Here is a 57,353-nt window from a genome sequence, read left to right as displayed (position 1 = left end):
GTGCTGACCTCGTTCAAGACCAATGCCGACATCAATGCCTACCCGCCGAAATGGATCTTCTCCCCGACGCTGGAGCACTATCGCGCGGTCCTCGCCTCGCCGAACGTGAACTATTCGCACTACATCATGAACAGCATCGTCATCGCGACGCTGGGGACGATCTTCGCCATCGTGCTGACCCTGCCGGCCGCCTATGCCATGGTGCGGCAGGGTGTCGGCCGGACCTGGCTGTTGCCCATCATCACCAATCTGCGCGCGCTACCGCTGATCATCTTCGCGATCCCGTTCTATTTCATGTACAAGCAGGTCGGCCTGCTCGACACCCGCATCGGCCTCGCCCTGATCAGTTGCATCATCAACATCCCGATCGCACTGGTGATGTTCGTCGGCTTCGTGCAGGACGTGCCGCGCGAACTGGACGACGCCGCCAAGATCGACGGCGCATCGATGTGGAAGACACTCTGGCACGTCGTGCTGCCGCTGAGCCGCCCGGTGATGCTCGCCGTCTTCCTGCTATCCTTCATCTACAGCTGGAACGAGTTCCTGTTCGGCCTGATCCTGACCACCAAGAACGCGGTCCCGGTGACGGTCGGCGCCACCTTCTTCGTCACGTCGCGCGGCATCGAATGGGGCCCGACGGCCGCGGCCATGACGATCGGCATCCTGCCGCCGCTGATCCTCGGCCTGTTCGCCTATCCCTATATCGGCAAGTCGATGCTTGCCGGCGCAGTCAAGGGCTAGCTCTCGGCCCCGCCATTCCCGGAAACGCGTATCATGCAACCGACAGCCTATACCGACGCCGCCGCCCGTATCCGCGACCATGTCCGCCGCACACCGCTGGTGCCGGCTGCGCCCTCGCCCCGCAAGGGCGACGTGGCCGAGCTCTGGTTCAAGCCGGAATGCCTTCAGGTCTCCGGATCGTTCAAGGCGCGCGGCGCCTTCAATTCCGTGCTGTCGCTGCCGGAAGAAGTGCGCAGTCGCGGCGTGGTCACCGCGTCTGGCGGCAATTTCGGCGCGGCGATCGCCTATGCCGGACAACAGCTGGGCGTGCCAGCGAGCGTCTGCGTCATGACCACCTCGACGGAACTGGCGCGCCAGCGCATCGCCTCCTATGGCGCGGAACTGCATGTGGTCGGCGCGTTCTGGGACCTCTCCTGGGAGGCCGGCCGCAAGCTCGCCGAGGAACGCGGCGGCGCCCTCCTCCACCCGTTTGCCGACGAAGCAACGATCGCCGGCCAGGGGACGATCGGCCTGGAGATCCTCGATGACATGCCCGACGTTGATACGGTCGTGATCTCGATCGGCGGCGGCGGCCTCATCGCCGGCATCGCCGAGGCGATCAAGCAGCGCAAGCCCGGCACGCGCATCGTCGGCGTCGAGGCGGCCGGCTGCCCGACGCTCTTCGAGTCCCGCAAGGCCGGCCAGCCGGTCATGCTCGAGAACGTCGTCACCAACGTGCCGATCCTGGCAGCGCGCGCGACCGCGCCGATCAATTTCGAGATCATCGAGCGCTGCGTCGACGAACTGGTGCTGGTGCCGGAAGACGAGCCGGTCGCGGCGGCGGAATGGATGTGGAAGAACACCGGGCTCGCCGTGGAGCTTGGCGCGGCGACGGCGGCGGCCGCGGTTCTCAACGGCCACATCAAGCTCGCCGCCGGCGAAAAGACGGTCGTCGTCCTCTGCGGCAGCGGCAATGACGGCCTCGGCATCAAGGCCTGATTGAGACAACGGAGGCGGCGGCCGGAAGATCGCCGCCTCCCTGTTCGTCTTTCAGACTGCGTCGATGGTGGAGCTCGGGACCTTGACGCCGAGCTTGTCGGCAAAGCCTTCCAGCGCGGCCCAGGTGACATTGTCGACCGGAATGCCTTCCACGGCGCGCTTCTTGGCCTCAACCTTTTCGATATCGCCCGGCGCATGAACCGTCTGGCCCGGCTTGCCCGGCTGGGCGCGCAGGTCTTCGACGAAGGAGGAGATGCGGGCGTCGAACATCGACAGCGTCTGGAACATTGCCGGCGACAACAGGATGAAGAAATGGCCGATCTGGATGGGCTTGGAGAAGTCCGGGCCGTTGAACGACGCCATCGTCTTGCCATGCCCCATGCCGGTGAAGGCCGAGCAGAGAATGTCGATCATCGCGGCGAGACCAGAGCCCTTATAGCCGAAGCCGGCGCCGCCAACCGGGGCAACCCAGACCGCCGCATTGGGGTCGGTGGTGAAATGGCCCTGATCGTCGACGGCGACTTCCTCGGGAAGCGGCGTGCCGGTGGCGCGGCGCAGGCCGACCCGGTTGAACGGGATGGAACTGGTCGCCATGTCGAGCAGCAGCGGGTCCTCACCCTCGACCGGAACGGCGAAGGAAAGCGGGTTGGTGCCGAAGAAGGCGGCGGCGCCGCCATGCGGGACCACCATGGCATCGGCATGGGTCATGCCGATCGCGACATAGCCCTTTGTGGCGGCATAACGCGTATAGCAGCCGGTGGCGCCGTGATGGGTCGAGCGGCCGGCGGTCGCAACCGCGACGCCGGTCTTGTCGGCAAGCTTCGCGGCCTCGTCGATGGCGCGGTAGCTGGCGAAATGGCCGAAGCCGTCATCGGCATCGATATGAACGGCGGAAGCCGCCTTCTGGGTCACGGACAGAGTCGGCGTCTTGTTGATCCGGCCGCCCGTGACGCCCTGCATGTAGAAGGGGATCAGGCGGACGCCATGCGTGTCGAACGCGCGCGACGAGGCGTCGACCAGGGCGCGCGCGCAGGCTTCCGCGCTCTCCGCGCTAACGCCGGCTGCCTTGAACAGGTCGGCGACGAACGGTTCCACGTCACGGGCCGCAGCACGAACGCCGGCGATCTTTTCCAAGGCCATGTCTATTCCTCAAGCAAGCGTTGAACCGGAAGGCGTCGGTCCGACTTCCTGGTTCGCCAATTCAACAAAAGCGAAGGGGTGCGAGGGTGCTCGTCGCGAGCCAACGCAGCCGCGAACCCTCGTCTAAGGCGAAACCGCTCCGCATTCAAATGATGAATGAGGTGAAACACCTCAGAGCGCGTCGGAACCGCACGAAGGCGCTAATTTTCGGGAGCCGTGCGATTTCCGGCACACGCGAGGGCCCAAAACGACCATGCCGGCCGCTGCGCGAGGCAGGGCCGGCATGGGAAGGCACGGTCGGGATACCCGGCCGGAAACCGGGCCTAGCGCAGGCGCGAGACGACGTCCATGAAGCGCTTGACGCGGTCGGCGTCGACCGCATTCCAGGTGTAGCCATCGACCTTGAAATGGGTGCCGATGACGACGCCGCTGGCGTGGTTCAGGATATCGGTGACGTTGTCGATGTTGACGCCGGTATTGGCGAAGACCGGCACGCTGGTGACGGTCTCGCAGACCTTGCGCAGATTCGAGGCATCGGCCGGCTCGCCGGTGATCGGACCCGAGACGAGGATTGCGTCGGCGAGCGACGAGAAGACGGCGCTCTTGGCGCGCAACTCGATCGGACGCTGGTCGAGCGAATGGGCGAATTCGGCGTTGATGTTGAACAGCAGCTTCATGTCATCGCGGCCGAGATTGTGACGCAGACGCGATGCCTCGGCGCAATTCGGCTCCCAGATACCCATGTCGGAGGCGAACACGCCGGTAAAGATCTCGCGCACGAACGAAGCACCGGTGACGGCGCCGATCGAGACGGAGGCGATCGGATCCCACAGGTAGTTGACGCCGAATGGCACCTTGAGCTCGGGCTTGATCGCCTGGATGATGGCCGACATGGCCGCGATGCCCGACGGCGCGCCCTTGAATACGTAGGGACGGTCGTTCTCGTTGCCGAACATGATGGCGTCGACACCGCCGGCCTGCAGCTTCTCGACATCGGCGAGCGCGTCGTCGATCAGCTTGTTGAGGCCACCCTTGGCGTCATACAGCGGCGAACCCGGCAGGGCGCCGATATGCGACATCGAAATGACGACCTTCTTCTTGTCGCCGAAAAAGTCAAAAACCATAGTCCGCTCCATTGCGAGAGAAACTGGGAAGGGGTGGAAACTCAGGGGGCGACGTGCACGTCGACCTTGGCGGCTTTGAGCGCGGCCGCGATTTCAGCCGGCGGCGGCGCATCGGTGATGAGGACGTCGATCTCGGTCAAGGGTGCGACATGCACCAGCGACATGCGCTGGAACTTGGACGAGTCGCACAATGCAACCTTCAGGCCGGACCGGTTCAGATAGACCTGCTTCAGATCGACATCCTCGAAGGAATAGTCGAACAGCCCGCTCTCGGTGAGACCGGAAAGGCCGATGAAGCAGATGTCGAACCAGAGCTTTTCGAACTGCGCCACGGCCTCGGCACCACCGACGGAGAGCTCGTCGCGCCGCACCCGGCCGCCGGCGAGGTAGACCTCGGCCTGGCTGGAGCCGAGCAAAGCGGCGACGCGGACGCTATTTGTGAAAACCTTGGCATGCGCCCGCTCGCGCAGATGGCTGGCGATCAGATAGGTAGTTGTGCCGACATCGAGCGCGATGGTGCGATGCGCCATCGACAGACCCGCCGCGGCGACCGCGATGCGCTCCTTGGCCTCGTGCTGACGCCGGAGCCTGGCGTCGAAGCTCGGTTCCTCGCTGTCCATCGATACCGTGGTGGTCCCGACCGCGCTCACGGCGCCGCCATGCGTACGGACAAGGCGGCCGGCGCGCTCCAGTTCGACCAGGTCGCGCCGCACCGTCATGTCGGAGACCTGAAGCTGCGCGGCGATTTCGGCGACCAACACGGCGCCCGTGGCCCGCAACGCGTCCAGAATGGCCGCGTGCCGCATTTCCGGCAAGATACGACCGCGGGCTGCGGCGTTCGGATCGGGCTTCGGGGCGTCAACCGGGGTTTCGGACAATCAACTTTCCTGCTGCATGCGAGGACGCTCGAGTCGGTCCCCTTGCATAGCAGGAAAATAAACAAATTCAAACACAGCGGGCCAAGATGTGTGCGATTATGTTGAATTATGCTCCTTGCTGAAATTGCACAACATTCGATCGAGTTTCAGAGGAAACCGTTATGGTATGATTTTCAATTGGTTAGGTTTGCGCTTGGGGTTTCCGACGGGGTTCGCGCGCAAAAATTAAACACGATCGACCAAAAAAGATCCTTGAGGCGTTTGAATTTGTGCGCATACAATCACGCCGCTTACGCTGGAAGATGTCGGCCTCTTGCCGGCAAATTGCGGAGGGCGAAACGGGAGCCGCAAGGTTCTCACCCTACGAGGGACGACAATGGCATCCATCGAGCTCGATCGAGTCTCCAAGATCTACGCCAACGGCGCCTATGGTGTGCGCGACGTCGATCTGAAGATCGAGGACGGCGAATTCGTGATTTTCCTGGGCCCCTCCGGCTGCGGGAAATCCACCACGCTACGCATGATCGCAGGCCTTGAAAGCATGTCCGCGGGCGATCTGCGGATCGGCGGCCGGAGCGTCAACAACGTCGCCCCGCGCGACCGGAATGTCGCCGTGGTGTTCCAGAGCTATGCGCTCTATCCGCACATGTCCGTCTGGCACAACATGGCCTTCGGCCTGAAGATGCGCGGCGTCGCCCTTTCCGAGATCGACTCAAAGGTCGCCAAGGCTGCCGATCTTCTCGGCCTCAACCATCTCCTCCAGCGCAAGCCCGGCGCGCTTTCCGGCGGCCAGCGCCAGCGCGTGGCGCTCGGCCGCGCCATCGTGCGCGAGCCGGAAGCCTTTCTGCTCGACGAGCCGCTTTCCAATCTCGATGCACAGCTTCGCGCCGAGATGCGTCTGGAACTGGTCAAGCTGCATCGCCGCCTTGGCCGCACCATCGTGCATGTGACGCATGATCAGGTCGAAGCGATGACGATGGGCGATCGCATCTGCATCATGCGCGAAGGGCGGATGATCCAGACCGGCCGGCCGCTCGACGTCTACGCCAATCCCGCCGATACCTTCGTGGCGCGCTTCCTGGCGACGCCGCCGATGAACCTGATCCCGGCCCGGCTCGAGCATGAAGGCGAGAAGCTGGTGGTACGGATCGATTCCGAGACCAGCGTCACCGTCCCCGACAAGCACTATCTGCCCTATGTCCAGAAGGCTGGCGGGCCGATTACCGCCGGCATCCGCGCCGAGGACATCTACGAGACCCGGGAACGGCCCGATTGGCAGCACATTCGCGTCAAGGTCGTTGCGGTCGAAGCGCTGGGCGCCGAAAACATCCTGATCGGCCAGCTCGGTCGCGACAAGCCGATCGAAATCCAGGCGCGGCTCGGCCGGCACGTCTTCGCGCCGGTGGACTCGATGATCGACCTCTATGTCGATGTCGAGCCGATGCATCTCTTCGATTCAGAAACCGGCAAGGCGGTCGCGCGACCGCCTCTGCCGGTCGGTCGCTAAGGCGAGGGTTCCATGCGCAAGTTCGGCCTGCATTTCGGTTTGATTCTGGCATGCGTGGTCGTGCTGCTACCCCCGCTTTGGGCGTTGCGCACCAGCCTGGTGCCGGAATCAATGTCCTACAGCACGGAGATCTTCCCGGCCTTCACGCTGGACAACTACACCGGCCTGTTCGCCAAGAACCGGTTCGGCACGTTCTATGTAAACAGCCTGATCGTGGCGCTTGGCTCGGTCATCGTGGCCCTCCCCTTCGCCGCCTGTACCGGCTACGCCTTTGCCCGCTTTCGCACCGGCGGGCGCTTCGCCCGGTTCGCGGTGCTGGCGACCCAGATGCTGCCACCCGTGGCGCTGGTGCTCCCCGCCTTCGCGCTGCTGCGCGGCGCTGGCCTGACCAATTCGCTGCCCGGCCTTATCCTCGTCTACTCCGCGCTCAACCTGCCGTTCCTGACCTGGATCCTGATGGGGTTCTTCGAGGGTGTGCCGGTCGACATGGAATGGGCAGCAATGACCGATGGCGCGACCGCCTGGGGCGCGTTCTGGCGCATCGTTCTGCCGATCTCTCTGCCCGGCCTTGCCGCGGCCGGCGTGCTCGGCTTCATTCTCTCGTGGAACGAGTTCCTGTTTGCCCTCGTGCTCAGCGGTCCACAGACCGCCACGATACCGGTTTCGCTGGCTGCGTTGCAGACATCGAATGGCGTGCAGATCGCCAAGGTCTCGGCAGGTGTGGTGCTGGCCATCCTGCCGCTCGTGATCGCGTCGCGTTTCATCCAGCGGTTCATCATTCAGGGATTGACGTTCGGCGGTGTCAAATAAGCCGCAAGGCATCGTATCGCCGGCACAATGAGGAGAAAATCATGACGCTGAAACGGATTCTACTCGCGGCCGCTGGTATGGGCGCGCTAATGGCGACGGCTCCGGCCTATGCCGACGACATTGTCCTGCGCGCCCTCATGGAGGATGTGCCGGAGACCCAGATCATCGAGACGATGCTGCCCGACTTCGAGAAGGAGACCGGGATCAAGGTCGAGTTCGAGAAGATCGGCTACCCCGACATGCACGACAAGCTCGTGTCGCAGCTGGTCTCGCCGCAGAGCTACTACAATCTGCTCGAGGTCGACTTCCTGTGGGCGGGCGAATTTCCGGCCGCCGGCTGGCTCGCCGACCTCAAGCCCTTCATCGAGAAGTCGAACTACGACCTGTCGCCGTTCATTCCCTCGACCCTCGACCTGCTCGGCCGTACGCCGGACAGCCTGCAGATCCTGCCCATGTACAATTACTCGATGGGCCTGATCTACCGGAAGGACCTGCTCGCCGATCCGAAGCTGCAGGAAGCCTTCAAGACGGCGACGGGCAAGGACCTCGCCGCTCCGAAGACGCTCGCCGAGTATGTCGAGATCTCCAAGTTCATGAAGGCCAATGCCGACGTGGCGGGAGCTGCCATGCAGGGCCAGCGTGGCGACCCGAACAGCATGGAGTTCTCCAACTACCTGTTCTCGTCGGGCGGCAGCTATCTCGGCGACGGCAAGAAGGTGACGCTCGACAGCCCCGAGGGCAAGGTCGCGCTCGACCTCTATGTCGACAACATCAAGAATGGCGCGCAGCAGGGCGCCCTCTCCGCCAATCTCGACGACACGCTGCGCCTGATGTGCAGCGGCAAGGCGTTCAGCATGGTCACCTATTGGTGGATGCTGCCGCAGATCGACAATGCGGAGAAGTGCCCCGACGTCGCCGGCAAGGTCGCGCTGACCACCATGCCGGGCGGGCATGGCGAGAGCGGCGGCTGGGGCTGGGGTATTCCCAAGAATGTCAGCCCGGAAGAGCAGGAAGCCGCCTGGAAGTTCATCCAGTGGGTGCAGAGCAAGGACGTCTCGATCGCCCGCGCCCTGCAGGGCCACGCGCCGGTTCGCGCCGACGTCTACACGGATGCCAAGGTGCTCGAAAAGTACCCCTACTACAAGGAAGCCCAGGAGATCGTCGCGACCGGCAAGTCGTTCCCGATCTTCGCCTATTCGGCCCAGTATGAGGACGTGCTCGGCACGCATCTCTCGCAGGCCGGCGGCGGCGAGGCGACCACGGAGGAAGCGCTGAAGGGCGCGGCCAAGGGCCTCGAGGAACTGCTGGCCAAGTAAGGCCTCTCCCGGCACATCGCCGGCATCAGACCTACGGAAGCGCGGCCCACGCTGCGCTTCCCCCGCCGGAAAAACCGGAAACGCCGCGCCGCGCGCTCGACTAGCAGAAACATCGGACGGGACCTCATGACAGGCTGGATGAACTGGGCGCATCGGGAAGCGCGGACGGGATGGGCCTTCGCCTCGCCCGGGCTGATCCTGCTCGCCATCGTCATGGGCTTTCCGCTGCTCTACGCCTGCGTGCTCTCGGTCTCGTCCTATACGCTGCTGAAGCCGGCGATCCTGCCGATCGTGGGTGCCGACAATTTCGCCACGATGATGGGGAGCGACCGTTTCTGGAACGCAACCTGGCTGACGGTGAAGTATTCCGTCATCACCGTCACCGGCGAATTCGTCATCGGCCTCGGCATCGCGCTGATGCTGAACCGCGTCGTGCGCACCAAGCCCTATTACTTCGCCATTCTCACCATCCCCATGGCGATGTCGCCGGTCAGCGTCGCGCTGATCTGGCGCATGCTGCTGCAGCCCAATCTCGGCATCGTCAATCACCTGATGGAAACGATCGGCCTGCCGCGCCTCGACTGGCTGGGTTCACCCAGCCTGGCACTCTGGACCATGGCCGGCATCGATATTTGGCAGCAGATGTCCTTCGTCGTGCTGATCCTGGCCGCCGGCCTCGCCTCGCTGCCGCGCGAGCCCTATGAGGCCGCCGAAGTCGATGGCGCGCTGGGCTGGCAGCAATTCTGGTTCATCACCCTGCCGATGCTGCGCCCGGTCGCGGCGATCACGGTGATCATCCAGCTGATCAATGAATTCCGCACCTACGACCTGCCCTATGTTCTGACCAAGGGCGGGCCTGGCACCTCGACCGAAGTGTTGAGCTTCTTCGCCTACCGCCAGGCCTTTCTCGGCCTGTCGATCAATGAGGGCGCGGCCGCTGCCTTCGTTCTGCTGGTGATCGTCTTAGCCATGACGGTGGTGTTCTTCGCCCTGCTGGAGCGCCAGTCGAAACCGTAGCGACTTGGCCCTGCATCATCCAAAAGAGGGGGCGATCCTGCGATCACCGCCTCTTTTGCTGTTCCGATAGCAATTCCCGCTAGGAGGCCTTGCCGAGAGGTGTCGTCAAAAACTGCCGATTGACGCAATTGGTCAGGCGGCCCTCGTTCAAATAGGCGAGGATGCACTCGACCGCCTTGCGCTGCATGTCCTTCATCGACGCAGGGCTGTAGAAAGCGGCATGCGGGCTCAACACCAAACGTCCGTCAATCCAGGGCTCCCGGGCGCCCCAGGCGGCGATCAGCGGGTGGCTGCGATCCGCCGGCTCCTTCGGCAATACGTCGAGCCCGGCGCCGGCAACGCGACCGTCCCGCAGGGCTTCCGTCAGATCGTCGAGATTGACGATCGGTCCGCGCGCGGTGTTGATCAGGATCAGCCCCGGCTTGGCCGCCGCGAAGGCTTCGGCATCGATGAAGCCCTGGGTTTCGGCACTGAGCGGCGCATGCACGGACAGCACGTCGCAGATCGACATCAGTTCACGGAGGCTGTGCACCCGCTCATAGCCGGTCGCGAGTTCGACGCCGTTCGAGAGATGCGGATCGTAGAAGACGACACGCATGTCGAAGGCGGCCGCCCGCCGTGCCGCGGCGAGGCCGATCCGACCGAGGCCGACGACGCCGAACGTGGCGCCCCGCAGCCGCCGGACCAGCGGCGCCCGCGAAAAACTCCAGCCATTCGCCGGATCGCTGTTGAGCAGGCGGTCATAGGTCTCGGTGCCGCGCGTGAGCGCCAGCATCAGGGCGATGGCATGATCGGCGACCTCGGTGGTGCCATAGTCTGGCACGTTGCAGACCGGAATGCCGCGCGCCCCCCAGCCTTCGAGATCGAGATTGTCGTAGCCGACGCCCTCGCGCACGACGATTTTCACCTTGGCGAAGTCATCGAGATCGGCCGGCACAGGCAGCGTGGCCGAGCAATTGATCAGCGCATCCGCGGCGGCGCTGCGCTCGCGCGCCAGGCGGTAGTCCGGGCTCGTCGGGGTCGCGTCGATATCGAAATCCACCGTCGCGCCGAACAGACGCATCAGTTCCTCGTTCTCGGGCGGATACCAATTGGCCTTCAGAATGCGCATAGTGCTCCTCACCGTTTTGCGGCCAGCTTCATGTTGGCCTGAACCAGATTGTTAACAGTAGACCGAAGCGATGAGCAAGAGCCCCGTGACGCCTCCACTCCAGCGCCGCGAACGTCGCGTCCTGACCGACGATGTCGCGGATTCGATCCGCGAAGCGATTTTGAGCGGCCGTATCGCAAGCGGCGCGCGCCTGATCGAAGATGAACTGGCAGAGAGCCTGAAGGTCAGTCGGGGGCCGATCCGCGCGGCGATCTTCCGCCTGCAACAGGAGGGACTCGTCATCCATGAAACGCATCGCGGCGCCACCGTGGCGCGTGTGTCGGTCGAGGATGCGGACGAGATCTACACGCTGCGACGCGCTCTGGAGCGGCTGGCCGTGGAAAGCGCCTGCCTCAAGGCGACCGAGGCGGATCTTGCGCCGCTTGAAGCAATCTTGCTGTTATTTCAGTCGGTTCCGCGTAGCAGCATGACGCGCCGCCGCGTCGCCGAACTGGACATCGACTTCCACGACGCGTTGTTTCGCGCCGCGCATCACACCCGGCTCTACCGCGCCTGGGAGGCGCTCCGCTCGCAGATCCTGGTGTTTCTGCTGCTCCGTGACGGATTGCCGGACGACTATCTGACGTCGTGGCACCGCGATCACTCCGGTCTGGTGGAACAGTTGCGCGAACGCGATGCGACGAAAGCGGTCGACGCCATAGACGCGCATATCCAGGGCGCCTATGCCCGCCTGCGCGAGCAGCTTCTGCAGCAGTCGCCCGCTTGACTACCGCGCGCCATTCGCGCGGCAACTATATTGTTAACAATCAACGATAGGGCGTGCCGTTTGGGACCGGCAAGAAAACGGAGCGCCAGCGCGCCCCGTTTTCCATTCGAGAAGCTGGCGCGGTTCAGGCGTTGGCGAAGCTCTGGCGGAACAGCAGGTTCAGTTCCGCCACCACCGATGCGGCCGGCTCGCCTGCCTTCAACGCGACATTGATGCGCTTCGAGGCCGCGTCCTGGAACTCCATGTAGCCATTGTGGCGGGGGCGCAGCCAGGCACCTTCCAGCGTTGGCCGGGTGTTCTGATAGAAGCCGTGCGTCGGCGCGTTGACGGCGGGATCCTCCCAGGCCGTCGCGTGACCGGGCTGACCGCCATTCGAGGCATAGGGGCCTCGCTGGATATCGGCGCTGGCGAGCCAGTAGGCGAGATCGATCGCGGCTTCACGGTTTTCCGAATAGGCCGAGACGGCGATACCGGTGCCGCCGAGTGCCGAGCCCACCGGCCCCTTCGATCCCAGGACCGGCATGTCGGCGAAGGCGAGGCGATTGGGACGGAAGCCGTCGATCGCATAGTTGACATAGCCATAGAGAAGCGGCGCCACGGCGATCTCGGAACCTTCCGCAGCGAGCTTCTCGAACACGTCGATCGGGTCGCTGTCGAAATCGGCCATGCCGTTGGCAGCCAGGCTCTGCAGCAATTCATAGACTCGTGCGCCCGCCTCCGGGTCGATCAGATTGCCCTCCCCGGAGACGTCGCAGGGACGGCCGAGATTGGCGGCGAGCGAATAGAAGGTCATCAGCGAATGCGGCGCGCGGAACGGCATCAGCGCCTTGCCAGGGCCAAGCGCCAGGACCTCGTCCCAGGTCGTCGGCGGCGTGTCGATCAGATCGGGACGATACGCGAGCACCGGGGTGGCGGCGTCGATCGGAAATGCCCACTGTTGGCCCTGCCAGGTGTAGCTCGGATAGGACTTGCCGACCGAGCCGGCAGACAGCGCCTCACGCTCGGCCTCGCGGCCCGGGACATCGAGCGGCGCCAGGCAGCCTTCCTTGGTGATCTGGCCGACATGCGGGTGATCGATGACGATCAAGTCATAGGCGCGCGCCAGTTCCTCGACGGGGAAGCTCTCGAAATCCTGCAGCGAGCGCTTGTCCCATTCGACCGCGACACCCGTCTTCTTCAGATACAGCTCGGCGCAGGCAACCATCGGGTCGTAGCCGCGCGGGTGACTCCAGGTCATGCCCTTGAGCGTGATCGGCTTGGTCATATCTCTTCCCCCTCAAAGACCGAATTCGGCCCGGATCTCTTCCGTGTGTTCACCGATGCGCGGCGCAGCGCGCGACAACGGCGGGCGCTTGCCGTCGACGCGGATGGGCGAGCGGGTGGTGACGACGCGGACATTGTCCGCGCGCTCCACCGTCTGCAGCATGTCCAGCGCGGTGAAGCCCTCGCTCTGCAGCAATTCCGGCCATTCCAGCACCTTGGCGCACCAGATATCGGCGGGCTCGAGGATGGCGAGCCAATGCTCGGTGGTCTCGGTCGCCAGCTTGTCGGCGATCAGCCGCTTGATCGCATCGCGCTCGGAGAACCAGCTCTTCGGCGTATCGCGATAGAGATCGAGCTCCGGCATATCGAGAAGATCGGCAAGCTTCGGAATTGGCGTCATGGCGACGGCAAGAAAGCCGTTCTTCGTCGGATAGATGCCGTAGGGCGCGGAAAGATAGGCATGCGCGCTGCGGAAACTGGCGCGGGTCGGCTTGCGGCCGCCATCGTTCAGATGTGTCGTCAGCACCTCGAACTGGAAGTCGATCAGCGCCTCCATCAGGCTGGTCTCGACATGCGAGCCCTTGCCGGAGATGCCGCGCTTGACCAGAGCCGCCAAGACGCCCTGGCAAAGGGCCGCGCCGGCGAGCATGTCGGCGATGGCGAGGCCAAACGGCACCGGCCCCTGGCCCTCATCGCCATTCAGCCAGGTGACGCCGGAGCGCGCCTGCGCCAGCAGGTCCTGGCCCGGGCGCGTGACCCACGGCCCCTCATCGCCATAGCCGGTGATCGAGCCATAGACGACATCCGGATTGATCGCCTTGATCGTCTCGTAGCCGAGGCCCAGGCGGTTGATCACGCCGGGGCGGAAGTTCTGCATCACGACGTCGGCCTTGGCGAGCAGCTTCTTCAGGCTCTCCAGTTCGGCCGGATTCTTCATGTCGACCGCATAGCTCTCCTTGTTGCGGTTGATCGCATGAAAGAGCGTGGAATCGCCGCCGATCTCGGTGTCGGTCAGATAGAGGCGGCGGCAGAGATCGCCGCCGTCCGGGCGCTCGATCTTGATGACTCGGGCACCGAGATCAAGCAGCCGCAGCGCGCAATAGGGACCGGACAGGAACTGGCTGAGATCAACGACAAGCAGGCCGTCGAGCGGCAAATCGGATTGGGACATTCTTGGCCTATTTCTTCTCGACCTGATCGGCAAAAGCGCTTGCATCACGGTAGCGGACAGTCTGCAGATGCTCGCAATAGAGCACCAGTTCGCCTTCGCCCTTGAACACCTCGTAGGAGGCGCGGATCAGGCCCATCTCCGTGTATTTCGGCCGCTTCTCGAGATTGGTGCGGATCGTGTAGATCGTGTCGCCGATGAAAACCGGCTTGATGAAGCGGAGCTTGTCGTAACCATAGGAAAAGGCGTTGACGCAGTTGGTCGCGACAAGGCCGAGGCCGGCCGAAAAGACGAAGGCACCGGCGACCAGACGGCGGCCGAACACACCTTCCGTCTCGGCGAATTTCTGGTCCTGGACGTAGGGGTGGATGTCGGTCACGAGCACATTGAAGAGATGCGAGTCGCTCTCGCCGATCGTGCGGCGCAGCGAGCGGATCCTCTGGCCGACCGGCCAATCCTCATACAGCCAGTTCTCCGCATTCCAGACCGGAAGGTCGGCGTGATCCCGCGGCATGTCCTTGGGATGCGTCGAACTCACGCCGACGGTCGGCGCGAAATCCTCAGTTGTCATCGTCCTCTCCGTCCCTCAATTTTGTTCATATATCAATCAATCGCTCATCTGCAAATCAAGTTTCCACCCGCAGATTGATTGATCGATTGGATCAGCTGTCCCGCCGATCAGGGTTGTTGCGGCACCGGCGTCGCGGGTTCGGCAGCCGAACGGAACGCCGCCTCGACCAGCGCCATGGTGTGCCAGGCGTCCTCGACCGAGGTGACGAGGCTGTCATCTTCGCCGGCGGCGAAGCGCTGCAAATTCGACATCACGCCGGCAAAGGCATCCGGGAACCAGCCGCCAGCAAGCGGTACCGGCTGCCAGTTGGCGTCAGCGCCCCGCGCAGCGGTGATCCAGAGCTCGTCCGGCTCGCCTTCCGGATAGTTGAGCAACAGGCCGAGCTTGACGGAGGCCGCGCCCTGGTCGCCCTCGAAGCGGAAGGTGGCATCCTGGAATTTGCGGCCGAAATCATGGTCGTGGTTGATCGACAGGGTGCAACGGACATCGCCGCCGAAATCGAGGATCGCCGAGGTGCGCGTCTGCGCCAGTTCGTTGCCGGGATGGCCCAGCGTGCGGGCATGGATGCCGACCGGATTGCCGAGCATGCTGCGGATCAGGTCGAGATAGTGGATCGAATGCACGGCGATCTCGACCCGCGACATGCCTTTCAGGAAGGGGAACAGGTGCCAGGGCGTGACCAGGTTCAGATGCATTTCGACATCGACCAGCCGACCGAGCAGGCCCCTGGCCAGGGCGTCCCGCACCGCCAGCATCATCGGCGAGAAGCGAAGCTGGAAATTCACGGCGGCATGGAACTGGCGCTCGCGCGCCAGATTCAGGATCGCGGTCGCCTCGTCGAGATCGCGCCCCATCGGCTTCTGGATCAGCACGGTCGCGCCCTTCGGCAAGCGGCGCATGATCTCCAGATGCGCGACCGGCGGCGTCGCCAGGTCAAATACGGCGTCGCGCACGGCGAGGGCCTCGTCCAGCGCCCGCAGGAACGGCACGCCCCAGGATTCGGCCAACGCCTTGGCACGCCCGACATCGCGGTCAAAAATGCCAGCGACGGGGAAGCCCGCCTTCGCATAAGCCGGCAGATGCGCGTCATTGACGATGCCGCCGGCGCCGATGATGACGATCGGACGCGGCACGGTGGGCCGCGGCCAGGCCTGGGCGAGCGATGCGGGGTCAAAGGACGTCATGGCAATCTCTTTTCGCGCGGCAGGAGGCGCCTTGGTGTCCCCTCTCCCATGGGCGGGAGAGGGCTAGGGTGACGGTCTTGCGACGATTGGACAAAGCGCCCGGCGCGTGCCGTCAATCGATATGGAAGACCTCTTCCATGCCGGCCCACCACTCGCCCTCCTTGCGGGTGTCGAGCGGCTTCTGCAGCGGCATGCAGACCGACCACCATTCCTGCGTTGTAGGATCGGCAGCCATCTTGGCGCTGTCGGCGGCGAAGTCGGTGCCGTGATATTCGAAATAGGCGAAGAGCAGGTCTTCCGGCTCCTTGAGGTAGATCGAATAGTTCCTGATGTTGCAGTCGGCGATCTTGGCGAGCACACCCGGCCAGACGGCGGCGTGCAGGCGCTTGTATTCCGCGATGGCGTCGGGCTGCAGGCCGATGACATTACCCATGCGCTGCATGGTGGTTCCTCCCGGTTGGTTTGGATCGTTGGGCGATGCAGGCTTCGGGACGCCCGCTGATGCGGGCTCCTCAGCATGTTGAAGGGAGCGAAGGTTAGGCGAACTCCGCTCCCAACGGGCTGAGGCGCGCGGCAAAGCGGGCCTCGAAACACGCACAAACCCTCCGGAGCTCAATCCAGACGATAGATCCGCTCGGCGTTGCGGTGAAGCAGGCCGGCCTTCTCGTCATCGCTGGCGCCCTGGATGATCGCATGCGTCGCCGCCACCCAGCGGCCAAGATCGGCGGTTAGCGTGCAGACGGGCCAGTCGGAGCCCCAGACGACGCGGTCCCAGCCGAAGGCGCCGATCGTGTGCTCGACGAAGGGGCGCAGGTCCTCCACGGTCCAGTTGACGGGATCGCCATAAGCGATGACGCCGGAAATCTTGGCAGCGACATTCGGCAGCTCGGCGATCGCCGACATGTTGGTACGCCAAGGCTCGAAGGCCTTGTCCTTGACATTCGGCACGCCGCAATGATCGACGATGAACTGCACGTCGGGGGCTGCCTTGGCGATGGCGATCGCGATCGGGATCTGCCGCGGCAGCACGCAGAAATCGAAGCTCAGCTTGTGCGCGGCAAGGCGCCGGATGTTTTCGGTGAAGATCGGCCGCTGGCCAAGCTCATCCGGCGATTCATGCAGAATGCGGCGCAGGCCCCGGACCTTCGGATTGGCGGCAAGGCGCTCGAGCTGGCCCGCGAAGTCAGCCTTTTCGGGCCGGCAGGCGGCAATGGCACCGATCACGCCCTGACCGAGACCGGTGACGAATTCCGTCTCTGCCTCAATGTCCTTCTCCGCGACATCGACTTCCATGTGCAGCATGTCGGTGATGCCGGCGGCCTTCGCCTGGGGCAGGTAATCTTCAAGCGTGAAATTCCGATTGATCTTCGGCGCGCCACCGAGCCAGGGATAGGAAAACCGCTCCTGATGGATCAGGTGCAGGTGGGTATCGATCATCCGCATGGCACGTCTCCTCCGCCCGGGCTCATTGTCCCGGCTATTCATATGTGGGCATATCATTCACAGTGTTACGAGCCTGACAAGGCCCGTCTAGGCGATACCGCACCCCGGATTCGCCGGCTCCGCTCGACCTTCACGCCTCGGCCTGACCGCGGCCGAGCACATGCGACAGATCCCGGCTCGCGGCCATCAGGATGGTCATCACCTCCTGCATGTCGGGCACGTTGGGGCGATCGATGCGCGGCAGGAAGGGACAGGTCAGCGCCGCAAGCGCCGTGTCGTTGGCGCCAAGAACCGGCACCGACAGGTTATAGACGGACTGCGACTGCGCGCTCGCCGTCGACTCGTAGCCGCGCCGGCGAATCTGGACCAGGCGCTCGTCGAGATTGTCCGGCCGCCCCTTGTCCTCCGCCTGCTCCTCGCGCTCCGCTTCCATCATCATTCGCTCCTCCGGCGTCGCGAAGGCGAGCAGAACATGGCCGGAGCCGGTATTGTAGAGACTGACCCGCGCGCCGACACGAATTGAATAACTCCAATAGCTTGGCGCATCCATCTGGGCGACGACGACGATGCGGCCACGGTCGTAGATGGCGAGATGGCAGGCCTGCTCGGAATCGCGCGAGAACTGCCGCATCACCGGCAGCGCCTGACTGACCAGACGGCGCACCGGCGCATGCTGATGGGCCAGCGCGAACAGCCGAAGGGTCAGTTCGTAGCGATCGCCATGGACGCGGGCGACATAGCTGCGCCGGACCAGACGGTCGAGCATGCGGTAAATTTCATTCGGAGACCGGTTCAGCGCCTTGGCGATTTCCGCCTGCGTCATGCTCTCGTCGGTCGCCGCGAGCAGCTCGAGAATGTCCAGCCCCTTGTCGAGGGCGGGTGCGCGATATCGATCGTTTGCGTCGTCCAGCATGGTCCGCCTCCCCATGGCCCCCGGGCCCGGCCGTGACAAGTTAGACATTGACTCGGTCCAGTCAATTTCGCTTATATACGAATACTCCATTCAGTGGTGGAGAATGTGCGACCTCGAATCCAAAGGGGTTCGGTCGTGTTCTGGGAGGAATTCGACACATGCGTTTTATGCGCGGCATTCAGGCCGCTCTTTTTTCGTGCGCGGCTCTTGGCGCGCTGACCGCGGTCGCTTCGGCTGAAGATGCCGCCAACTGGGGCTCGTTCCCGGGCTACACCCTCAAGGTGAAGCTGATCGGCGGCACGCAGTATGAGAAGCTCTACACGCGCATTCCCGAATGGGAAAAGGCGACCGGCGCCAAGGTCGAGATCGTTTCGTCGAAGAACCATTTCGAGCTCGACCGCGAGATCAAGCAGGACATCGCGACCGGCGCGATCACCTGGTGCGTCGGCTCCAACCACACCAGCTTCGCGCCGCAATATGGCGACATCTATGTCGACCTGAAGACACTGATCCCGCAGGCGACGCTGGACGAATTCGTCCCCGGCACGCTCGCTTCGTCGATGGTGGATGGCCGCCTCGTGCAGCTCCCGCGCGTCACAGACGTGTCGAACCTGTACTATCTCAAGGACCTGTACGAGAACGCCGACAACAAGGCGAAGTACAAGGAAAAGTTCGGCACCGAACTCGCGCCGCCGACCACCTATGACGAGCTGAAGCAGCAGGTCATCTTCTTCGCCAATCCGCCGAACCTCTATGGCACCGCTTTCGCGGGCAAGGACGAGGGCATGACCGGCCGGTTCATGGAGATCGTGCGCGCCAATGGCGGCGACATGTTCGACGAGAACTGGAAGCCGATCTTCAATTCGAAGGCCGGCGTCGATGCCCTGCAGTGGTTCATCGACATCTACAATGCCAAGGCCGTCCCGGCCGGCACCGTCAACTACACCTGGGACGACATAGGCCAGGCCTTCGCCGCCGGCACGCTCGCCGTCGATCTGGATTGGCCCGGCTTCGCCGCCTTCTACAATGACCCCGCCAAGTCCAAGGTCGCAGGCAATGTCGGCTTCGCCCTGTCACCGCTCGGCACCGCCGGCAAGCGCGGCGGCTGGTCCGGCTCGCACTCCTTCTCGGTCACGGAAGCCTGTGACAACAAGCCGGCCGCGGCCAGCCTGATCACCTTCCTGACCGACTACGATTCCGAAATGCTCGAAGCCCGCGCCGGCAACCTGCCGACCCGGACCAAGGCCTTCACCGACGTGGTCGAGGAATTCAAGAAGAGCGACACGCCGTACATGGCCGAGATGTTCGCGGTCTGGGAAAAGTCGCTCGCCGACGCCCGCACGCCGCCGCTCGTCCCGCAGTGGATCGAAGTGTCGAACGTCATCTGGCCCGAACTGCAGGCTGCCATCGTCGGCCAGAAGACGGCTCAGGAAGCCCTCGATACGGCTGCCAAGAAGGCGACGCAGATCATGGAAGACGCCGGCGTCCTCCAATAGGCCTCGCGTCCCGAAGATCGGCCCTCGCCCTCCCTGGGCGAGGGTCCTTTGGATCGCGCCGGCCGACAGCGCCGACGCCTTCCCCGCCTTCCCTTGACGGGATTCGCGGCCAAGACCCGGACCTTGCGGTCCAAGCCCGTTCCAACGGCCCACGGAATCCATTCATGCGTTTCTTCCGAAGCCGGCTCTCGCCTCCGATCCTGCTGTTGATGCCGGCCTTCGTCATCATCGTGCTGGTGGTGGCGGTGCCGCTCCTCTTCTCGCTCTATACGAGCTTCACCGGCTATCGCCTGGTGAAGCCGGACTCGCTCTGGCAGTGGGTCGGCCTGCGCAATTATCAGCGGCTGCTGAGCGATGTGGACTTCTGGTGGGCCTTCGGCCGCACGCTGGTCTTTCTGACCGTCGCGCTCAATCTCGAACTGGTGCTGGGTCTCGGCATCGCGCTGCTGATCGACAAGCTGACCGCCGGCCAGCGCGTGATCCGCACCATCATGATGTTCCCGATGATGTTCTCGCCGATCCTGGTCGGCTTCCAGTTCAAATACATCTTCAACGACAATGTCGGCCTGGTGAACAACGCCATCCAGTCGCTCGGCTGGGAAAACGTCACGATCCCCTGGCTGGTCAACCCGATCACCGCCAACCTTGCCATCCTGATGGCCGAGGTCTGGATGTCGACGCCGATCTTCGCGATCCTGCTGCTGGCGGGCCTGATGGCCATGCCGCGCGATCCGATCGAGGCGGCCAAGGTCGACGGCTGCAATCCGTGGCAAGTTTTCCGCCACATCACGCTGCCCTACCTGATGCCCTTCGTCTACATCGCCATGGCCATCCGCTCGCTCGACGTCGCGCGCGCCTATGACATGGTCAAGATCATGACCAATGGCGGCCCGGCGGGACGCACCGAACTGCTGTGGACGCTGATCGCCCGCACCGGCTACCAGGACGCCCGCATGGGAATGGCCAACGCCATGTCCTACGCCTCGATCCTGCTGTCGGTCTATTTCACCGTCTATTTCTTCCGGAAGCTCGCCGCCGCGCGACGCACCATGGGCGGAGTCGAATAAATGGAACGCTCCTGGCAACGCTGGCTGATCCGCTTCGGCGTCTTCATCGTCATGGCGATCATCTGCGTCCCCGGTCTGTGGATCGTGATGACGGCCTTCCGCGACAATGTAGAGGTGATGGCCCGCCCCCCGGTCTGGATTCCCGAACGCTGGACGCTCGACAATTTCCGCGCGATCCTGGGTCTCTCGGATAGCCAGCAGGGCATACCCGTCATCCGCTACTTCATGAACTCCGTCATCATCTCGGTGACGAGCACGGTTCTGGCGGTTCTGATCGGCATGATGGGCGGCTACGCCTTCGCCCGCTACCGCTTCAAGGGCAAGAACGTCGCCTTCCTCTGGCTGATGCTCTCGCGCACCGTACCGGGCATCTCCCTGTCGCTGCCGGTCTTCATGATCTGGAGCCGGGTTGGCCTGATCGACACGGATTTCGGCGTCATCCTCGTCTATCTGGCGCTCAATATTCCCTTCACGATCTGGTTGATCGACGGATTCTTCCGGCAGATCCCGCTCTCGCTTTCGGAAGCCGCCCAGGTCGACGGCTGCACGCGCTGGCAGGCATTCTGGAAGATCGAGTTCCCGCTCGCCAAATCGGGCATCGCGTCGGCCGGCATCTTCGCCTTCCTGACCTCGTGGAACGAGTTCGCCCTCGCCTCCCAGCTCACCCGAACCACGGCGTCGAAGACGCTGCCGGTCGGACTGATGGATTTCACCGCACAGTTCACGGTCGACTGGACCGGCATGTGCGCCATGGCCGTGATCATCATCGTGCCGGCGCTCATCCTGACCTTCATCGTGCAGAAACATCTGATCGCCGGTCTCACCTTCGGCGGCGTCAAAGGATAATTCGATATGGCAGAGGTCAGACTCGAAAAGCTCGTCAAGAGCTACGGCAAGGTCGGCGTCGTTCACGGCATCGATCTCACCATCGCGCATAACGAGTTCGTGGTGCTGGTCGGCCCGTCCGGCTGCGGCAAGTCGACCACGCTGCGCATGATCGCCGGCCTGGAAGAGATCAGCGGCGGCACCATCTCGATCGGCGACCGGGTGGTGAACGACCTGGCGCCGCGCGAGCGCAACATCTCCATGGTGTTCCAGAACTACGCGCTCTACCCGCATATGACGGTCAAGGAGAACCTCGGTTTCTCGCTCAAGATCGCCAAGCAGGATACGGCGACCATCGAGAAGCGGGTGGCGGAAGCCGCCGAAATCCTCGGCCTGACGCCGCTGCTCGAGCGCACGCCGGGCGAACTCTCCGGCGGCCAGCGCCAGCGCGTCGCCATGGGCCGCGCGATCGTGCGCCACCCGGACGTGTTCCTGTTCGACGAGCCGCTCTCCAACCTCGACGCCAAGCTGCGCGGCCAGATGCGTGTCGAGATCAAGAAGCTGCACCAGAAGGTCAAGACGACGATCGTCTACGTCACGCACGACCAGGTCGAGGCGATGACGCTCGCAGACCGCATCGTGATCATGAAGGACGGCCATATCGAGCAGGTCGGCACACCGGCAGAAGTGTTCGAACAGCCGAAGAACACCTTCGTCGCCTCCTTCATCGGCTCGCCGCCGATGAACCTGCTCGATGCGACGGTTTCGACCGATGCCGGCCGCAAGGTCGCCAAGCTGTCCGACGGAGTGACGCTGGCCCTGCCAGCCGCGGCCGCGGAAAAGGTCAAGGACGGCCAGGCGGTCACCGTCGGCTTCCGCGCCGAGGCGTTCTCGCCAGTCGGCTACGGCCTCTATGGCGACAACGAAGTGGCGACCGTCAAGCGCACGATCATCCTGCCGGAGCCGCTCGGCACGGAAACCTTGCTTTACACCGAACTCGGCGGCAAGGAAGTTCAGGGCAAGATGCTCAACCCCCGCTTCGTCAAGCCGGGCGAGCAAATGACCTTCCATCTCGATCTCTCCCGCCTGCATGTCTTCGACAGGGCGTCGGGCAAGAGCGTGCTGGTCTAGAAGAGAAACAGGGGGGGGAGGAACCATGGCAAAGATCGTTCGCGTCGAAGGCCTGATGGTCGACCTGAAGCCGAAGGTGAAACGGGTCGACGCGATCCAGTCCTTCGTCAGCCAGGAAACGCCGATCATCCGCATCACCGATGCCGATGGCGCGGTCGGCACCGGCTACAGCTACACGATCGGCACCGGCGGCCCGGCCATCATGTCGCTGATCGAGAAGACGCTGGCGCCGGCCCTGATCGGCCGCGAGGCCGGCATGATCGAGCAGATCTGGCGTGATCTTCTGTTCATGACGCATGCGACCTCGGTCGGCGCCATCACCTCGCTGGCGCTCGCCGCGATCGATACGGCGCTCTGGGACCTGAAGGCGCGCAAGGCGGACCTGCCGGTGCATATCCTAGCCGGTGGCGCACAAGAGAAGATCCGCCTCTACACCACCGAAGGCGGCTGGCTGCACCTGCCGGTCGAATCCATCATCGAGGACACGCTGCGGGCCAAGGAGAATGGCTTCGGCGGCGCCAAGATGAAGGTCGGCCGGCCGATCCACGAGGACGTCGCGCGGCTGAACGCCGTTCGCGAGGCTGTCGGCCCCGGCTTCGAGCTCTTCACCGACGCCAACCAGGCCTTCTCGGTCGACGAGGCGATCCGGCGTGCGCGCCACTATGAGGCGGCCGATATCGGCTGGCTCGAAGAGCCACTGACGGCCGACGACGTCGACGGCCATATCCGGCTTTGCGAATCCACCTCGATCCCGATCGCGGTCGGCGAGAGCCTCTATTCCAGCCTGCATTTCCGCGACTACCTGCAGCGCCGCGCCTGCTCGATCGTCCAGGTCGACGTCGCCCGCATCGGCGGCATCACGCCCTGGCTCAAGGTCGCGCACCTGGCCGAGACGTTCAACGTCGTCGTCTGCCCGCACTTCCTGATGGAACTGCATGTCGCGCTCTGCGCCGCCGTGCCGAATGCGCGCTGGGTCGAGTACATCCCGCAGTTGGACAGCCTGACGACAAAGGGCATGACGATCGCGGAAGGATATGCCATTCCGAGCGCCGAGGCCGGACTCGGCATCGCTTGGGATTTCGACGCCATCGGCCGCCAGACGGTCGAGGGATCGAATTTCCTGACCACATGATTTGACGACGAACCAAAGGGACGGACGACAATGGGCGGCAAGCTCGCAGGCAAGGTCGCGCTGGTCACGGCAGCGGCACAGGGTATCGGACGGGCGATCGCGGAGCAGGCAGCGGCCGAAGGCGCCATCGTCTGGGCGACCGACATCAACGAGACGGCGCTCGCCGAACTCAGCGGCGTCGAGAACATCACGACGCGCAAGCTGAACGTGCTGTCCAATGACGACGTGAAGGCGCTGATCGCCGAGATCGGCACGATCGACGTGCTGTTCAACTGCGCGGGCATCGTCCATGCCGGCACGCTGGAAGAGGCCACCGAGACCGATCTCGATTTCGCCTACGACCTGAACGTCAAGTCGATGTGGCGCACGATTTCCGCTGCCCTGCCGGGCATGCTGGCGCAGAAGGACGGCTCGATCGTCAACATCTGCTCGGTCGCCGGCTCGATCAAGGGCGTGCCGAACCGCTTCGCCTATGGCGTGACCAAGGCAGCCACCGTCGGCCTGACCAAGTCGGTCGCCGCCGATTACGTCGCCAAGGGCATCCGCTGCAACGGCATTTGCCCCGGCACGGTCGAAAGCCCGTCGCTGCAGCAGCGTCTGCGCGACCAGGGTGACTACGAAGCCGCCCGCAAGGCCTTCATCGCCCGCCAGCCGATCGGCCGCATCGGCCAGCCGAGCGAGATCGCAGACCTCGCCATCTATTTGGCGACCGCGACCTACACCACCGGCCAGATGCACATCATCGACGGCGGCTGGGTCAACTAGGACCAGCAAGTCCTTCACGCTACACGACGGCGGCAGGGCATCCTCACGGCCAACGCCCCTCCGCCGTCATCCCCGCGCAAGCGGGGATCCATCCAGCCGGAGCCTTTACGTCACTCGCTCCGGCTGCATGGATCCCGGGTCTTCGCCCGGGATGACGGAGCTTTGCCCGTACAGGCGCCGCGTATACCGCAAGAGAAACACCATGATCGTCGAGCAGTTCTTCGAAGACTACGAAATCGGCTTCAGCCGCCGCACGATGGGGCGGACGATCACCGAGACCGATATCGTGCTGCATGCCGGCCAGACGGGCGACTTCTTCCCGCACCATATGGACGCCGAATGGTGCGCGACGCAGGATTTCAAGCAGCGCGTCGCCCACGGCACGCTGATCCTCTCGGTCGCGGTCGGCATGACGGCAACGACGATCAACCCGCACGCCATGTCCTATGGCTATGACAAGGTTCGGTTCGTGAAGCCCGTCTTCATCGACGACACGATCACCGTCGAAGCGAAGATCACCGAGAAGCGCGATCACCCGAAGCGAGCGACGCACGGTATCGTGTCTGAGTTGGTGACCGTCACCAAACAGACCGGCGAGACGGTTCTTGCCTGCGAGCACATCTATCTCGTGGCGAAGCGCGCTGCCTGATCCGAGGCCTCGATTTATCGGAACCAAGCTCTTCCATCGACGTTTTACCACCATGGACATGCAAACATGGAGGAACGAGATGGAACAGATTCACACCACCAACTCCCTGATCGGCGCTACGAAGGTCGACGGCACCGCCGTCTACAATACGCAGGGCGACCGTCTTGGCGATATTCATGACGTTATGATCGACAAGCAGAGCGGCCGAGTGGCCTATGCCATCATGTCTTTCGGCGGATTCCTTGGCCTCGGCGAGAAATACCACCCGCTGCCGTGGAATACCTTGAAGTATGACACGACGCAGGGCGGCTACGTGGTCGGCCTCACCAAGGAACAGCTGGAAGGTGGCCCCGCCTATGATGAGGGCGATGAACCCGCCTGGGGCGACCGCGACTATGAGAAGAAGGTGCATGACTACTACGGCATGCCCCCCTACTGGATGATGTAATCCGGCCCCTTAAGCCGGAATACAAAAAGGCCCCGGAGCGATCCGGGGCCTTTTTCAGTTTCGAATAGCGAACTCCTTCTTCAACTCACCCTGAGGGAGAGGTGAAGGCACAGCGCCCTTTCCACCAAGCTACAGCGTGATCTGCAGCTTCACGTCGTTCGGGTTGGCGGAGGCAGCGCGCTCGAAGGCAGCGATCGACTCTTCGAAATCGTAAGTGCCGGTGATCAGCGGCGCCAGATCGACCTTGCCGGACGCGATCAGCGCCAGGGCGCGATCGAACACGTTGGCGTAGCGGAACACGGTTTCCATCCGGACTTCCTTGGCGGAGGCCGAGACGATATCGAGCGCGATCGGCTCGACCGGCAGCCCGACAAAAACGATGCAGCCGCCGGGACGGACGTAGTTGAAGATGCCGTCATAGGCGCGCGGGCTACCCGAAGCCTCGAACACGATGTCGACGCCCCAATTCTCCGTCTCCTCGGCGATCTTCGCCTTCAAGTCATGCTCGCGGATGTTGACCGGGATCACGCCGTCATATTGGCCGGCGATGGCCAGCTTCTCATTCACGAGATCGGAGATATAGACGCGGCTGCAACCACCGGCGAGCGCCGCCAGCGCCACCATGATGCCGATCGGGCCGGCGCCGATCACCAGCGCTGTGTCGCCGGGGACGATCTTCGCCTTGGTCGCCGCCTGCATGCCGATGGCGAAAGGCTCGACCATAGCACCCTCCGCGAAGGAGACGTTGTCAGGCAGCTTGTAAGTAAAGGCGGCGGGGAACACGACCTGCGGCGTCAGGCAGCCATGCACCGGCGGCGTCGCCCAGAAGGTGACGCTCGGATCGACATTGTAGATGCCGAGCTTGGAAGCCTTGGAATTCAGGTCGGGAACGCCCGGCTCCATGCAGACGCGGTCGCCGACCTTGAGGTTCTTCACCTCGGAGCCGATCTCGAGAACGGTACCGGAGGCCTCGTGGCCCAGCACCATCGGCTCCTTGACGATGAACGGGCCGATCGCGCCATGGGTGTAGTAGTGCACATCCGAGCCGCAGACGCCGACCGTGTGGATGGCGATGCGAACATCGCGCGGACCGACCTCGAGCGGCAGGTCGATGTCGCGGAGCGAGAGCTTGAGCTTTTCTTCGAGAACGAGGGCACGCATGGCAGCGGATCCAGATTGGCGTCGGGATAGTCGTTTTAGCGAAGCGGCGCCCTTCCCGCTACGAGTGCGATGTCGCGGACATCACACTTCTTTGCAATTCGCGCACGGCTAGCCTTCGCCGTCGACCACCTGAAAGCCGGCCCAGAACGGGTCCCGGTCATCGACGAAGATGGTGTTGTAGCCCGTCACCCGCGCCCAGCCCTCGATCGTCGGAATGATCGCCGGCTTGCCGCCGACCGTGGTCTGGCGGGCGACGCGGCCCGTGAAGGTCGAGCCGATGATGCTCTCGTGTACGAAGGCCTCGCCCTCCCGCAGCCTGCCCGTGGCGAACAGCTGCGCGACGCGGGCTGACGTGCCGGTGCCGCAGGGCGAGCGATCGATGGCCTTGTCGCCATAGAACACGGCGTTGCGGCCGGACGAGCCCGGATTCTTCGGCTTGCCGGTCCACAACACATGGGTGAGCTTGTTCAGCGCCGGGTTTTCCGGATGCACGATGCTGTGCCGCGCGTTGAAGGCCGTCCGCAGCTTTGGCGAGAGGCGGACGATATCGGACGGCTCCAGATCCGACAGGTCCGCATAATTCGGCTGCGGCTCCACGATCGCGTAGAAATTGCCGCCATAGGCGACGTCGACGGTCAGCGCGCCGATGCCGTCAACCTCGACCTCATAGCCGCGCCCGAGCAGGAAGGACGGCACATTGGTGAGTGTGACGCTGTCGACATAGGGGCCGTTCTGGATATAGCGCGCCTCGACGAGACCGGCCGGCGTTTCCAGCCGCAGCAGACCGGGCGTTTTGGGGGTAACGAGACCGTGCTCGATGATCGTCGTCACCGTGCCGATGGTGCCATGGCCGCACATCGGCAGGCAGCCCGAGGTCTCGATGAACAGGATCGCAACGTCGTAATCGTCGCTCGACGGCGGATAGAGGATCGAGCCCGACATCATGTCGTGGCCGCGCGGCTCGAAGCAGAGCGACTTCCGGATCCAGTCGAATTCGGCCAGGAAATGCTGGCGCTTGTCGAACATAGTGGCGCCCTTCAGCACCGGGATCGAGCCGCCCGTGACGACACGGACCGGATTGCCGCAGGTATGGCCATCGATGCAGACGAAGGTATGGCGAGCCATGCTCAGAACCTCTTTGCGAAGCGCTCGGGAGAATAGGGGGCGATGTCGATATCGGGCCGCCGGTCGGCGATCAGGCTGGCGACGAGCTCAGCCGTCGCGGCGGCCTGGGTCAAGCCATGATGGGCATGGCCAAAGGCATAGACAATGCGCGGATCGCGGCAGGCGCGGCCGATGACGGGCAGCGAATCCGGCGTTGACGGGCGGAAGCCCATCCAGCGCGTGCCGCCGGAAAGCTCCGCTTCGGGCAGGAAACGCTGCAGCTTGCCCAGAATGGCGTCGACGCGCTTGAAGTTGGGAGCCGCTTCGAGCCCGGCGAACTCGACGCTGCCGCCGACGCGGTCGCCGCCGTCGAGCGGCGTGGTGACGAAGCCCTCCCCCTCGAACATCACCGGGCGGGTCAGCCCCAGCCGGCCCGAGGGCAGCGTGACGTTGTATCCGCGCTCGGTATCGAGCGGCACCTTATCTCCAAGCGACGCGGCGAGCGGCTTCGACCAGGCGCCGGTCGCGATGACGATACGGTCGTATTGCGCCAGGGTGTCGAACGCGGTGCGGATCGTGACCAGGTCCCCGCCCGCTGGGACATCGACGACCTCAAACTTGCGAACTTCGGCGCCGCGTTCGATCGCGGTCTGGGCAAGCGCGCGGGTGAAGTCGAGCGGATCGGAGACATGACAGCCTGCGGGATAGAGCGCCCCTGCGGCGGCGCGCGGGCCGAAGGCCGGTTCCAGGTTCCGGAGCGCCGCCGCATCCAGCGTCTCGACGACGATGCCGAGCCTGCGCTGGCGCTCGAACAGCGGCTGCGCGGCGCGAAAGCCGCGCTCGTCGGCCCAGACCGAGAGCAGGCCCTTTTCGCGCAGGTGATGCGTGAGGCCAACGGCCTCCAGCCGCGTCCGCCAGGCTGGCAGGGCCCTTCCATTCAAGGCGGCGATGGCCAGCGTCGATGCCTCGATGCGAGCGGGGCGGCTGGCGCTGATGAAGCGGGCGAGCCAGGGCGTCAGCGCCGGCAGATAGGAAGGCCGGATCGCCAGCGGCCCGAGCGGATCAAGCGCCCAGCGCGGCAGGTTGCGCCAGGCCTTGGGCGAGGCAAGCGGCAGGATGTCGAGATGCGCGATCCAGCCGGCATTGCCCGCAGACGTTCCCGCCGCGATCCCCTCGCGATCGATCAGATCGACGAGGTGGCCCTCATCCAGCAATGCATGGGCGATGGCGACTCCGATGACACCCGACCCGATGATGCCTACGCGCATGCGTTCTCCCCAGGCTGCGCGTGGCGAGCCGATTTGCTGATGGCAGCGATCCATAGCACGGCTTGCGATCCTTTCGCAGGGCGCTATCGCCGCCCGTCGCGCAGCCAGACCAGCATCCCGCCGGGCTCACGATTGGCCCACGCGAAATAAGGAATGGCGGTGATGGTGCCGGGAACGCTCTCGGCCGGCTCGCGCCGATAGAGCGTGTCCTGCCAGTCGCCGGTCTGGTCGATCGTGGCCGGCACGTTGAGCGTCACGACGCCACCGAGCACGTCCGGCTGGTAAGCAGCTTTCGCCTCGCCGGTCGCAAGTCGCATATGCTGCGGCGGCGCGGCATTGTCGGCCTCCTCGACGCAATAGAGCACCGGTCCTCGCTTGAGCGCGACGCGGTCGGCATCCATGCCGACATCGGGATGGGCATGCAGCGCTTCGATCGGCATCTCGAGCGTGAGGCGGATCTCATCGCCCGTTGCCCATACGCGTCGGATGCCGAGATAGCCCTTTATCGTGCCTGCCCCGACATCGACCGGAGCGCCATTGACGCTGGCCGTCGCACTGCGGCACCAGCCGGGAATGCGCAGCCAGAGGGTTGCCGGCACCGGGTCACCCGCCTCGACCGACAGGCGTATGTCGCCATCCCACGGGTACGCGGTCGCCTGCGTCAGCCGCAGCGCCCGGCCCGCGACCACCATGTCGATGGTCGAGGCGCCATAGAGATGGACGGCGATGTTCTCGTCATCATGGCTGGCGACATAGCCGCCGAGCGAAGCAACGAGGCGGGCGACATTGGTCGGGCAGCAGGGGCAATAGTGCCAGCGCCAGCGCCGATGCTGACCATGGCTTTCCAGCGGATTCTCGTAGAAATACTGATCTCCGCCCAGTGACACGCCGGACAGCGCGCCATTGTGCAGAACCAGTTCCATGTGATCGGCGAAGCGGCCGTCGAGGTCGATCGCCGCCATGCGATGTCCCCAGAACACCAGCGAGACGGCGGCGCAGGTCTCCGCATAGGCGGTCTCGTTCGGCAGGTCGAAGGAACGGGTGAATCCCTCGTTCTCGACCGCCGGCCCCATCCCGCCGGTGACATAGAGCTGGCGGCTGGTCAGATGCCGCCAGAGCTTGTCGAGCGCTGCCTTGAGGCTGGCGTCGCCGTCTTCAGCGGCGAGGTCGGCCATGGCGCTGTAGAGGTACATGGCCCGGACGGCGTGGCCCACGACCTCATCCTGCTCGCGCACCGGCTTGTGCGACTGGCTGTATTCGTAGGTGCCGAAATTGAACGGCTTGCCGCCGGGAAATTCCTTCACTTCCTCGTCAAAATAATGGGGATTCTGCGCGCCGCGCTCGTCGATGAAATAGCGCGCGAGATCGAGAAAACGGCTCTCCCCCGTGGCGCGATAGAGCTTGACCAGTGCCAGCTCGATTTCTTCATGCGCGTCATAGCCCCGCCGCTTGCCGGGCTCGCGGCCGAACACACTGGCGATGTGATCGACGCAGCGGATCATCACATCGAGGAAACGGCGCTTTCCCGTCGCCTCGAAGTAGGCGACGGCACCCTCCACGAGATGGCCCATCGAGTACATCTCGTGCCAATCGCGAAGATTGGTCCAGCGCTTCTCCGGTGCCCGGCGGATGAACCAGCTGTTCAGGTAGCCATCGGCCAGTTGTGCGTGGTCGAGCTTCTCGACCAGGAAATCGATCTTCGCCTCGATGTCGGGGGCGGGATGGGTGGCCAGGCTGAAGCTCGCCGCCTCGATCCATTTGCCGAAATCGGAATCGAAGAACATCTGCATCGACAGGCCGTACTCATTGATCGGCCGGACGAGCGGTCTGGGCGGCTGGTCGACGTCCAGCACCTCGATGAAACCCTCCTCCTCCAAGCGCTGGAACTGTGTCGGGATCGTCGTCTCGCGGTTGACGCGCATGCGGTCTGCCCAGAAGCCCTCGGTGAAGGTGACACGCGTGTGCGGCACGGGCTTGAGGCGGCGGAAAGGGGTCGTTTCAGGCTTCGACATCGGGCGTTTCCATGCGCGATTGAGCGTTGGTGACGAACCGCGTCGGCCCGGCTTTTGCCGGCCAAAGCGTTTGAGAAAACCTTTGCTCAATTCGTCCAAAGCAACTTGGCTGATTTGTCGACAGACTGCACGCAAAAATTATCCGGGATTTCGGCCGCGGCGTGACAAGCCCGGGATCCGCCTCTGAAACAGAAAAGGCCGGCTACCCCGAGGAATAGCCGGCCTCTTGTCTCAAACCGAACTGATCAGGCGGGAACGCCGGTTTCCAGGCGCTTGGCGATCAGCGTGCGGAGCGCGCGAAGGTCCTTGGCAAACAGGCGGATGCCTTCCGAGAGCTTCTCGGTTGCCATCTGGTCTTCGTTCATCGCCCAGCGGAAGCTCTTCTCGTCCGAGGCGACCGTCGGAATCTTCTCGCCAGTATTGTTCGCGTCGAGCTTGCGCACCAGCGTGCCATTGTCGGCGGCCAGCTTCTCGAGCAGGGCCGGGGCGATGGTCAGACGGTCACAGCCGGCCAGCGCCTCGATCTCGCCGGTCGAACGGAACGATGCGCCCATGACGACCGTCTCGATGCCGCGCTGCTTGTAGTAGCTGTAGATCTGGCGAACCGAGAGGACGCCCGGATCTTCTTCCGGCTCGAACGTCTTGCCCGAGGCCTTGACATGCCAGTCGAGGATACGGCCGACGAAGGGCGAAATCAGGAACACGCCAGCCTCGGCGCAGGCGGCGGCCTGAGCGAGCGAGAACAGCAGCGTCAGGTTGCAATCGATGCCTTCCTTCTGAAGGATGGCGGCGGCGCGAATGCCCTCCCAGGTCGATGCGAGCTTGACCAGGATCTTTTCACGCGGAACGCCCAGCGCATCATAGGCGGCGATGATCTCTCTCGCGCGCTTGACGGAAGCCTCGACGTCGAACGACAGGTCGGCGTCCACTTCAGTCGAGATGCGGCCTGGCACGAGCTTCGACATTTCGGCGCCGAAGGCGACGGCCAGGCGATCGCCGACATGCGCGGCGATGGCGTCCTGCGTGCCGCCCTGCTTGCGGCCCCAGGCGATCGCGCTCTCGATGACGTCCTTGTAGGCCGGCAATTCGGCGGCCTTCAGAACGAGCGAGGGATTGGTCGTGCAATCCACCGGACGATAAGTCTTGATAGCGTCCAGATCGCCAGTGTCTGCAACGACCACGGTCATGGATTTGAGCTGATCAAGTTTCGAGGTCATCCGACACTCCTCCAGTCTGGCTGCCGCGCCTTCGCGCGCTTGTACGAGGCATATGATCATCCCGGCGAGCAAATGGAAGCGCGAAAATATCTTCGCAGGCCGAAAACGGTCCACGAAGCGCGCTTCCGCACGGTCCGGCGTTGCAATCCCGCCCATTAGCCGCGACGCTCGCCGGCAAAGACCCGCATCGCATTGAGGAAACGCGCTGATGTCGAAACTCTCCCTTGCCGGAGCCTGGCAGCTTCTGGATGACAAAGGCGTCCTGCAGGGCCCCTGCCCCATTCCCGGCGATGTGCATTCGGCGCTGATGGCGCAGGAAAGGATCGGCTCGCCCTATGTCGGCACCAATGAGGCCGACATGCAGTGGGTGGGCGAGGCTGTCTGGGAGATCGTGCACGACTTCGAGGTGGCGGCGTCGCAACTGTCCGACCGCTGGGCCGTGCTGGAGCTCGAATTTGTCGACACTTTCGCCGAGCTATTCCTGAACGGCCGGCCGATTGCGAAACTCGGCTCCAGCTTCATCCGCCATCGCATCGACGTGAGCGAGGCTCTGAAGCCCGGCACCAACGAACTGCGCATCCGCTTTTCGCCGGCCGGCGCGGAGGCGATCGAGCGCGCCAGGAAGCAGCCCTTCCCCATCCCGTGGAGCGTCTCGAACAACCGGGTTCCCGACCTCAACATGATCCGCAAGGCGCAATGCCATGGCGGCTGGGACTGGGGACCTTGCCTGATGGTGACAGGCATCTACGCCGAGCCGACCCTGCATTTCTACGAGACCGCGCGCATCGAATCGGTGCAGATCCGCCAGCGTCATCATGGCGACGGCACGGTGACGGCGATCGCCGAGATCGAGTTGCTGGCGCAAGCCGACATGACAGTCCCCGTGACCTTCGAGCTCGCCGGCAAGACCGTCCATGCCGAGGCCAAGGTATCGGACCAGCACGGCGGCAAGGCGTCCCTGGCGCTCGACATCGAGAGCCCGGATCTCTGGTGGCCGGCCGGCCATGGCGCGCAGCCGCTATATGAGGCGGTGGTCACGATCCCCGGCGACACGGTTCGTCGCCATATCGGTTTCCGCACGCTCGAAGTGGTGACCCAGAAGGATGAGGTTGGCGCCTCGATGTTCTTCCGCGTCAATGGCGTCGACATCTTCGCCAAGGGCGCCAACTGGATCCCGGCCGATTCCCTGCCCGCCGCAATCACGCCGGATCGGATCGAAGCGCTGCTTTCAGCGGCCGTCGAGGCCAATATGAACATGGTCCGGCTCTGGGGCGGCGGCTTCTACGAATTCGACGCCTTCTACGACGCCTGCGACCGTCTCGGCCTGCTGATCTGGCAGGACATGATGTTCTCCTGCTCGCAATATCCCTCGACGCCGGATTTCCTGACCGAGATCGACGCCGAGCTGCGTTACCAGATCAAGCGCCTCTCCAGCCGACCATCGATCGCCATCTGGTGCGGCGACAACGAGGTGATCGGCTCGCTCAACTGGTTCGAGATCTCGCGCAACAACCGGGACCGCTATCTCGTCAATTACGACCGTTTCAACCGGGTGATCGACAAGGCGGTACAGGATACCGATCCGGACCGCCGTTTCTGGCCGTCCTCGCCCTGTAATGGCGATATGGACTATGGCGACGCCTGGCACGACGACCGCTCGGGCGACCTGCATTTCTGGGACGTCTGGCACTCGAACAAGAACTTCGAGCACTATTACACCGTGCAGCCACGCTTCTGCTCCGAATTCGGCTTCCAGTCCTTTCCATCCATGACCGGCATCCGCGCCTTTGCCGGCGGCCGCGAGAACTGGAACGCCACCTCGCCGGTGATGGAATTCCACCAGCGCGACGGCGCCGGCAATTCGCGCATCATCGACACGATGGCGCGTTACTTCCGGGTGCCCTCCGGCTTCGAGAGCTTCGTCTACCTGTCGCAATTGCAGCAGGCGATGGCGATCGAGACGGCGGTCCGCTACTGGCGCAGCCTCAAGCCGCACTCGATGGGCGCGCTGTACTGGCAATTGAACGATGTGTGGCCGGCCGTTTCGTGGTCGTCGATCGACCATTCGCTGGCCTGGAAGACGCTGCACTACCACGCCAAGCGCTTCTTCGCGCCGGTCGCGCTGGCCGCCCGCATGATTGACGGCAAGCTCACCATCCGCGCCATCAACGACCTGCACGAGCCGGTAGCGCTGGAAACGCGGCTGCGCAGTTTCGATCTCGACGGCACGCTGATTGCCGAGCGCCATGCCAAGGACAGCATTCCGCCCGACCGCGCGGTCGAAGTCATGGCGATCCCGGCGCCGATCGGCCAGGATCGATTCTACGTCATCGACGCCATCGTCGACGGCGTCGCGTCGCCGGAGCGCCAGATCGTGGTTTTCCCGGATGTGCCCAAGCGCTTCGAGCTGCCCGAGACCACGGTCTCGGTCCAGGACGCGGGAGCGGGACGCTTCCTGCTTTCGGCCGATGCGCCGGCGTTCCACGTTCGCGCCGAGGCGGAGGGCATTCCCGGCCATTTCGACGACGCCAGCTTCCTGCTTCTGCCGGGAGAACCCCGCATCGTCACCTTCAAGCCAGAAGCCGGTTATGCCTTGCCGAAGGCAGCCGACCTCACGGTGCATCATCTGGGCGCGACCTATCGCTGAGCGCGTCCCCGAGTCACGCCGATGAAAAAACGGCGCGGAAGGATCCGCGCCGTTTCCCGTCGATTGTTGAAGCCTAGCGGTACCAGCCGCCGGGAGCATAGACCCAGCGGCCGCCGCGCCAAACCCAGTCCGGCCGACGATAGCGATAGCCCGGACGCGCCGGGACCCAGCCACCGCTCATCCAAACATAGCGACCGCGGCGCCACTGCCAGTGCCCGGGCACCCAGACATAGCCGCGACGCGGCGGGGGAACGCGCTCGCGACGCGGCGGCGGCGGCCGGCGATTGGGATTGGGACCCCACTGCTGCGCCTCAGCCTCACCGGGGGCCACCGATGCCAAAGGTGCTGCGACGGCGGCAGCCAGCAATCCGGTCAACAGAGAACGTCGAGAAAGCATTGTCTTCCATCCCATCAAGATTGAGGACGCGCGAACGCGTCCGAAGCCACCCGCATAGGCTTCAACGCGCCAGCGAGGGGCTTCCGTTGCCCGTGAATGAAAAAAATCAGAAGCGGTAGCCGTTATGGTCGAGGAAGAGCTTCAGGCGCTCCGGAAACTTCAGGATTCTCCGATCCTTTGCCGCGCAGCTCTCGATTTCGCCTCCGGTGACGCAGGCCTCCTCGCCGGGATCAGCAGCCAGGTTCCAGTGCTTCCGCAACTGCTTGAATGCCGTTTCACCCTCGCCCGCACGAATGCTGGCTGCCACCCAGCCGGCAAGAAAGCCGGGCGACTTCCAGCGCTCCACCGGATCGGAATCGTTCTCCAACTGGCGCAGCCATTCGCGATGGGCCTTGGCGAAACGCGGCTCTGTGGTGACGTCCACCATCTTGCCATCGCGCACGGACTTGATGACGAGCGGCGCGGCGCTGCAGGCATAGCAGTCGAATGTGTAGAGGAAGGCGTTGTCGACCGTGACGATCTCGGCCTCGCCGTCGTCGTTGAGGTCCTGAAGGTAATCACCATCGCCGTCGAACGAGCCGATCGGGACTGCGACCCAGCCCTTGTCGGTTTCGGTCGCGACCACGACTTCCGAACAGCAATGCGCGCCGCCGGTATAGCTGCTGAAATAGACTTCCTTGCTCTTGTTGGTGGGGTCGATGTCGACGATCGACGCGCTTATCGTCGGCACGGCCATGCCCGAGGCGGTGCCGACATGTTCCAGCACCATCTTGCCGCCGACGCTTACCTGCAGGACCGGAACATCGTCGTCCGGGTCGATCTCCGGCCGCCGCTCCTGGAAAATGCGCGCCGTGATGCCGGAATCGGTGATGGTCGCGTCCTTCGCGCCCTCGGCCAGCTCGGTCGTCGGAAAAAGCGGCTTGTCGTCCTCGCCCTCGGATTGCGCGAAAAGCGCCGTCGACGAGACCGTGATCAGGGCCGCCATCGCCATACCAGCAAGGCCTGTCTTCCAGAGAATTGATCCGCTGCGCAATTTTTCCGTCCCTAGAATGGCCCCGTGACACCAGTCTAGCGACACCGGCTTTCGCCGAACAGAAGTTGATGCCACCATCCCCTCTTTCGCGATCCCCGGTTCGGCCCGGACGATCGAATGGACCCGCCTCTCGCAAGGATCTCCTGCATGCCCGACGCCCTTCCGTCCCGCACCGGTGGCCAACTCATTGTCGAGGCGCTGGAGGCCAATGGCGTCGAACGCGTCTTCTGCGTTCCCGGCGAGAGCTATCTGGCCGTTCTCGACGCGCTGCATGATTCGCAGATTCCCGTGACCGTGGCGCGGCATGAGGGCGGCGCGGCGATGATGGCCGAAGCCTGGGGCAAGCTGGCCGGCAAGCCCGGCATCTGCTTCGTCACGCGCGGACCTGGAGCGACAAACGCCGCTGCCGGCCTGCATGTCGCCATGCAGGACTCGTCGCCAATGATCCTCTTCGTCGGCCAGGTGGGCCGTTCGATGCGCGAGCGCGAGGCGTTCCAGGAGATCGACTACCGGGCGATGTTCGGCGACGTGGTCAAATGGGTGGCCGAGATCGACGAAGCCGAGCGCATCCCGGAATTCCTCTCCCGCGCCTTCCACGTCGCGACCTCCGGCCGGCCCGGTCCTGTCGTGCTGGCATTGCCGGAGGACATGCTGCGCGAGAAGTCCGCCGTCGCCTCCGTCGGCGCGTCCGAGCCGATCGAGACCTATCCCGGCCTGACCCAGACCGCGCAGTTACAGAAGATGCTCTGGAAAGCCCAACGGCCGCTGCTGGTGCTGGGCGGCTCGCGCTGGAGCGACGCGGCGATCGCCTCGATGCAGCGCTTTACCGAGCGCTTCGACCTCCCGGTCGGCGTCTCGCTGCGTCGGCAGGGCCTGTTCGACCACGAGCACCCGAATTTCGCCGGCGAAGTCGGGATCGCGATAAACCCGGCGCTCGCCAGGCGGGTGAAGGAAGCCGACCTGCTCATCCTGGTTGGCGGCCGGATGAGCGAGATGCCCTCCTCCGGCTACACGCTGCTCGACATCCCGCAGCCGCAGCAGACGCTGGTGCACGTGCATGGCGGATCGGACGAACTCGGCCGCGTCTATCGCCCGGCGCTCGCCATCAATGCGACGCCGAACGGCTTTGCCGCCCAGCTCGAGGCGGTGCATCCCCCGGCCACCATCCCCTGGAGCGCCGAAACGCGCGCCGCCAACGAATCCTATCGCGCCTGGTCCGACCCGAAGCCGCGCAATGTCGGCGGCGTCGAGATGGGCGCCGTGATGCGGACGCTTCGGGACCATCTCGACAAGGACGCGATCCTCACCAACGGCGCCGGCAACTACGCCAATTGGGTGCATCGCTATCACCGCTTCCGCGGATCGAAGACGCAGCTCGCGCCCACCTCCGGCTCGATGGGTTATGGCCTGCCGGCGGCCGTCGCCGCCAAGCTGCGCTATCCCGAACGCGCCGTGATCGCCTTTGCCGGCGACGGCTGCTTCCAGATGACCAGCAACGAATTCGGCACCGCGGTGCAGGAGGGCGCGGCGATCCTGGTCATCGTCGTCGATAACGGCATGTATGGCACCATCCGCGCGCATCAGGAGCGCAGCTACCCCGACCGGATCGAGGCGACGAAACTCGTCAATCCGGATTTCGCCGCCCTTGCCCGCGCCTATGGGGGCCATGGCGAGACGGTGGAGCGGACCGAAGATTTCTGGCCGGCCTTCGAACGCGCCCGGACGAGCGGCCGTCCCGCCATCCTGCATGTGAAGGTCGACCCGCAGGCAATCTCTCCCTCCTCGACCATCGACGAGATCAAGGGCAAGAGCCTGAAGGGCTAACCCGCCGGCCTTCGCCGCTCGCGCGTTCCGGCGCGGGCCAGGAGCGCGACCGGCAGCATGCCGACGAGGACGATGACCAGCGCCGCCACCGCGCCATCCTCGTAGGTGCCGCGCGCTGCCTCGCCATAAACATGGGTCGCCAGTGTCTCGAAATTGAAGGGGCGCAGCAGCAGCGTCGCCGGCAATTCCTTCATGCAATCGACGAAGACCAGCAGGCCGGCCGCGGCGAGCGCCGGCGACAGCAGCGGCATGTGGATGCCGCCGGAGATCCGGGCTGTGCCAGCGCCGAGACTACGCGCCGCCATGTCGATCGAGGGCGCGATGCGGGTGAAGCCGGCTTCGATGCCGCCGATCGCGATCGCCTGGAAACGCAAGCAATAGGCCAGCACCAGCGCCGCGCCCGAACTCATCAGGATCAACCCCGGCGAACGGCCCCAGACGCTCTTCACCGCATCGGCGATCCAGTTGTCGAGGCCGGCGATCGGCACCAGCAGGCCGACTGCCAGTACGGTGCCGGGGATCGCATAGCCGATGCCGGAGAGGCGGATCATGCCATGCAGCGATTTTCGGCGCGACATGCGGCCGGCGGTGGCGAGAAACAGCCCGATGGCGAGCGTGAGGATCGAGGCGATGGCGGCGAAGAAGACGCTGTTTCCGGTCCAGACCCAGAGATCGGTCGGCAATCCGCTCAGCCGGATGCGTCGCGCGGCCGAGACGACGAGATAGCTGGCCGGCACCGCGAAGCCGAGCAGGATCGGCAGCGCACAGGCCACGGTCGCCACCAACGCCGAGACGCCCGAAAGCGTCTGCGCCATCGCCGGCGTGCTGCCGCGAGGTCCCGAATAGTTCATGCCACGCCGGCCGAGCCGTTCGAGCAGCACCAGCGCGAAGACGATCGCCAGCATGACGAGCGCGATCTGCGCGGCGCCTTCGATCGACGAGCGCGTCACCCAGGTGGTGTAGATCGCGACCGTTAGCGTGCGGACACCGAGGAATTCCGACGCGCCGATATCGTTCAGCGCCTCCATCAGCGCCAGGCTGACGCCGACCGCCACCGCCGGGCGCGCCAATGGCAGGGCAACGGTGCGAAAGGCGCGGAAGCGGCCGGCGCCCAGCGTGCGCGAGGCTTCCAGCATCGAGGCCGACTGCATGACGAACAGCGCCCGAACCGGAAGATAGACATAGGGGTAGAGGATCAGGCCGAGCAGCAGGATCGCGCCGCCGAGCGACCGGATCTCGGGAAACGGCAGGCCGCGCGGGTCACTGATGCCGAGGAGATGACGAAGGCCCGTCTGCAGCGGGCCGACCGGGTGCACCACGTCGAGATAGGCAAATGCCATGACATAGCTCGGCACCGAAAGTGGCAGCAGCAGCGCCCATTCGAAAAGCCGACGACCGGGAAAGCGATAGGCCGTTACCAGCCAGGCGGTTCCGATGCCGAGAATGGTGACCAGAACGCCTACGCCGAGAAGCAGGAGCGCTGTGGTGCGCGCGGCGACCGGCAGGACATTGGCGATCAGATGCGGCCATAGCTCGCCGGAGCCGCGCGAGGCGAAGAAGACAAGACCGCCGATCGGCGCCAGGGCCAGAAGGGCAACCAGAGCCGAGCCGATGACCCAGGCTCGATCCGAGCGAGCGGGCGCTGCCGGCATCGACGCCGCGGGGTGAACGGAATCGCTCATGCCCCGGGGCTTCCGGGGCATGAGGTGATTGGTGTCGGGCCGAGGGGCCTAGGCATGCGGGGGATCAGCCGTCGAAGCCGACCACGTCGACCAACTCACTGGCCTGCTTGCGCTGCTTGGCGATATCCGTCAGCGGCAGCGGGTCGACCGTCAGCGTGCCGAGCTCGGCGATGATCGGGTCGAGCGCAACGCCGGCGCGGACGGGATATTCGAAATTCGCCTTGGCGTAGATTTCCTGCGCTTCCTGGGAAGCAAGGAATTCCAGCAGCTTGACGGCGTTCTCCTTGTTCGGGGCGTTCTTGGCGACGGCGGCGCCCGAGACGTTCACATGCGTGCCGGCCTTGTCCTTGAAAGTCGGCAGGATCACGCGGATCGCGTTGCCCCATTCGACCTGCTCCGGGCCGCCCTTGCCGGACCGCATCAGGCCGACATAGTAGGAATTGGCGACGCCGATGTCACAGAGATTGGCGAGGATGTCGCGTGCCACGTCGCGGTCGCCGCCGCCGGCCTTGCGGGCCAGATTGTCCTTGACGCCGGTCAGCCAGGTCTTGGTGGCCTCGGCGCCGTCCTTGGCGATGACGGCGGCAATCAGCGAGGTGTTGTAGGGATGCTGGCCCGAACGGATGCAGACCTTGCCCTTGAAGCGCGGATCGGCGAGATCCTCATAGGTCAGCGCCTCGTCCTTGATGCGATCCTTCGAGGCATAGATGACGCGGGCGCGCATCGACAGGCCGAACCACTGGCCGTTCGGGTCGCGCAGATTGGCGGGAATCGCCTCTTCCAGCACGGACGACTGGATCGGCTGGGTCAAACCGCGATCCGAAAGCTCGATCAGATTGCCGAAATCGACGACGGACAGCACGTCGGCCGGCGAATTGGCGCCTTCGGTGGCGACGCGCTCCGCCAGGCCTTCCTTGACGAAAATCACATTGGCCTTGATGCCCGTTTCCTTGGAGAACGTCTCCAGCAGCGGCTGGATCAGGCCCGGCTCGCGGGTCGTGTAGACATTCACTTCGCCGGCAGCCGAGGCAGCGAGCGTTGTGGTCGCCAGCAGCGCAGCGGCAGCGGCGCCCTGGATCAGGCGGGTCAGGCTAAGCATAGTGAACTCCGTTCATAGAGGGGGCGGAACCCTGGTCACCGTCGATGTTCGGCAACTTCTGCCGGCTCCATCCCATCATCGCGAATAGAGGTCAACCGGCAGTTTTACATTTATTCTATAGGTTAGATCCATTCTAATATAGAATGAATCCAGATGTCGGTCGTTTCTCTTGGCGGGACAAGCAGACGCTCCAACGCCATATTCCAAACCCTTTCAGTCACGATTTCGTGAACTGTGTATTGGAAACTATACAAGCGGCCCGGGCGCGTCGGCGGTCCAGTCGCCGGCCACGGCCTGAACCAGTGCCAGCGCCGCCACGGCGGCGGTGTCGGCCCGCAGGATGCGGGGGCCAAGCGGGATGGCGGTCACGAAGGGCAGCGCGTGCAGCGCCTCGCGCTCTTCCGGCGAAAAGCCGCCTTCCGGCCCGATCAGCACCGCGAGCGGCCCCTTGGGCAGGCCCCGCAGGATCGAAATCGGATCGGCGCCCGTCTCGTCCTCGTCGCAGAAAACGATGTGGCGCTCCGGCTCATCCTTTGGCCAGCGGGCGAGCAAGGCAGCGAGTGGCTCCGGCGCGTCGATCTCGGGAATTGACAGCACGCCGCATTGCTCCGCTGCCTCGATGGCATTGGCGCGCAGCCGCTCATCGTTCAGTCGCGCCACCTGGGTCCGGCGGGTGATGACGGGGCGTATATGGCCGACACCCATCTCGACAGCCTTCTGCACCATATAGTCCAGCCGCGCCTGCTTGATCGGCGCGAACAGATACATGAGCCGGGAAGCCGGCGTCTGCTCGCGCGACAGCGCATCCGCCGTCAGCACCGCGCCCTTTCGGCCGGCCTCGGCAAGCGTCGCCTGCCATTCCCCGTCGCGGCCGTTGAAGATCAGCACAGGGTCGCCCTCGCGCATGCGAAGCACATTGACCAGGTAGTTGGTCTGGCCCTTGTCCATGACGATGCGGGCGCCCTCACCAAGCGGGGCATCGATGAACAGGCGTTGGGTGGTGAAATCATAGCGCGACATCCGCTTCGATTACGCAAAGCATGGCCGCACCGCAAGGTGGCGCGGCTGTCCGGCTTGACCGGCGCGGATGGCGGGGGCATTCAGGACCGACAGTCCCCACCGCCCTCGCGCGGAATCATGCAAGGCCGCGACCGACTTGACCGATCCCGTCCATAACGCCGGCGAATATTCCGTCTCCGAAATCTCGATGGCGTTGAAGCGCACCGTCGAGGACGCCTTCGGCTTCGTGCGCGTGCGCGGCGAGATTTCCGGCTATCGCGGGCCGCATTCCTCCGGCCACGCCTATTTCGCGCTGAAGGACGACCGCTCGAAGATCGAGGCGGTCATCTGGAAGGGCAATTTCGGCAAACTGCGCTTCCGTCCCGAAGAGGGCATGGAAGTGATCGCAACCGGCAAGCTGACCACCTTCCCGGGCTCGTCGAAATACCAGATCGTGATCGAGGCCCTGGAGCCGGCAGGCGTCGGCGCGCTGATGGCTCTGCTCGAAGAGCGCCGGCGCAAGCTGGCGGCCGAAGGATTGTTCGATTCGAACCGCAAGAAGCCGATCCCCTATCTGCCGCGCGTGATCGGCGTCGTCACCTCGCCGACCGGCGCCGTGATCCGCGACATCCTGCATCGCCTCTCCGACCGTTTCCCCATCCGGGTCCTGATCTGGCCGGTGCGCGTGCAGGGCGAAACCTCGGCCGCCGAAGTGGCTGCCGCGATCGCGGGCTTCAATGCACTTGCCGTTGACGGCGCCATTCCACGCCCCGATCTGCTGATTGTCGCGCGCGGCGGCGGCAGCCTCGAAGATCTCTGGGGCTTCAACGAGGAAATCGTCGTGCGGGCCGTCGCGGCTTCGACGATCCCCCTGATCTCGGCGGTCGGCCACGAGACCGATACGACCTTGATCGATTTCGCCTCCGACCTCCGGGCGCCGACGCCCACGGGTGCTGCCGAAATGGCCGTGCCGGTGCGCTCGGAGCTGGTCGGCACCGTCGGTGACCTCGGCCGCCGCCTCGATGGCGCGATGCTGCGGCTAGTCGAAAGCCGCCGCCGCGAATTGCGCGCCGCGACCCGCGCCCTGCCGCGCCTCGACGACCTGCTTGCCATTCCCCGCCGTTCTTTCGACGAGCTTGCCGCCCGCATCGGCCGTGCGCTTGGCGCCAATACGCTGGCGCATCGCGGCCGGCTGGAACGCACCGCCGGACGGCTTTCGCCTTCGTCCCTCGAGCGCCTCACCCTGCGCGCCCATGACCGGGTGAAGGCGCTCGGCGAGCGGCAGGGCCGCGCGCTGGAGGTTCACGCCGAACGCAAGCGCGCGGGTTTCGCCCGCATCGCCGGCCGGCTGCGGATCGAGCCGATCGCGCAGCGTGTTGCCCGTGGCGGCGTGCAGATCGCAGAGATCGAACGCCGGGGCGATCGCGCCTTCCTCCGCATTGTCGAGAAGAACCGCGACCGGCTCGACCGCGCCTGGCGGCTGGCCGAGACCCTATCCTATCGCAGCGTGCTGGCGCGCGGTTTCGCGCTGGTGACGGATGCCGAGGGCAGGACGGTGCGCACGGCCTCGAAGGTCACGAGCGGGGACGCGCTGACGATCGAATTCCAGGATGGAAAGATCGCCGCGATCGCGGCCGGCGGCGCTGCGGAGCCACGCTCCAAGAAGGCCGCCAAGTCCAAGGCGCCGACACAGGAAAGCCTGTTTTAGGTCTCGCTCGAGCTATTCTATTCCACACTGGCCAAGATGAGGCGGCGCGATCATAGAGAGTCGCCTGCCCGTATCGCAAAGACGCCAAGACCCAGCCCCAAACTCGGCGTCATCCCGGGCGCAGACCCGGGATCCATTCAGCCGGGTTGCGAAGGTGCGAGACTCCCAACACTCGGGCTGAATGGATCCTCGCCTTCGCGAGGATGACGGCCGGAGCGTTGGGTCCTCACGCCAGCTCGGGCAAATCGCGGAACAGCGCCAGCGCTTCCGGGTTGGCCAGCGCTTCCTGGTTCTTCACCGGGCGGCCATGCACGATCTCGCGCACGGCGAGCTCGACGATCTTGCCGGATTTGGTGCGCGGGATATCGGCGACGGCGAGAATCTTCGCCGGTACATGGCGGGGCGAAGCGCCGATGCGGATCCTGTCGCGAATGGTCTTGCGTAACCCCTCGTCGAGTTCGGCGCCCGGGCGCAGGCGGACGAACAGCACAACGCGCACGTCATTGTCCCAGTCCTGGCCGATCGCCAGCGCCTCCAGCACTTCGGGAATCTGCTCGACCTGGTTGTAGATCTCGGCGGTTCCGATCCGCACGCCGCCCGGATTGAGCGTGGCGTCTGACCGGCCATGGATGATCAGTCCGCCATGCACCGTCCATTCGGCGAAATCGCCATGGCACCAGACATTGTCGAAGCGGTCGAAATAGGCGGCGTGATAGCGGCTGCCGTCCGGATCGTTCCAGAAACCGATCGGCATGGAGGGAAACGCCTTGCGGCAGACGAGTTCGCCCTTGCCGCTGGCGAGCGGCGTTCCGTCCTCATCCCAGACATCGACGGCAAGGCCAAGGCCTGGTCCCTGGATCTCGCCCTTCCAGACCGGTTTTCCGGGAATACCGAGTACGAAACAGGAAACGATGTCGGTGCCGCCGGATATCGAGGCGAGGTGGATATCCCTCTTGATGCCCTCATAGACGAAGGAAAAGCTATCCGGTGCCAGCGGCGAACCGGTTGAGGTCATCATCTGAAGCGTGCCGAGATCATGGGTCTCGATCGGTCTCAGACCCGACTTGTGCAGCGCATCGATGAACTTGGCTGAGGTGCCGAAGAAGGTCATCCGCTCGGCATCGGCGAAATCGAACAGGATGTTGCCGTCAGGATGGAATGGTGATCCGTCGTAAAGCAGCAGCGTCGCGCCGACGGCAAGGCCCGAGGCAAGCCAGTTCCACATCATCCAACCACAGGTGGTGAAATAGAACAGCCGGTCGCCCTCGCCGACTCCGGAATGAAGGTGAATCTCCTTCATATGCTGCAGCAAGGTACCGCCGGCCGAATGCACGATGCATTTCGGCACGCCCGTCGTCCCCGACGAAAACATGATGTAGAGCGGATGGGCGAAGGGCATTGCCGCAAACCGAACTTCCCGCGCCCCGAACGGCGCCAGGAAATCCCCCAGCGCAACACCGTGCGCCAGTGTCGGGGCGATCGCCGCCGCCGTGCCGATATAGGGCACGATGACGGCCGCGCGGAGGCTGGGCAGGCTCGGCACGATTTCGGCGAGCTTGGCCGCGATGTCGATGGTCTTGCCGGCATAGTAATAGCCGTCGCAGGCGATGAAGACCGTCGGCTCGATCTGGCCGAAGCGGTCGAGCACGCCGCGCGTGCCGAAATCGGGCGAGCAGGACGACCAGACCGCGCCGATCGAGGCGGTCGCCAGCATGGCGGCGATGGTCTCCGGCATGTTGGGCATCATCGCGGCGACTCGGTCGCCCGCCGTGACCCCAGCATCGAGCAGCGCCTGCTGCAATCGCGAAACCAGCGCATGCAGTTCATCCCAGCTCAGGCGGCGCCTCACCCGATCCTCGCCCCAGAAGACCAACGCATCGGCATCGCCGGAGCTCCGGAGCAGATTCTGCGCGAAGTTCAGCGTGGCATCGGGAAAGAAGTGCGCTCCCGGCATGCGATCGCCATCCACCAGCAGTCGCTCGCCCTTCTCGCCAACCACGCCGCAAAAATCCCAGACGAGATCCCAGAACGCGGCCCGGTCATCGATCGACCATTGGTGCAGGGCGTCGTGGTCCGGGAAAGGCAGGCCAGTCCATTCGGCAGCCGCGGCGCGAAAATGCGTCATCGGATGCCCGGCCAGACGCGCCGCCGACGGTGTCCACAAAGGAGATTCGGAAGAGGACGAAACAATCGGAGACGTCATGGTTGAACGACCCTTTCCGAGACGGTTGCAGTGCGGCAAAAATTCGCTGTCCTGCCATGGATATCCGCAGCCTGCCGCCAAGTCACGCGCGAAACCTTGCCGATTTTGGCTAGAAAGGCCTTGCGAAATCACGGAATTCTGCCTATCCGGGAGCCATTCGGTCGTGGCACCTTCCGAAACGTTAGGGGCAATCGTCACCGGGTGACATGAAAAAAATCCTATTCGCCCTCGCTACGATTCTGATCCTTTGCGGCGCCTTCGTCCTTCTGGCGCCCAAGCTGGTCACCATCGAAGCCGTTCGAAGATCGCTGACACGCGAAGTCGCAGGCTGGAGCGGGCGTGCGCTGACCTTTGACGGCACGCCGACCGTCGCGTTCACGCCTTACCCGACCGTCACCTTCTCCAAAGTGCGGATCAGCTCCGACAAGGATCCACAGCCGCTGGTCGAGATGGACTCGCTCTCGGCTGAGCTCAGCTTCCTGCCGCTGCTGATCGGCCGGGTTCGGCCGTCCCTGCTGGAACTCGACAATCCGGTGTTCCGCTTCGGGATCAACGAGAAGGGCCTGCCGAACTGGACGCTGCCGCGCGCGCTACGCGGCGATTCCGAACTCGGCCGCCTCGTCATCCGCTCCGGCACGCTGCACTATCTCGGCCGGGACCAGAGGGAATTGCTGCTGACGGGCGTGGACGCGCGGCTCGACTGGCCGGATCCGGCCGCCACCGCCAGCATCAAGGGCAGCGCCGTCTGGCAGGACGAGCCGTTCGATTTCAACGGTTCGATCGGCACGCCACTCGATCTGGTCAGCGGCCGGAAGACGGCCTTGCGCTTCGCCATCGCCTCGACGCCGCTGCGCGCCGCCTTCACCGGGACGGTCGCGAACCTGGCCGACCCGGAAGGCGAAGGCGACCTCACGGTCACCACGCCGTCGATCCGGCGACTCGCCGGCATTTTCGGCGTGCCGATGGGTGAAGGCTCGACGCTGGGCAGCGCCTCGATCGAATCCCCGACCACGCTCGCCGCCCGCACCCTGACCTTCTCCAACGCGAAGATCAGCGTCGACGGCAATGAGAGCGAAGGCGCGCTTTCGATCAACTTCACGCATGGTCGCCCCGCCGTGCAGGGAACGCTCGCCTTCGAGAGCCTTGACCTCTCCGCCTATGCGGAGGCGCTGGCCAGCATGGTCACGGCGGCGCGCACGACGCCCGACCTGCCCTTTCCGCTCGGCGCGCTCGACAGCAACGACCTCGACCTGCGCGTCTCGGCGGCTCAGGTGCTGCTCGGCAGCGCCCGGCTCGGGCGCACCGCGGCTTCGGCGACGATCCGCGACGAACGGCTGAACCTCTCGGTCGGCGAGGCGCTGCTCTATGGTGGCCGCCTGTCCGCCAGCCTGTCCGCCTCGCTGCAGGACGAGGCCGCCTCCGCCTCGCTGCAGGGACGCATAGACGGCCTGCCAGTGCGCGCCGCGCTCTCTGATCTGTTCGGCATCGGCCAGCTCGACGGAACCGGCTCGGGCACCGTCAATCTTTCGGCCCATGGCACCAATTGGAACGGGCTGATGGCGTCCCTTTCCGGCAGTGGCAAGGCAACGATCACCGACGGCACGTTCGAGGGCGTCAACATAGGCGCGCTATCGCAGGCCATTACCGCGGACGGGACGATGAGCGGCAACCTGCTCGGCGGCTCCACCAAATTCACCCAGGCGGACGGCACTTTCGCCATCAGCGCCGACCGGATCACCGCGCCGTCGATCCTGGTGACGGGTACCGGCTACACGATCACCCTGTCCGGCGAAGCGCCGTTGCAGGCGACGACGCTGAGCGCGCGCGGCGAACTGACGATCGACCGCGCCACCGGCGCGACGAGCACGCCGATCCGCGTTCCCTTCATCGTCGGCGGCAATTGGGAACGACCGACGCTGGTCCCGGATTTCAGCGGCCTTTCCCGCCGCGGCGATGCGACGCCGGCGATGGGACCGGTCCGCCGCATGGCCAATACGCTGCTGCGCGCAATCCGCTGAAGGCCTCAGACCAGGCGCTGGATGGTCTTTCTTCGCCACACAAACCAGTAGTAGCTCGCCTGCATCGACAGCATGGCGATATAGGCGATCGGATAGGCGGCCCAGACCCCGTTGATGCCGAAATGGCCCGACAGGCCGTAGGCCACCGGCAGTTCGACGCACAGGATCGCGACAATCGAGATCAGCGTCGGCACGAGCACTGTGCCGCTGGCCCGCATGATGCCAGCCAGCACGCTGGATATGCCAAAGACGACATATCCCCAGAGCACGATATGCAGCAGCGTCTGGGCCAGTTCGATGACAGGTTCGCTGGTGATGAAGAGCCCGATCAAGGGCCGCGAGAACAGATAGCAAAGCGCCACCAGCCCACCCGTGATCAACAGCGTCAATTGGATGCCGGTTCGGGTGATGATGCGCAGCGTCTCCGCACGGCCGGCCCCGATCGCCTGGGCACCGAGGATCGATACGGTGATGGCAATCGAGATCGCCGGAAACTGCACATAGTTGACCACCATGTTGACGGTGCCATAGGCCGCCGTCGCATCCGAGCCGAACGAGTTGACCAGCGCCAGGACAGCGATCTCCGCCAGCGAGACGAGGATCAGTTGCACGCCGGAAGGTATGCCGAGCCTCAGAACCGAGAGCAGCAGCTTGGGATCGATGCGCAGATGGCGGATCAGTACGGCATCCGGCGCCAACGGATGCTTGCGGCGGCGCATGTGGAAGAACAGCCAGACGAGCGCGATCAGGAAGGAGACGATCGAGGCATAGGCGCCGCTGGCGACACCCAGTTGCGGCAGCCCGAACCAGCCCCGGATCAGCGCTGGAGTCACCAGAAGGCCGGTGACCGTCGAGATCGCCAGCGCATAAAGCGGCGTTACGGTATCCCCGACGCCCCGCATCATCGAGGTCATCAGAAGGAAGACGAACAGCCCCGGCATGGCGATCAGCATGATGCGGGCATAGGCCGTTGCGCCCGGGAGGATGTCCGCCGGTGTGCCGACCAGTTCCAGGATCGGCGCCGTGAAGAGGCCGCCAAAGATCGCAACCACGGCGCCGAGCAGGATCGCCATGGTCAGCGTCGTGCCGGCGACGGCCTTCACCGTTTCCAGCCTCTGCGCGCCATAGGCCTGTCCGATCAGCACCGAGGCGCCGGCGCCCAGCCCGATGGTGAAGGAAATGAACAGGAACAGGATCGGGAAGAAGGCGGCGACCGAAGCGAGTGCGCTGACGCCCAGCATCTGGCCGAGATAGATGTTGTTCAGAGTACCCGAGAGAGCCTGCAGAATATTGCTCAGAATCATCGGGCCGAGGAAGACGAGGAACGTCCTCCAGAGCGGCGGCAGGGACATCGACAGTCTCCGGATGCGGCTCAGATGGCCTCGAAGGCGGGGCCGGCCAGCTTGGCGGCGTGTTCCCGTATGTCCGCGGGCCAGTTGTCGATCATCTGGCGAAACCGATCCTTGTCGCCGGCAAACAGCGCACGACCGGCTTCCTCATAGCCCGGCTGGTCGCCGGCCATGGCGGTCATGAAGCGCTGCGTCGCTTCCTGCGCGCGGCGGGCGCGATCGCGACCTTCATTCTCGCGCCGGGCTTCATCCACCAGCTTGCGCAGCGCCACCGAGGCGCCGCCCGGCTGGCTGCCCAGCCATGCCCAATGGCGGGGCAGCAGCGTCACTTCGCGGGCGACGACGCCGAGCTTCGGCCGGCCGGGTCCACGGGGTGCCGCAGTCGGCACGGCGACCGCCGGGGCGGGAGCGAGGTCCGGGGAAGACGTCGGCAAGCCCTCCCCCAGTCGCGCCAGCACCTCGCTGGCGGTGCCGCGAAAATCGACCTCGATCGATCGACTCGTCTCGTCATCGAAAAGCAGGACCGGCTCGCCACCCTCGTCCACGGCCGCCTTGCTCTTGAGAGCCACGTCCGGCAGCAGCCCTGTCGCGATGCGCCGAAGGCCTTGGAACGCCGTGCAGTAGATCTGTTGCGGAATGCTCATCACCACGCCTTTCAAAAAGCAGACGCGCTTTGTATCCGGGTAAAATAGACAGAGTCAATATTACCCGGGTATTTTATGCAGTCCGTCGATGTCAAACGCCCTGAATGGCGAGTCGTTCCGCACGCTGCCGTTCAACTTCCCGTCGCTTGGTGACGATCGAGGCGATGATGACGCCGGTTGCGACGATGGCGATCAGGATGGTGCAGATCGCATTGATCTCCGGCGTCACGCCAAGGCGGACCTGGCTGTAGATCTTCATCGGCAGGGTGGTGGCCCCCGGCCCGGTCGTGAAGCTCGAAATCACGAGATCGTCGAGCGACAGGGTGAAGGCCAGCATCCAGCCGGCGACGACGGCGGGCAGGATCAGCGGCAGGGTGATGGTGAAGAAGGTGCGGAAGGGCGGGCAGCCGAGATCGAGCGCCGCCTCCTCCAGGCTGCGATCAAAGGTAACCAGCCGCGACTGCACGACCACCGCGACGAAACACATGGAAAAGGTGATGTGCGCCAATGTCAGCGTCCAGAAGCCGCGGGCAAAGCCGATGGCAACGAAGAGCAGCAGCATGGCGAGACCGGTTATCACCTCGGGCATCACCAGCGGAGCGTAGACCATGCCCGAGAACAGCGTGCCGCCTGGAAAGCGGCCGAAGCGCACCAAAGCGATCGCCGCGAGCGTGCCGAGCACGGTGGCGAGCGTCGCCGACAGCAGCGCGACACGGATGGTCACCCAGGCGGCGTCGAGCAGGCCCTGGTTGGTCAGCAGCGACACATACCATTTGGTCGAGAATCCGCCCCAGACCGTCACCAGCTTGGAGGCGTTGAAGGAATAGATCACCAGCAGCACGATCGGCAGATAAAGGAAGGCGAAGCCGAGCGTGATCGAAGTGACGTTGAACCAGGACGCGCCGCGCCTCATCGGATCGCCCTCCGCGCTAGGGTTTCAGGCAGGCCCGACCGTGGCGTTCTCATCCGCATGAGCCTACTCCGACGCTTTTTTCTGGGCATTCTGGAACAGCATGATCGGGATCACCAGGATCGCGAGCAGCACGACAGCGACCGCCGAAGACACGGGCCAATCGCGGTTCGAGAAGAACTCGGCCCACAGTGTCTTTCCGATCATCAACGTGTCGGACCCTCCGAGCAGATCCGGGATGACGAACTCGCCCACCGCCGGGATGAAGACCAGGAAGCAGCCGGCGATCACACCGGGCAGCGACAGCGGGAAGGTGATCTTCCAGAACGCCTGGATCGGCGGGCAGCCGAGGTCGGCGGCGGCTTCCAGCAGAGTCTCGTCCAGCTTTTCCAGCGTCGCGTAGAGCGGCAGGATCATGAAGGGCAGGTAGGAATAGACGATGCCGATATAGACGGCGAGCGTCGACGGCATGATGTTGAGCGGTTCGCTGATGACGCCGACGCTCAGCAGAAGCTGGTTGAGCAGCCCTTCCGGCTTCAGGATGCCGATCCAGGCATAGACGCGGATCAGGAACGAGGTCCAGAACGGCAGGATCACCAGCATCAGCAGCGTCGTACGCCATTCCTTGCGGGCGCGCGCCATGCCATAGGCGATCGGATAGCCGATGATCAGGATGAGGAAGGTCGAGATGAGCGCGATCTTCAGGCTGGAAAGATAAGACTCCCAGTAGAGCGCGTCTTCCGTCAGGAAGACGTAATTATCGAAGCTCAACTCCTTGAGTTGCTGCCAGAGCACCCCGAGGCCGGCCGAGAAATCCAGCGCCGGCTGGTAGGGCGGCATCGCGATCGCCGTGGCCGACAGCGAGATCTTCACCACGATCAGGAATGGCGCCAGGAAGAGCAGGATAAGCCACAGATAGGGGATCGCGACCACCAGCCATCGCAGGCGCGAATGTCCGGAGGAGGAGTTGGTCAGCGCCATGATCTACCTCGTCAGCACGACGCCGCCGTCACCGGACCAGGTCAGCCAGACCTTGTCGTCCCAGGTGATCGGCCGCTCAACGAGTCGGGTGGTGTTGGTGATGGTCGCCTTGACGGTCGCGCCCGTGGCGAGCCGCACATGATAGATCGAGACGTCGCCGAGATAGGCGATGTCCCAGACCTCTCCGGTGACGGCATTGACGCTCGGATCGACCGGGGGCGACAGGGAGATCGCGACCTTCTCCGGACGCACCGCGAACCAGGCGCGGTCGCCGAGCTTGGCACCGCCATCCTGGTTCACCTGAACCTTGGCTCCCGTGCCGTCGCAATCCAGCGTCGTCACGCCGCCCTCGGTCGAGCTGATATGCCCTTCGAGCAGGTTGATGTCGCCGATGAAGTCGGCGACATAGCGCGAATTCGGCTGTTCGTAGATTTCCGCCGGCGTGGCGATCTGGACGATCTTGCCCTGGTCCATCACGGCGATGCGGTCGGCGACCGTCATCGCCTCTTCCTGGTCATGCGTGACGATGACGAAGGTCATGCCGAGCTTGACCTGCAGGTCGATCAGTTCGAACTGGGTTTCCTCGCGCAGCTTCTTGTCCAGCGCGCCGAGCGGTTCGTCGAGCAGCAGCACCTTGGGTTTCTTGGCCAGCGAACGCGCGAGCGCGACGCGCTGCTTCTGGCCGCCGGAAAGCTGATGCGGCTTGCGCTTGGCGAACTTCTCCAGTTTCACCAGCGCCAGCATCTCGTCGACGCGGGTGGCAATGTCGGCCTTCGGCATGCCGTCCTGCTTCAAGCCGAAGGCGATATTGTCCCAGACGTTCATGTGCGGGAACAGCGCGTAGGACTGGAACATCATGTTGGTCGGGCGGCGATAGGGCGGCACACCGACCAAATCCTGGCCGTCGAGCATGACGTGGCCGCTGGTCGGCTCTTCGAAGCCGGCGATCATGCGCATCAGCGTGGTCTTGCCGCAGCCCGACGGCCCCAGCAGGGCGAAGAACTCGCGTTCGTAGATGTTCAGCGAGAGATCGTCGACCGCGGTAAAATCACCAAACGACTTGGTGACGTTCTGGAACTGGATGAACGGCTTGGCCGCCGGATCATTCCACGGCGCGAAGGCCCTGCGGATCGGCCCCAGAGATTTGCCCGTCGAGAGAGACTTACCAGCCATGCGGCCTCCACCCCGTGTTCCATGCCGTCAAGAAAAGGCCCGGTACAAGACCGGGCCTCTTTTGTCCACTCAGGTGCCGCTCTTGATCTTCGTCCAGAGCCGCGTCACGACGCGTTGAACTTTCGGATCGTTCGGCGTCGTGGTGTAGAGTTTCTTCATCACGTCGGCCGGCGGATAGATTGTCGGATCCTCCATGATCGCCTTGTCGACGAAGGCCTGAGAATCCTTGTTGCCATTGGCGTAGGCGACATAGTTCGTCGCCTTGGCAATGACTTCCGGCTGCTGGATGTAATTGATGAAGGCCAAGGCCGCCTCGGGGTTCGGGGCATCCTTCGGGATCGCCATCGAATCCATCCAGAGCAGGCCGCCCTCCTTCGGGATGGCGTAGCCGACTTCGACCTTGTTGTTGGCCTCGGTCGCGCGGGTGCGGGCCTGAATGACGTCGCCGGAATAGCCAAAGGCCAGGCAGATATCGCCGTTGGCCAGCGCCTGGATATATTCGGACGAGTGGAACTTGCGGATGTAGGGGCGGACCTTCTCGATCAGTTCGCCAGCCTTGGCGATCTCGGCCGGGTCCTTCGAATCGGCCGGCAGGCCCAGATAGTTGAGCGCGGCCGGGATCACGTCATCCGGCGAGTCCAGCATGTAGACGCCGCAATCCTTGAACTTCGAGACCACTTCCGGCTTGAAGAACATGTCCATCGAGTCGACCGGCGCATCCGGCATCGCCGCCTTGATCTTCTCGACATTGTAGCCGATGCCGGTGGTGCCCCACATATAGTTGACGGCCATCTTGTTGCCGGGATCATAGGTGGCCAGACGGGTCGTGATCTCGTCCCACATATGCGAGAGGTTCGGGATCTTCGACTTGTCGAGTTCCTGGAATACGCCAACATCGATAAGACGCTTCAGATTGCGGTCCGTCGGCACGACAATGTCGTAGCCCGAGCCACCGGCCAGCATCTTGGTTTCCAGGATTTCCATGGAATCATAGACGTCGTAGACGACCTTGATGCCGGTTTCCTTGGTGAAATCGTCAATGATCGACGTGTCGATATAGTCGGACCAGTTGAAGATATGAAGTTCCTTGTCGGCGGCCTTGGCGCCACTGATCGGTCCGACGGTCAGCATCGCGGTGAGGGCGACGCCGCTGAAGACATACTTGATCATGCAATTCCCCTAGATACAGCCGCGCCAGAGTGAACGAACCGGCCACAATCCTCTCCTAAGATTCAGAGGTTAGAAGGCTTTTTGGCCTACCTCAACCGTTTCCTGCGCCATTCGCAGAGACCGGAAGCCGCATGCCGAACCCGTCCAAGTTGACTTCGGTTCCGCCATGGCGACACTCCGGAGACAGTCGCCTGCAAGCCGAGGGGAAATCGTGGCAAAACGGAAGAAGGGCACCAAGGGCATCGAGGGCGATGTTCGCGGCGTCAAATCGTTGGACGAGGCCCGGGACTGGCTCAAGGCGCGCGGCATCGAGGATATCGAATGCGTCGTGCCCGACCAGGCAGGTGTGGCGCGCGGCAAGATGATGCCGGTGCAGAAGTTTCTTGCCGGACCGACCATGTCGATGCCCGGGTCGATCCTGACCCAGACCATCACCGGCGACTATCCCGACGACGACGACCGCTTCGAGAGCGACGCCGCCGACCAGGACGTGATGTTCGAGCCGGACCTTTCGACGCTTTGCGTCGTGCCATGGGAAGCCGACCCGACCGCCCAGGTGATCCATGACGGCTATCACCGCGACGGCCGCTCGGTCGAAACCGCGCCGCGCCAGGTGCTGCGGCGCATCGTCGAGCTCTACGCGCATCAGGGCTGGCAGCCCGTAGTGGCGCCGGAGCTCGAATTCTACCTGGTCAAGCCGAATACCGATCCCGACTATCAGCTGGAGCCGCCGACCGGCCGCTCCGGTCGACCGGAAGCAGCCCGGCAATCCTATTCGATCGCCGCGATCAACGAATTCGACGACCTGTTCGACGACATCTACGACTTCTCCGAGCAGCAGGGTCTCGAGATTGACACGCTGATCCACGAGGAAGGCGCCGCGCAGATGGAGATCAATCTCCTGCATGGCGACCCGCTGGCGCTCGCCGACCAGGTGTTCCTGTTCAAGCGGACGATCCGCGAGGCGGCGCTGCGGCATGACATGTACGCCACCTTCATGGCCAAGCCGATGTCGCGCGAGCCGGGTTCGGCCATGCACATCCACCAGTCGGTGATCGACGTCGAGACCGGCAAGAACATCTTCTCCGACGCCGACGGCGACCCGACCTCGAAGTTCTTCGCCTTCATCGGCGGCTCGCAGAAATACCTGCCGGCCGTGCTCTGCATGCTGGCGCCCTATGTGAACTCCTATCGCCGGCTCGTGCGTTCATCCTCCGCGCCGGTCAACACGCAATGGGGCTACGACAACCGCACCGTCGGCCTGCGTGTCCCGAACTCCAATCCGGCGGGAAGGCGTCTCGAGAACCGGCTGCCCTCCTCCGACGCCAATCCCTATCTGGCGATCGCCGCGTCGCTCGCCTGCGGCTATCTCGGCCTGGTCGAAGGGCTGAAGGTCGGAGACCCGGTGTCCGGCTCCGCCAATTCGAATGAGATCGACCTGCCGCGCGGCCTGCTCGAAGCCGTCGCCCTGTTCGAGGAACAGGAAGAACTGGCCGAAATCTTCGGCGAGCGCTTCGTCGCCACCTACGGCGCGATCAAACGGGCGGAATACGAGACGTTCATGCAGGTGATCAGCCCATGGGAGCGGGAATTCCTGCTGCTGAACGTCTAGGGTTGAGAGGACTTTTCCTTCACCTCTGCCTGAGGGAGAGGTCGGCTCGAAGAGCCGGGTGAGGGTTCAGGGAATTCTCCGGGTGAGGCCGTACCCCTCACCCGCCGGCCTTCGGCCAACGACCTCTCCCTCAGGGAGAGGTGAAGTAAGGACCGATGTATCCAGGCAAACGAAAGCTGCTTCGGCGCCACCGGCAATCTAGAAAGTCCCGCAACCGGACCTGCTCATGACGAAGCCATCCAACGCCACTGCCGACTACCGCGCCCGCGACGCGGCGCACCACATCCATGCCTTTTCCGACATGAAGAGCCTGAATACCGAAGGCAGCCGGGTGATCGTCCGCGCGGAAGGCTCCTGGATCTGGGATTCGGAGGGCAACCGGATCCTTGATGGCATGTCCGGCCTCTGGTGCGTGAACATCGGACACGGCCGCAAGGAGATCGCCGAGGCCGTGCAGCGGCAGATGGCGGATTTCTCGTTCTACAACACCTTCTTCAAGTCGACCCATCCGCCGGCGATCGCGCTGGCCGAGAAGCTTGCCGCGATCACGCCGCCGCAGTTCAACCGGGTCTTCTTCGTCGGCTCCGGGTCGGAAGCCAACGACACCGTCATCCGCATAGTCCGCCACTATTGGGCGAGCCTCGGCAAGCCGGACAAGACGGTGCTGATCGCACGCAAAAACGCCTATCACGGCTCGACCATGGGCGGCGGCAGCCTCGGCGGCATGACCTCGATCCACAGCCAGGGCGGCCTGCCGATCCCCGGCATCCACCACATCGCCCAGCCCTACTGGTTCGGCGAGGGCGGCGAAATGAGCGAGGCCGAGTTCGGCATCTTCGCCGCGCGCGAGCTGGAAAGGGCGATCGAGGAAATCGGCGAGGACAACATCGCCGCCTTCGTCGCCGAACCGATCCAGGGCGCCGGCGGCGTCATCATCCCGCCCGCCACCTACTGGCCGGAAGTGAAGCGCATCCTGGAGAAGCGCGACATCCTGCTGGTTGCCGACGAGGTCATCACCGGCTTCGGCCGCACCGGCAACTGGTTCGGCTCCGAGACCTTCGGCATCGAGCCGGATCTGATGTCGATCGCCAAGGGCATCTCGTCCGGCTATCTGCCGATCGGCGGCGTCATGGTCTCCGATAAGGTCGCCGACGTGCTGTACGACGCCGGCGAATTCCACCACGGCTTCACCTATTCGGCGCATCCGGTCACCGCGGCGGCGGCGCTGGAAAACCTCCGCATCATCGAGGAAGAGAAGCTGGTCGAACGCGTGCGCGATGATATCGGCCCCTATCTGCAACGAGGCTGGCGGGCGCTCGGCGATCATCCGCTGGTCGGCGAGGCGCGCATGACCGGCCTGATGGGCGCCATCGAGCTAGTGCCGAACAAGCCGGCGCGGGCGGAAAAATTCGCCGATACCGGCAGGGTTGGCACGATCGCCCGCGACATCTCCCTCGCCAACAACCTCGTCATGCGCGCGGTGCGCGACAGCCTGATCATCGCGCCGCCGCTGACGCTCTCCCATGACGAGGCCGACCAGTTGCTCGCCTCTGCCCGCAAGACGCTTGACGATACCCAGGCCGAGCTGAAGCGGCTTGGCCTGCTGTGAGGCGCGCATGAGCAAGCCGCATGCCCCCTCCTGGTACGCCGAAACCGCCGACCCGACGCTGGCCTTCCCGCCGCTCGATGGCGACACCAG

50 protein-coding genes (2 of these 50 running past the window's edge) are annotated in these 57,353 nt (G+C 64.3%); 22 read left to right on the top strand and 28 right to left on the bottom strand.

The genetic code is table 11. The features are described from left to right. Together OSH10_RS07190 and OSH10_RS07185 are read left to right on the top strand one after the other, a co-directional pair. Positions 1-741: the 3' portion of a carbohydrate ABC transporter permease gene (locus OSH10_RS07190; protein WP_266330958.1), read on the top strand. Its footprint begins 105 nt before the window's first position; only the last 741 of its 846 coding nucleotides appear in the window; the start codon falls outside the window, past its left edge; it ends in the stop codon at positions 739-741. Between the two features lie 33 nt (positions 742-774). Further along, the gene (locus OSH10_RS07185; protein ID WP_266330957.1) at positions 775-1,719 is read left to right on the top strand and encodes a threonine ammonia-lyase; all 945 of its coding nucleotides are present in this window, start codon (positions 775-777) and stop codon (positions 1,717-1,719) included. A 51-nt stretch (positions 1,720-1,770) separates the two neighbouring features. On the opposite strand, the gene OSH10_RS07180 is transcribed toward OSH10_RS07185, so the two are convergent. The 3 genes from OSH10_RS07180 to OSH10_RS07170 all read right to left on the bottom strand — a co-directional run bounded on the left by OSH10_RS07180 (position 1,771) and on the right by OSH10_RS07170 (position 4,789). Then, positions 1,771-2,859 carry an Ldh family oxidoreductase gene (locus tag OSH10_RS07180; protein ID WP_266330956.1) on the bottom strand — a complete coding sequence of 363 codons (1,089 nt, stop codon included), beginning with the start codon at positions 2,857-2,859 and terminating at the stop codon, positions 1,771-1,773. Positions 2,860-3,182: 323 nt separating this feature from the next. Then, a complete protein-coding gene (locus tag OSH10_RS07175; RefSeq protein ID WP_266330955.1) occupies positions 3,183-3,983 on the bottom strand; it encodes a BtpA/SgcQ family protein in 801 nt (266 codons plus the stop codon). A gap of 41 nt (positions 3,984-4,024) precedes the next feature. After that, positions 4,025-4,789, bottom strand: a complete 765-nt coding sequence (locus tag OSH10_RS07170; protein WP_266331139.1) for a DeoR/GlpR family DNA-binding transcription regulator — start codon at positions 4,787-4,789, stop codon at positions 4,025-4,027. 448 nt (positions 4,790-5,237) lie between these two features. Between OSH10_RS07170 and OSH10_RS07165 the strand changes: the two genes are divergently transcribed. The 4 genes from OSH10_RS07165 (at position 5,238) to OSH10_RS07150 (ending at position 9,511) form a co-directional block, all read left to right on the top strand. Then, positions 5,238-6,368: an ABC transporter ATP-binding protein gene (locus tag OSH10_RS07165; RefSeq protein WP_266330954.1), complete on the top strand. Its 1,131-nt coding sequence runs from the start codon at positions 5,238-5,240 to the stop codon at positions 6,366-6,368. A gap of 12 nt (positions 6,369-6,380) precedes the next feature. Continuing rightward, the gene (locus OSH10_RS07160) at positions 6,381-7,178 is read left to right on the top strand and encodes a carbohydrate ABC transporter permease (protein ID WP_266330953.1); all 798 of its coding nucleotides are present in this window, start codon (positions 6,381-6,383) and stop codon (positions 7,176-7,178) included. 41 nt (positions 7,179-7,219) lie between these two features. Continuing rightward, on the top strand, positions 7,220-8,494 hold the full coding sequence (locus OSH10_RS07155) for an extracellular solute-binding protein (RefSeq protein ID WP_266330952.1): 1,275 nt from the start codon (positions 7,220-7,222) through the stop codon (positions 8,492-8,494). Between the two features lie 126 nt (positions 8,495-8,620). Beyond that, positions 8,621-9,511: a carbohydrate ABC transporter permease gene (locus tag OSH10_RS07150; protein WP_266330951.1), complete on the top strand. Its 891-nt coding sequence runs from the start codon at positions 8,621-8,623 to the stop codon at positions 9,509-9,511. Positions 9,512-9,590: 79 nt separating this feature from the next. Here OSH10_RS07150 and OSH10_RS07145 read toward each other — a convergent pair whose 3' ends face one another. Next, complete coding sequence (locus OSH10_RS07145) at positions 9,591-10,622, bottom strand: C-terminal binding protein (RefSeq protein WP_266330950.1); 1,032 nt, start codon at positions 10,620-10,622, stop codon at positions 9,591-9,593. Positions 10,623-10,692: 70 nt separating this feature from the next. Between OSH10_RS07145 and OSH10_RS07140 the strand changes: the two genes are divergently transcribed. Then, on the top strand, positions 10,693-11,388 hold the full coding sequence (locus OSH10_RS07140) for a GntR family transcriptional regulator (RefSeq protein ID WP_266330949.1): 696 nt from the start codon (positions 10,693-10,695) through the stop codon (positions 11,386-11,388). Between the two features lie 124 nt (positions 11,389-11,512). Here OSH10_RS07140 and OSH10_RS07135 read toward each other — a convergent pair whose 3' ends face one another. The 7 genes from OSH10_RS07135 to OSH10_RS07105 form a co-directional block, all read right to left on the bottom strand. After that, a complete protein-coding gene (locus OSH10_RS07135; RefSeq protein WP_266330948.1) occupies positions 11,513-12,652 on the bottom strand; it encodes an extracellular solute-binding protein in 1,140 nt (379 codons plus the stop codon). Between the two features lie 12 nt (positions 12,653-12,664). After that, a complete protein-coding gene (locus tag OSH10_RS07130; protein ID WP_266330947.1) occupies positions 12,665-13,822 on the bottom strand; it encodes a CaiB/BaiF CoA transferase family protein in 1,158 nt (385 codons plus the stop codon). Between the two features lie 7 nt (positions 13,823-13,829). Next, positions 13,830-14,390 carry a MaoC family dehydratase gene (locus OSH10_RS07125; protein WP_266330945.1) on the bottom strand — a complete coding sequence of 187 codons (561 nt, stop codon included), beginning with the start codon at positions 14,388-14,390 and terminating at the stop codon, positions 13,830-13,832. Between the two features lie 107 nt (positions 14,391-14,497). After that, the gene (locus OSH10_RS07120; protein WP_266330944.1) at positions 14,498-15,574 is read right to left on the bottom strand and encodes a Gfo/Idh/MocA family protein; all 1,077 of its coding nucleotides are present in this window, start codon (positions 15,572-15,574) and stop codon (positions 14,498-14,500) included. Positions 15,575-15,686: 112 nt separating this feature from the next. Then, a complete protein-coding gene (locus OSH10_RS07115; RefSeq protein WP_266330943.1) occupies positions 15,687-16,016 on the bottom strand; it encodes an L-rhamnose mutarotase in 330 nt (109 codons plus the stop codon). Positions 16,017-16,186: 170 nt separating this feature from the next. Then, positions 16,187-17,017, bottom strand: a complete 831-nt coding sequence (locus OSH10_RS07110) for an amidohydrolase family protein (protein WP_266330942.1) — start codon at positions 17,015-17,017, stop codon at positions 16,187-16,189. A 130-nt stretch (positions 17,018-17,147) separates the two neighbouring features. Beyond that, a complete protein-coding gene (locus OSH10_RS07105) occupies positions 17,148-17,930 on the bottom strand; it encodes an IclR family transcriptional regulator (RefSeq protein WP_266330941.1) in 783 nt (260 codons plus the stop codon). Positions 17,931-18,097: 167 nt separating this feature from the next. Here OSH10_RS07105 and OSH10_RS07100 point away from each other — a divergent pair, with 167 nt between their 5' ends. From OSH10_RS07100 to OSH10_RS07065, 8 genes are all read left to right on the top strand, one after another. Then, the gene (locus tag OSH10_RS07100) at positions 18,098-19,426 is read left to right on the top strand and encodes a type 2 periplasmic-binding domain-containing protein (RefSeq protein WP_266331138.1); all 1,329 of its coding nucleotides are present in this window, start codon (positions 18,098-18,100) and stop codon (positions 19,424-19,426) included. A 164-nt stretch (positions 19,427-19,590) separates the two neighbouring features. Beyond that, positions 19,591-20,493 (top strand): carbohydrate ABC transporter permease, encoded by a 903-nt coding sequence (locus OSH10_RS07095; protein ID WP_266330940.1) that lies wholly within the window; start codon positions 19,591-19,593, stop codon positions 20,491-20,493. After that, positions 20,494-21,339: a carbohydrate ABC transporter permease gene (locus OSH10_RS07090; protein WP_266330939.1), complete on the top strand. Its 846-nt coding sequence runs from the start codon at positions 20,494-20,496 to the stop codon at positions 21,337-21,339. A gap of 6 nt (positions 21,340-21,345) precedes the next feature. After that, the gene (locus OSH10_RS07085) at positions 21,346-22,449 is read left to right on the top strand and encodes an ABC transporter ATP-binding protein (RefSeq protein WP_266330938.1); all 1,104 of its coding nucleotides are present in this window, start codon (positions 21,346-21,348) and stop codon (positions 22,447-22,449) included. Between the two features lie 25 nt (positions 22,450-22,474). Further along, complete coding sequence (locus tag OSH10_RS07080) at positions 22,475-23,581, top strand: mandelate racemase/muconate lactonizing enzyme family protein (protein ID WP_266330937.1); 1,107 nt, start codon at positions 22,475-22,477, stop codon at positions 23,579-23,581. Between the two features lie 30 nt (positions 23,582-23,611). Then, positions 23,612-24,346 carry an SDR family oxidoreductase gene (locus OSH10_RS07075; RefSeq protein WP_266330936.1) on the top strand — a complete coding sequence of 245 codons (735 nt, stop codon included), beginning with the start codon at positions 23,612-23,614 and terminating at the stop codon, positions 24,344-24,346. A gap of 202 nt (positions 24,347-24,548) precedes the next feature. Further along, complete coding sequence (locus OSH10_RS07070; protein ID WP_266330935.1) at positions 24,549-24,995, top strand: MaoC family dehydratase; 447 nt, start codon at positions 24,549-24,551, stop codon at positions 24,993-24,995. A gap of 79 nt (positions 24,996-25,074) precedes the next feature. Then, the gene (locus tag OSH10_RS07065; protein ID WP_266330934.1) at positions 25,075-25,443 is read left to right on the top strand and encodes a PRC-barrel domain-containing protein; all 369 of its coding nucleotides are present in this window, start codon (positions 25,075-25,077) and stop codon (positions 25,441-25,443) included. Positions 25,444-25,572: 129 nt separating this feature from the next. On the opposite strand, the gene OSH10_RS07060 is transcribed toward OSH10_RS07065, so the two are convergent. The 5 genes from OSH10_RS07060 to tal all read right to left on the bottom strand — a co-directional run bounded on the left by OSH10_RS07060 (position 25,573) and on the right by tal (position 32,205). Further along, positions 25,573-26,604, bottom strand: a complete 1,032-nt coding sequence (locus tag OSH10_RS07060; protein ID WP_266330933.1) for an NAD(P)-dependent alcohol dehydrogenase — start codon at positions 26,602-26,604, stop codon at positions 25,573-25,575. A gap of 108 nt (positions 26,605-26,712) precedes the next feature. Beyond that, a complete protein-coding gene (locus OSH10_RS07055) occupies positions 26,713-27,729 on the bottom strand; it encodes a 4-hydroxyproline epimerase (RefSeq protein WP_266330932.1) in 1,017 nt (338 codons plus the stop codon). A 2-nt stretch (positions 27,730-27,731) separates the two neighbouring features. Continuing rightward, positions 27,732-28,976, bottom strand: a complete 1,245-nt coding sequence (locus tag OSH10_RS07050) for an NAD(P)/FAD-dependent oxidoreductase (protein ID WP_266330931.1) — start codon at positions 28,974-28,976, stop codon at positions 27,732-27,734. Between the two features lie 83 nt (positions 28,977-29,059). Continuing rightward, entirely contained in the window at positions 29,060-30,988 is a 1,929-nt protein-coding gene (locus OSH10_RS07045; RefSeq protein WP_266330930.1) for a glycoside hydrolase family 127 protein, read from the bottom strand. Positions 30,989-31,233: 245 nt separating this feature from the next. Then, a complete protein-coding gene (gene tal / locus OSH10_RS07040) occupies positions 31,234-32,205 on the bottom strand; it encodes a transaldolase (protein WP_266330929.1) in 972 nt (323 codons plus the stop codon). A gap of 208 nt (positions 32,206-32,413) precedes the next feature. On the opposite strand from tal, the gene OSH10_RS07035 reads away from it, so the two are divergent. After that, the gene (locus OSH10_RS07035) at positions 32,414-34,852 is read left to right on the top strand and encodes a beta-mannosidase (protein WP_266330928.1); all 2,439 of its coding nucleotides are present in this window, start codon (positions 32,414-32,416) and stop codon (positions 34,850-34,852) included. Positions 34,853-34,925: 73 nt separating this feature from the next. Here OSH10_RS07035 and OSH10_RS07030 read toward each other — a convergent pair whose 3' ends face one another. Together OSH10_RS07030 and OSH10_RS07025 are read right to left on the bottom strand one after the other, a co-directional pair. Further along, a complete protein-coding gene (locus tag OSH10_RS07030; RefSeq protein WP_266330926.1) occupies positions 34,926-35,249 on the bottom strand; it encodes a twin-arginine translocation signal domain-containing protein in 324 nt (107 codons plus the stop codon). Positions 35,250-35,355: 106 nt separating this feature from the next. Continuing rightward, positions 35,356-36,465, bottom strand: a complete 1,110-nt coding sequence (locus OSH10_RS07025; protein WP_266330925.1) for a hypothetical protein — start codon at positions 36,463-36,465, stop codon at positions 35,356-35,358. Between OSH10_RS07025 and OSH10_RS07020 the strand changes: the two genes are divergently transcribed. Beyond that, on the top strand, positions 36,430-38,106 hold the full coding sequence (locus OSH10_RS07020) for a thiamine pyrophosphate-binding protein (protein ID WP_266330924.1): 1,677 nt from the start codon (positions 36,430-36,432) through the stop codon (positions 38,104-38,106). The genes OSH10_RS07025 and OSH10_RS07020 overlap by 36 nt on opposite strands. Here the strand turns inward: OSH10_RS07020 and OSH10_RS07015 are convergent. The 3 genes from OSH10_RS07015 to OSH10_RS07005 form a co-directional block, all read right to left on the bottom strand. Continuing rightward, positions 38,103-39,788, bottom strand: coding sequence for an ABC transporter permease (locus OSH10_RS07015; RefSeq protein WP_266330923.1), 1,686 nt, complete (start codon positions 39,786-39,788; stop codon positions 38,103-38,105). The two genes, OSH10_RS07020 and OSH10_RS07015, sit on opposite strands and share 4 nt — an antisense overlap. Positions 39,789-39,852: 64 nt before the next feature. Further along, positions 39,853-40,887 (bottom strand): Fe(3+) ABC transporter substrate-binding protein, encoded by a 1,035-nt coding sequence (locus tag OSH10_RS07010; protein ID WP_266330922.1) that lies wholly within the window; start codon positions 40,885-40,887, stop codon positions 39,853-39,855. Positions 40,888-41,133: 246 nt separating this feature from the next. Next, positions 41,134-41,907: a 16S rRNA (uracil(1498)-N(3))-methyltransferase gene (locus OSH10_RS07005; RefSeq protein ID WP_266330921.1), complete on the bottom strand. Its 774-nt coding sequence runs from the start codon at positions 41,905-41,907 to the stop codon at positions 41,134-41,136. 67 nt (positions 41,908-41,974) lie between these two features. Between OSH10_RS07005 and xseA the strand changes: the two genes are divergently transcribed. Then, the gene (gene xseA / locus OSH10_RS07000) at positions 41,975-43,594 is read left to right on the top strand and encodes an exodeoxyribonuclease VII large subunit (RefSeq protein WP_407660685.1); all 1,620 of its coding nucleotides are present in this window, start codon (positions 41,975-41,977) and stop codon (positions 43,592-43,594) included. 226 nt (positions 43,595-43,820) lie between these two features. Here the strand turns inward: xseA and OSH10_RS06995 are convergent, their stop codons facing one another. Then, positions 43,821-45,719 carry an acetoacetate--CoA ligase gene (locus OSH10_RS06995; protein ID WP_407660684.1) on the bottom strand — a complete coding sequence of 633 codons (1,899 nt, stop codon included), beginning with the start codon at positions 45,717-45,719 and terminating at the stop codon, positions 43,821-43,823. A 284-nt stretch (positions 45,720-46,003) separates the two neighbouring features. Between OSH10_RS06995 and OSH10_RS06990 the strand changes: the two genes are divergently transcribed. Further along, positions 46,004-47,815, top strand: a complete 1,812-nt coding sequence (locus OSH10_RS06990; protein WP_266330918.1) for an AsmA family protein — start codon at positions 46,004-46,006, stop codon at positions 47,813-47,815. 5 nt (positions 47,816-47,820) lie between these two features. Here the strand turns inward: OSH10_RS06990 and OSH10_RS06985 are convergent, their stop codons facing one another. The 6 genes from OSH10_RS06985 to OSH10_RS06960 form a co-directional block, all read right to left on the bottom strand. Then, positions 47,821-49,167 carry an MATE family efflux transporter gene (locus OSH10_RS06985; RefSeq protein ID WP_266330917.1) on the bottom strand — a complete coding sequence of 449 codons (1,347 nt, stop codon included), beginning with the start codon at positions 49,165-49,167 and terminating at the stop codon, positions 47,821-47,823. 20 nt (positions 49,168-49,187) lie between these two features. Further along, the gene (locus tag OSH10_RS06980) at positions 49,188-49,808 is read right to left on the bottom strand and encodes a DUF2239 family protein (protein WP_266330916.1); all 621 of its coding nucleotides are present in this window, start codon (positions 49,806-49,808) and stop codon (positions 49,188-49,190) included. Positions 49,809-49,899: 91 nt separating this feature from the next. Then, positions 49,900-50,721, bottom strand: coding sequence for an ABC transporter permease (locus OSH10_RS06975; RefSeq protein WP_266330915.1), 822 nt, complete (start codon positions 50,719-50,721; stop codon positions 49,900-49,902). A gap of 63 nt (positions 50,722-50,784) precedes the next feature. After that, positions 50,785-51,699 (bottom strand): ABC transporter permease subunit, encoded by a 915-nt coding sequence (locus OSH10_RS06970; RefSeq protein ID WP_266330914.1) that lies wholly within the window; start codon positions 51,697-51,699, stop codon positions 50,785-50,787. A 3-nt stretch (positions 51,700-51,702) separates the two neighbouring features. After that, positions 51,703-52,872 (bottom strand): ABC transporter ATP-binding protein, encoded by a 1,170-nt coding sequence (locus OSH10_RS06965; protein WP_266330913.1) that lies wholly within the window; start codon positions 52,870-52,872, stop codon positions 51,703-51,705. A gap of 69 nt (positions 52,873-52,941) precedes the next feature. Next, positions 52,942-54,042: a polyamine ABC transporter substrate-binding protein gene (locus OSH10_RS06960; RefSeq protein WP_266330912.1), complete on the bottom strand. Its 1,101-nt coding sequence runs from the start codon at positions 54,040-54,042 to the stop codon at positions 52,942-52,944. A gap of 211 nt (positions 54,043-54,253) precedes the next feature. Here OSH10_RS06960 and OSH10_RS06955 point away from each other — a divergent pair, with 211 nt between their 5' ends. From OSH10_RS06955 to OSH10_RS06945, 3 genes are all read left to right on the top strand, one after another. Continuing rightward, on the top strand, positions 54,254-55,654 hold the full coding sequence (locus OSH10_RS06955; RefSeq protein ID WP_266330911.1) for a glutamine synthetase family protein: 1,401 nt from the start codon (positions 54,254-54,256) through the stop codon (positions 55,652-55,654). A 226-nt stretch (positions 55,655-55,880) separates the two neighbouring features. Beyond that, on the top strand, positions 55,881-57,263 hold the full coding sequence (locus tag OSH10_RS06950) for an aspartate aminotransferase family protein (protein WP_266330910.1): 1,383 nt from the start codon (positions 55,881-55,883) through the stop codon (positions 57,261-57,263). Between the two features lie 7 nt (positions 57,264-57,270). After that, a protein-coding gene (locus tag OSH10_RS06945) for an NAD(P)/FAD-dependent oxidoreductase (protein WP_266330909.1) crosses the window boundary here: on the top strand, positions 57,271-57,353 show its 5' end (the start). Its footprint extends 1,195 nt past the window's final position; the window shows 83 of its 1,278 coding nt (coding positions 1-83); it begins with the start codon at positions 57,271-57,273; the stop codon falls past the right edge of the window.

It is taken from the genome of Kaistia defluvii (genome assembly GCF_026343955.1).
In the GTDB taxonomy this organism is placed as follows: Bacteria; Pseudomonadota; Alphaproteobacteria; order Rhizobiales; family Kaistiaceae; genus Kaistia; species Kaistia defluvii.
Note: the sequence above shows the minus strand (reverse complement) of the source record. Positions and strands in the feature narration are given on the sequence as shown.

Bases quoted from the DNA above. Each gene is read 5' to 3' on its own strand.
- OSH10_RS07075 (WP_266330936.1), top strand. From the start codon at position 23,612: ATGGGCGGCAAGCTCGCAGGCAAGGTCGCGCTGGTCACGGCAGCGGCA.
- OSH10_RS07030 (WP_266330926.1), bottom strand. From the start codon at position 35,249: ATGCTTTCTCGACGTTCTCTGTTGACCGGATTGCTGGCTGCCGCCGTC.
- OSH10_RS07105 (WP_266330941.1), bottom strand. From the start codon at position 17,930: ATGCTGGACGACGCAAACGATCGATATCGCGCACCCGCCCTCGACAAG.
- OSH10_RS07085 (WP_266330938.1), top strand. From the start codon at position 21,346: ATGGCAGAGGTCAGACTCGAAAAGCTCGTCAAGAGCTACGGCAAGGTC.
- OSH10_RS07110 (WP_266330942.1), bottom strand. From the start codon at position 17,017: ATGCGGATGATCGATACCCACCTGCACCTGATCCATCAGGAGCGGTTT.
- OSH10_RS07180 (WP_266330956.1), bottom strand. From the start codon at position 2,859: ATGGCCTTGGAAAAGATCGCCGGCGTTCGTGCTGCGGCCCGTGACGTG.
- OSH10_RS07100 (WP_266331138.1), top strand. From the start codon at position 18,098: ATGCGCGGCATTCAGGCCGCTCTTTTTTCGTGCGCGGCTCTTGGCGCG.
- OSH10_RS06960 (WP_266330912.1), bottom strand. From the start codon at position 54,042: ATGATCAAGTATGTCTTCAGCGGCGTCGCCCTCACCGCGATGCTGACC.
- OSH10_RS07140 (WP_266330949.1), top strand. From the start codon at position 10,693: ATGAGCAAGAGCCCCGTGACGCCTCCACTCCAGCGCCGCGAACGTCGC.
- OSH10_RS07160 (WP_266330953.1), top strand. From the start codon at position 6,381: ATGCGCAAGTTCGGCCTGCATTTCGGTTTGATTCTGGCATGCGTGGTC.
- OSH10_RS06990 (WP_266330918.1), top strand. From the start codon at position 46,004: ATGAAAAAAATCCTATTCGCCCTCGCTACGATTCTGATCCTTTGCGGC.
- OSH10_RS07120 (WP_266330944.1), bottom strand. From the start codon at position 15,574: ATGACGTCCTTTGACCCCGCATCGCTCGCCCAGGCCTGGCCGCGGCCC.
- OSH10_RS07170 (WP_266331139.1), bottom strand. From the start codon at position 4,789: ATGCGGCACGCGGCCATTCTGGACGCGTTGCGGGCCACGGGCGCCGTG.
- OSH10_RS07010 (WP_266330922.1), bottom strand. From the start codon at position 40,887: ATGCTTAGCCTGACCCGCCTGATCCAGGGCGCCGCTGCCGCTGCGCTG.
- OSH10_RS07175 (WP_266330955.1), bottom strand. From the start codon at position 3,983: ATGGTTTTTGACTTTTTCGGCGACAAGAAGAAGGTCGTCATTTCGATG.
- OSH10_RS07095 (WP_266330940.1), top strand. From the start codon at position 19,591: ATGCGTTTCTTCCGAAGCCGGCTCTCGCCTCCGATCCTGCTGTTGATG.
- OSH10_RS07055 (WP_266330932.1), bottom strand. From the start codon at position 27,729: ATGGCTCGCCATACCTTCGTCTGCATCGATGGCCATACCTGCGGCAAT.
- OSH10_RS07050 (WP_266330931.1), bottom strand. From the start codon at position 28,976: ATGCGCGTAGGCATCATCGGGTCGGGTGTCATCGGAGTCGCCATCGCC.
- OSH10_RS07185 (WP_266330957.1), top strand. From the start codon at position 775: ATGCAACCGACAGCCTATACCGACGCCGCCGCCCGTATCCGCGACCAT.
- OSH10_RS06985 (WP_266330917.1), bottom strand. From the start codon at position 49,167: ATGTCCCTGCCGCCGCTCTGGAGGACGTTCCTCGTCTTCCTCGGCCCG.
- OSH10_RS07060 (WP_266330933.1), bottom strand. From the start codon at position 26,604: ATGCGTGCCCTCGTTCTCGAAGAAAAGCTCAAGCTCTCGCTCCGCGAC.
- OSH10_RS06980 (WP_266330916.1), bottom strand. From the start codon at position 49,808: ATGAGCATTCCGCAACAGATCTACTGCACGGCGTTCCAAGGCCTTCGG.
- OSH10_RS07125 (WP_266330945.1), bottom strand. From the start codon at position 14,390: ATGACAACTGAGGATTTCGCGCCGACCGTCGGCGTGAGTTCGACGCAT.
- OSH10_RS07145 (WP_266330950.1), bottom strand. From the start codon at position 10,622: ATGCGCATTCTGAAGGCCAATTGGTATCCGCCCGAGAACGAGGAACTG.
- OSH10_RS07135 (WP_266330948.1), bottom strand. From the start codon at position 12,652: ATGACCAAGCCGATCACGCTCAAGGGCATGACCTGGAGTCACCCGCGC.
- OSH10_RS07020 (WP_266330924.1), top strand. From the start codon at position 36,430: ATGCCCGACGCCCTTCCGTCCCGCACCGGTGGCCAACTCATTGTCGAG.
- OSH10_RS06965 (WP_266330913.1), bottom strand. From the start codon at position 52,872: ATGGCTGGTAAGTCTCTCTCGACGGGCAAATCTCTGGGGCCGATCCGC.
- OSH10_RS06950 (WP_266330910.1), top strand. From the start codon at position 55,881: ATGACGAAGCCATCCAACGCCACTGCCGACTACCGCGCCCGCGACGCG.
- OSH10_RS07155 (WP_266330952.1), top strand. From the start codon at position 7,220: ATGACGCTGAAACGGATTCTACTCGCGGCCGCTGGTATGGGCGCGCTA.
- OSH10_RS06970 (WP_266330914.1), bottom strand. From the start codon at position 51,699: ATGGCGCTGACCAACTCCTCCTCCGGACATTCGCGCCTGCGATGGCTG.
- OSH10_RS07070 (WP_266330935.1), top strand. From the start codon at position 24,549: ATGATCGTCGAGCAGTTCTTCGAAGACTACGAAATCGGCTTCAGCCGC.
- OSH10_RS07090 (WP_266330939.1), top strand. From the start codon at position 20,494: ATGGAACGCTCCTGGCAACGCTGGCTGATCCGCTTCGGCGTCTTCATC.
- OSH10_RS07045 (WP_266330930.1), bottom strand. From the start codon at position 30,988: ATGTCGAAGCCTGAAACGACCCCTTTCCGCCGCCTCAAGCCCGTGCCG.
- OSH10_RS06975 (WP_266330915.1), bottom strand. From the start codon at position 50,721: ATGAGGCGCGGCGCGTCCTGGTTCAACGTCACTTCGATCACGCTCGGC.
- OSH10_RS07035 (WP_266330928.1), top strand. From the start codon at position 32,414: ATGTCGAAACTCTCCCTTGCCGGAGCCTGGCAGCTTCTGGATGACAAA.
- OSH10_RS07065 (WP_266330934.1), top strand. From the start codon at position 25,075: ATGGAACAGATTCACACCACCAACTCCCTGATCGGCGCTACGAAGGTC.
- OSH10_RS07165 (WP_266330954.1), top strand. From the start codon at position 5,238: ATGGCATCCATCGAGCTCGATCGAGTCTCCAAGATCTACGCCAACGGC.
- OSH10_RS07080 (WP_266330937.1), top strand. From the start codon at position 22,475: ATGGCAAAGATCGTTCGCGTCGAAGGCCTGATGGTCGACCTGAAGCCG.
- OSH10_RS07150 (WP_266330951.1), top strand. From the start codon at position 8,621: ATGACAGGCTGGATGAACTGGGCGCATCGGGAAGCGCGGACGGGATGG.
- OSH10_RS07005 (WP_266330921.1), bottom strand. From the start codon at position 41,907: ATGTCGCGCTATGATTTCACCACCCAACGCCTGTTCATCGATGCCCCG.
- OSH10_RS07015 (WP_266330923.1), bottom strand. From the start codon at position 39,788: ATGAGCGATTCCGTTCACCCCGCGGCGTCGATGCCGGCAGCGCCCGCT.
- xseA (WP_407660685.1), top strand. From the start codon at position 41,975: ATGGCGGGGGCATTCAGGACCGACAGTCCCCACCGCCCTCGCGCGGAA.
- OSH10_RS06995 (WP_407660684.1), bottom strand. From the start codon at position 45,719: ATGACGCATTTTCGCGCCGCGGCTGCCGAATGGACTGGCCTGCCTTTC.
- OSH10_RS07115 (WP_266330943.1), bottom strand. From the start codon at position 16,016: ATGCAGCGCATGGGTAATGTCATCGGCCTGCAGCCCGACGCCATCGCG.
- OSH10_RS07130 (WP_266330947.1), bottom strand. From the start codon at position 13,822: ATGTCCCAATCCGATTTGCCGCTCGACGGCCTGCTTGTCGTTGATCTC.
- tal (WP_266330929.1), bottom strand. From the start codon at position 32,205: ATGACCTCGAAACTTGATCAGCTCAAATCCATGACCGTGGTCGTTGCA.